The organism is Streptomyces sp. NBC_01298 (assembly GCF_035978755.1).
GTDB lineage: Bacteria > Actinomycetota > Actinomycetes > Streptomycetales > Streptomycetaceae > Streptomyces.
Window position 1 is genome coordinate 3,142,820 of record NZ_CP108414.1, and the last position, 57,465, is coordinate 3,200,284.

Sequence of the window (57,465 nt, forward strand, 5' to 3'; positions counted from 1 at the left end):
GAGCAGGGCGGCGGCGTCGGAGGGTTCGGTGCCGTACGGGACACCCCAGGCGTGGAGCTGATGGACGGCGAGGTACCGGGCCAGGCGGGCACCGCGCGGGGTGGAGCTGAACCGCTGGGTGAACACACGTACGGTGACCGGCGCTTGCGGGGCGGGTGATGGCGTCATGACGCCAATGTGGCGGCGGGGAGGGGACGTTCACCAGGGTGGCGCCACGTACGCCGGGTCAGCGTACGCGCACGGAGGGTGGACAGTACGCGTCACCGACCGTGACCATGGGGAGGCCGGGTGGTTTACGGGGCATGTGCGCGGGAGGTGGCCGGGATGGCCTACGAGAACACGGACGACGGCGGTACGGATGCGGAGGCGGGCGGCGGCCCGGCCGGCGCCGAACCGGAGGCGTCCGACAGTCTGCGCACCTTCGGCGCGGTCGTCCAGGCCCTGCGGGAGCATGCCGGGCTCAGCCGCGAGGAGTTCGCGGAGCGGGTGCGCTTCTCGAAGCACACGGTGGCCTCGATCGAGCAGGGCCGACGCATGCCCGACGAGGACTTCGTGGAGCCGGCGGAGGAGGCCCTGGGAAACACGGGCGCCCTTCGGAAGGCCGCGCCGCACTTGTCGCGGCAGCCGGGTCTGGCGAGCTGGTTCCGGCGGTGGGCCCGCCTGGAGCTGGAGGCGGTGACCCTCTACACCTACGAGTGCCGCATGGTCCCGGGCCTCTTGCAGCCGGAGTCGTACGCGCGCACGCTGTTCACGGACCAGTTGCCACCGCTCAGCGACGCGCAGGTCGAGGCGCAGTGGGCTGCGCGGGCGAAACGGCAGCGGCTGCTGTGGGATCGGCCGAACACGACGTTCGGGTTCCTCCTGGAGGAGCAGCTGTTCCGGCGGGGGACGGGTGGGGCGGAGGTGACGCGGGTGCTCATCGACCGGGTGCTGGGCGTCGCGGAGCTGCGGAACGTGGAGGTGCAGGTGATGCCGATGGTGCGGGCTTCGCATGCGGGGCTTGCGGGGCCGATGCGGCTGCTGGAGACGCCAGAGCCGCGCTGGTACGCGTACTGCGAGGGGCAGGAGCACGGGCAGTTCATTGCCGACCCCAAAGTGGTCAGCATCCTCCAGCGCCGGTATGCCAGGATGCGGGCACAGGCCCTCTCCTTGGAGGACTCCAAGGGCCTGCTGCGGCAGATGCGAGGAGCACTATGAGCACGGAAGCACTGGCTTGGTTCAAGAGCAGCTACAGCAGCGGTTCCGGTGACGACTGCGTCGAGGTCGCCGTAGGCACTTCGGCGGTCCACGTCCGCGACTCCAAGCACCAGGACGGCCCCCGCCTCGCCCTCTCCCCCGCGGTGTGGGCCGACTTCGTCAGGTACGCGCCCGAAGCCTGACTTCAGAGCCTGAAGAGGGTGCTCCGCCGACGGCAGAGCACCCTCGCTTCAGCTGGCGGGCGGGACCCACTTCCCCGCGTCGATCGCCTCTTGAAGCCGCTTCGAGAAGTAGGCATGCGCGGCCCGCATCTCCGCCTCCCGCTCAGCCTTGTAGAGGGGCGCGGTGTAGCCCTCGGGCGGTTCGGAGCGCTCCTTCTTATCGAAGGCGAGGAACTGCTCGTAGTGCTGCTTGGTCTGGCCGTGACCGTGCGCGTACGGGTCCTGCGCGAGTTGGCGCCCGTTGACGTCGAACCACATCTGCGACTCTCGGTCCGCCAGAATCGCGTAGCGGGCCTTGTGGATCGCCATCAACTCATCGGCGCTCATGCCGAGCCACACGGCAACCAGCGCGTCGATCTCAACCAGCGCGGCACGGCGCTCGTACTCGGAGCGGAGTGGAGTGCGGTACTCCCAGAACGTATTGAGACCCGCTGCAATCGGCTCCAGCTCGGGCCACTTCACGGCCCAGTCTTCGTAGCCCGGCCAGGTCATGTCGTACAGCTCTGCCCACAACGGGGCGTACGCCTCCGTGAGGCAGTTGAGACGGAGGGTGCGGAGGAGAAGGGCACCAGCCAGCGGGTGGGCCTGGTCGGCATAGGGCATCTTTTGGGCTTCGGCCACCTGAAGGTGTGAACGGCCAGTGATGCGCAGAAGGTAATCGAACGGGATCGAAGCCCAGAAACCCGCATTCAGGGCAGTGCCCCTGTTGTTCCCCAAAGACATCGACTGCACCGTGTGCACATGAGCCGGACCTGGGGGCATCAATGCCGCAAAAAGACTCCGCTCAGTGTTGAAAGGAATCATGACGCGCCACGCCAACCGGTAGAACCGCGTGTACGGCTGGAACCACCACAGCCGCTGACGCAGCAGCTCCCGCTGCTCCTCCTCGCCCAATGCCAGTTCTTCCTCGGAGAGCACGTCGCTGCGGCTCGCCCACTCGTCGGCGCTCGGCTGCCAGTCACTCGTCAGCCGAGAGCGGTCCAGCCAGCGATCCTGCTCCCGCTCGTATTCCTTGAGAGAGCACGTCTTGGGACGGACGTAGTTCGTGCGGGGCACGGCATCCGCTGCCAGCTGCGTGAGGTCGAAGCTGGTCCAGTCGTGGTTGCCCCGGCAAGGAATCTTAGGCTGCTTGCTGATCGGGGTAGCGATGCCGAAGTGCGGCCCTTGGAGAACCAACTCTGACAAGTCGTCCGGCTGAGATGTGCGCCAGGCGATGAAGCCGTCCTTCTTGCCGTTCGTCTCGTTGTAGCCCTGGCTGATTGGCGGCTCGTACGATCCGAGACGATCGCTGACGGCTGAGAGGGCTGCGATCGCACCCTGTTCCGCAGTGGTCGTCGGCTGCAACAGTGCGGCCTGTGATGACGAGCCCACGTCTCCAGAGAGCCGCTGCCAATCTTTCAGGACGGCGTCGTTGACCTCGATCACCCGTGCGTGATGCGGCCGAAGATCCCAGGATCCTCCGTGCCGCATACCTGGCACATCACCTTCACCGTGGTGGTCCAAGGACGCAAGGAGCGGCTCTACCCCGTACAAACGGCTGAGGTTGTCGAAGCGGACTGCGCTTTGCCGCGCACCGTAGATGTGCACCCCGAACTCAGTGTTCCGGCTGGCCTCGAACGCCCAGTTTCCAACGTTGACGAATCCAGCATGCAGTCGGAGATGAAGGTATGCCGCCTTCCGCAGCTTCCCGTCTTTCACGCCCCCGAAATGTGTATCGGGGTGGATGAGCCCCGCCATGCCTCCCTCGCCCAGGTTGCCCCAAACCCGGTTCATGAAGGCCCGGTACAAGTCAGGGCGAGTTCCCGCCAGCACCGGGTAGAGGGCAGGTGAGCCGAGCATTGCCGATACACCGCTGACCGCGGCAAGCTCGTGCAGGTAGTAGGTGAGTGAGCGGGTATCCGCTAGCAGCGTTTCCTTCTTCTCGCGCAACTTCGTTGCCGACGGCTGCTCAGTCAGTGCGAACCAGGGGTTTCGCTCCGCAAGCACCCTGGTCTCCACCCACTCCGGACGGACCCACGGCGGGTTGCCCACCTGGAGGTCGAAGCCGCCGCTCTCGCCCCGGAAGATGTGCGCAAAGTGCAGCTCCCAGTGGAAGAAGCCGTGGCCGTCGTCCGCCTTTATGTCGCGCTCGTTCGTGCCCGCGATGGTCTCGACCGTGTCCAGCCAAGGGAAGCGGAACGGCAGGCGACCCGGGGTGTCCATGCCGAGGGTGCCGTCCAGACGATCCTCGACGTCGGTGAGGAAGTCGAGGGCCTCGTCCACGGACATGTTCTCGATGCCTGCGAGGAGCGAGCCCTCCGGGACGTCCTCCGTGCCGAGGACCGCCTCCAGGAAGTCCAGCCAGTCCGCCATGTTCTGGAGCGGGATGCACGGCCGCCGCTGGTCGGTGATCTGAGTCTTGCGGCCCGTCGTACCGCGCTTCGGGCCGGTCTCCAGGCCCGCGCCGTCCTCCGCCGCGCCCAGCTCGCCCTGCTCACCGTTCGGGTCGTCGAAGAGGCCGGCCGCCTGCCAGAGCTGGTCCCCGGGCGCCGGGCCCGTAGGAGTCACCGGCTCGGCCGGGGTGGCCGGACTGCCCGTGATGAGGGTCGGCAGGGCCGACTCCTCGACCAGGGCGCCACCGGTCGCGTACACCCGGTCCGTGCCGTCGAGCTCGCCGACTCGGTCCAGCGGCCAGAACCACAGCGCGCACCAGGCGTCCATGACGGTCTTCAGCCGCCAGTACGGGGTGCCGTGCCGGGTCAGGTCGTCCAGGACCTTCTGCTTGTCCGTGGCCTCCGAAGGCTGGTCGATCCAGTCCGCGCCCCAGACGTCGATCCGGCGAGAGATCTTCCGCTCGGAGAGTTCCAGGCGCGTCGCCACGAGCGACCACAGGAACTCGGCGCGGCGGGCGACGCCCTGGATCCGTACGAGCTCCGTCTTGGCCGCGGCCTTCTCCCAGCGGGCGTACCGCTTCGCCCGTGCCTCCGGGGCCTCGTCGCTCTTCTCCACGAACGACTTCGGGCCCTTCGGCGCGTGCTGGATCCCCTTGCGCCACTTGCCCAGCGCCTTGGCCTCGGTCTCCGCGAGCTTCTTCGCCTCCGGCTCGCCCGCCACCGCGCCCCACCCGATCGCCGGGAGGAGGAAGTGGTGGACGGCGCCCTGCGGGAGGACACCCTCGCGGAACGGCAGGTCGACCGGTGCCAGGGTGTCCTTCTTCGCCAGCCACTGGCCGCCGGTCAGGACGTGGGAGCGGTAGATCTTGCGGCCGGCTCCGATGAGGGAGTTGCCGCGGCGCAGGTGGAGGCCGAACCAGGGGGCGCGCATGCCCGGGTGCATGGAGTTCAGCCAGAGGGAGACCTCGGCCAGCTCGACCGCCGTGGCGTTGAGGTCGACCCCGTAGGCGTTGTGCAGGGCGATGTACGCCTTGATCCGCTGGAGTTCGATCTGTCGCTGGTCGGCGTCGACCCGGCGGCCGAGCTCGTGCTCGCGGCGGCGCAGGTACTCGGCCGCCACCTGGTCGATTGCCTCGTTGAGGAAGGCGCCCGAGCCGAGGGCCGGCTCGCAGATCTTCCACTCCAGGAGTTCGCGGGCCTGGGTGGTCGCGCCCTCCTGGTCGAGGCGGTGGCGCAGGGCCAGTTCGACTGTGACCTCGGTCAGGGACTTCGGCGTGTAGTAGGAGGCGGAGGTCTGGCGGTCGCGGCCGGCCAGCCGGTAGACGAACTTGCCCCGGGAGTGGACCACGCGTTCCGCGGCGCCGGTCTCTTCGTTCACACGCTGGACGAAGACGTCGTCGGAGTAGTCCTTGACCTGGGAAGCCTTGATCATCCAGCTGCCGCCGGAGGGATCACCGCCCTTGGCGACCTCCCACAGGTCCTCGTCGGCGATGAAGCCGGTGTACGACATCAGGCCCTCGTACACCGCGCCGAGCTGGTTGATGCCGAGCTGGGCGTACGAGATGAAGCCGCCGCGCTCCTTCCCCTTGCCCTTGGTCAGCATCAGGCGGCGCAGCACCTTGTGCAGCGTCTCGTTGCGCAGCCGGGTGTCGAGGTAGGGGCGGCGGCCGGCTTCGGCGCCGTCCCGCTCGTGGGCGGGGTTCTCGATCTGGTCCTCGCCGATGAGGCGGACGGCGTCCTTCTTGAACAGGTCCGAGCGCAGGGGCTCGAAGCGCAGGCCGACGTCGGCGCTGCGGGCGGCGGCCCGGCGGCTGCGGTCGGCCTCGCGGACGCGTTCGGTGTACTCGGCCTGGGTGAGGGTGCCTGCGGCCAGCAGCTCGGCGGCCTCCCGCTCCACCCGGGTGGCCTCGCGGTCGGCGGCCTGGGCTACGAGGTCCTCAGGTTCGGAGCCGAACTCGCGGTGGCCCCGCTCGACCTTCTCGAAGAGCAGCTCCAGGGACTCGTACAGGTGGAAGCCGCGGCGGGAGCGTTCGCCGACCAGGTCGCGCAGGACGAGGTCGCCGAGGCGCTGGAGCCCGTAGCCCCGCTCGTACTCGGGGTAGTCGGAGGGGAGGATGCCCAGGGCCGGGCTGGCCTCGGCGTAGAGCAGGAAGAGGATGCGGTAGAGGTAGCGCAGTGCCTCGCGGCTGAGCTCCTTGGCGAGGCGGGCCGGGTCGTCCAGGTCGGCGGGAGTGACGCCGTTCCCCGGTTCGCGCAGGCGCGCCAGGACCTCGTCGGCGATCCACTCGACGCTCAGGCGCAGGCCCTCGCGGAGTTCGGTGGACACCCCGATGGCGTGCTTGCCGGACTTGTCGAGGAAGCCGGCCAGGGGGGCGGCGCCGCCCTCGGCAGGAATGCGGAGCGAGTCGGCGCCGAACAGAGCGGCGAGGGTGTCCAGTTCGCCGCCGCCCCGGTCATCACGCCGGTTGAGGGCCGCGTCGAGGTCGGCGGCGAGGTAGCGGCCTTCGTTCCAGGCGAGCCGGTCGGCGAGGACGATCACTCCGCCGACGAGGAGCAGGACGTACCGCGGCGGCTCGTCGCACGTGAAGAGGAAGTCGGTCAGGGCCTTGGCGTCGACCAGGCTCCCGGCACCTTCGAGGGCGACGGGGTGCAGCAGACGGCCGGCGCCCTCCGGGTCGAGGGCGGCGTCGGCCTGGGTCGTCCAGCCGCAGGAGACGGCGTACAGACCGGGCTCGGCGTGGACCACCTGCACGGTGTAAGCGTGGTCGGACCGGTGGACGGTGACGGACTGCTCGTGGGCGTCGGCGTATCCGAGGGCGCGCAGGGTGTCCAGGTGCAGTTCGGTGACGCGCTTGGCCCAGCCCGCGGGGACGACGGCGTCCGGCTGGGCGAGGGCTTCGGCGTCCTCGGCGAGGGCGGCGCGGCCGGCGAAGTAGGGGCCGTGCAGGGCACGCAGGCCCTCGCGGGGGGTACGGGCCCTGGCGGGCACAGAGGCCGGGTCGGCGCCCTGCTTCTTCGCCTCGGCGACGGCGGTGGCGTGGCGGTGGCGTTCCTCGTCCTCGACGGCGGCCCAGCGGGCCAGCAGGCCGTCCTTGGCCTTGAGGTCCTTGGGGAGGACCTCGGCGAGGTAGTGGGCCGAGAGGTAGTCGCCGTGGTTGACCAGCGAGTCGTACGTCACGTCAGTTGTTCTCCGCCTGGTCGTCGGACGGGGTGGATTCGGGGGTGGGCGGGCCGCCGGTTCCGGCGGCGGCCGATGCCGGGTCGCCCGGGCGGTCCAGGACGGCGAGGACGCGCAGCAGCGGGCGGCCGGTGGTCTCCAGCTGGTCCAGCAGCCGGGCCAGCTCGTCGGCGGTCTCCTCCACCTGGCGTTCGCGGCGGCCGGTGGCGCCGCCTTCCAAGGTGTCCTGCTTCCAGCCGGAGACGTGTTCGCGGTAGGCGGCAAGGGGCTCGCTGAGCTGCGCGGCCCACTCTTCCTTGCCGGCTTCGAGGTGGTCACGGGCCACGGACACGGCGGCGGGGACGAGGGACTGGAGGCGGTCGAGGTCGCGGGGGCCGCCGGTACGGGCGAGCCGCGGGTCGACCTTGGCGTCGCGCAGGGCGTCCGCCATGGGGACGACGCCCGGGCTGCCCGCGGAGCCGTCGAGGCCGGTCACGGCCATCCAGCGCACCACGGTCGGGCGGCCCAGGGCGTTGGAGTAGATGCCCTGGACGAGGAAGACGGGTCCGTCGACGTGCGGTGAGGTGATCACCGGAGCCTCCTGGTGGCCGAATTCGACGAGGACCTTGTCGGTCAGCCACTCCACCACGGGGTGAAGGTCGGTGAGGAAGGAGACCTCCGGCCAGAGCGAGGTACTGCTCTTGCGGGCCTCGTCCAGTTTCCGCTGGGCCAGCGCCCGGTCGAAGGTGACCAGCATGCGCTTGGCCACTCCCTGTTCCTTGAGGTAGGACGGCGGCAGGGCCTTGAGGCGGTGGAGCAGGTCGGGTGCCATGGCCGGCGAAAGGGAGAGGTAGGAGCCGCTGCCTTCGTTCTTCCTGGAGAGGTCGATCAGGCTGGCCGCCTGGTCCCCGAACACCTCGTCGAGGGCGGTGTCCACGAACTCGGCGGTGTTCCCGTCGAAGAGGGAGACCAGTTCGGCGCGGGCGGGCAGCTCGTGTTCGGTGACGGTGTCCACCTGCCCGAACAGGTCGAAGAGCTCGGAGTCGCCGCTCTCGGCGGCGTCGTCGAGGAAGTCCTCCACGGTCCCGCCCTTCACCAGTTCCCTGATGAGCCGCCGCTCCTCCTCCTCGGCCCGGTAGCAGCCGGTTTCGGCCTCGGCGGTCCCGTTGAGCTTGTGCGCCTCCTCCTCGCGCAGGATCAGCTTCTCGGCGACCGTGCGGTCGTCCTTGGCGCCGGGGTGGGAGGAGGTGAGGACCAGGGCGCGGAACTCGGGCTGGTGCTCCTGCCCGTAGCGGTCGATACGGCCGTTGCGCTGTTCGATCCGGATCAGGGACCACGGGATGTCGTAGTGGATCAGCTGGTGGCACTGCCGGTGCAGGTTGACGCCCTCGGAGGCGACGTCGCCGGTGAACAGGAGGCGTACCTGGTTGTCGGCCAGCCCGAAGGCCTCCAGGATCTTCAGCTGTTCCTGGTCGCCGAGACCGCCGTGGAGGAGCCGGACGGCCTTGAAGGAACCGTCCTCGTCCGCCTTGAAGCCGAGACGGGCGGGCACGGTCCGGGACAGCCACTTGAGGGTGCGGATGCGCTCGGAGAAGATCACGGCCCGGGTGGTGGACCGGGGTCCGACGCCGATCTCCTTGAGCTGCTCGACCAGGGTGTCGAGCTTCGCGGAGTCGCCGGGGGCGGTGCCGTCACCCATGCCGTCGACGAGTACGCGCAGGCGGCGCAGGGCTTCCTGCTCGGGCGCGATGGCCGGGTCCGGGGTGCGGCCCTCCTTCGCCGCCGTTTCCAGCTTGCCCTGGAGGGTGGTGAGGCGGGTGGCGACGGTGTCGCCGAGGGCCTTGTGGGAGGAGAGGAAGGTCTTCAGCAGGCCGAAGGCGAACAGCGGGTCGGCGGTGACGGAGACGCGGTCCTGGTCGGCGGTGCCGAATTCGCTGCTGGCCGGGGGCGCGGGCAGCCAGTGGTCAGTGAGCTCCGCGAAGATCTTCTCCTCGGCCTCGGTGGCCGGGCAGTGCAGGGAGAGCGTGGGGCCGCGGTCGGGCCACTCGTCGCCCATCTGGTCCCGCACCTCGGGGCTGATCTTGGTCCGGCGGATGTAGAGGTGCCCGAGGTCCTCGGCCGGGTCGTAGTGGTCGCGGTCGGCGATGGCGGCGGGGTCGAGGAGCGAGATCAGGTCGGCGAAGGAGCGCTTGTCGCCGTTGTGCGGGGTCGCGCTCGCGAGGAGCAGGGCATCCGTGCGGGGGCGAGGATCTCGGCGAGGGCACGGCGCTGGCTGCCTGCGTTGATCAGGTTGTGGGACTCGTCGATGACGACGGCGTCCCAGCGGATGCGCTCCAGGTGGTGCCGGTACTGGCCGATGTTCTTGAGGGTGTCCACCGAGATGATCACCCGCTTGTAGTGGGTGAACGGGTTCCGGCCGGCCGGGATCTCCCGCTGGATGCGCTGAAGGCCCAGCGAGTCCAGCCGGACGAGCGGGATGGCGAAGCGGGTCCACAGCTCGTGCTGGAACTGTTCGAGCACGCTCTGCGGTGTGACGACCAGGATGCGCTCGCCCCGGCCGCGCCGGATCAGCTCGGCGAGGGTGAGCCCGATCTCCAGTGTCTTGCCGAGACCCACCACGTCCGCGATGAGCAGGCGGGGACGGAGGTTGCGCATGGACAGGGCCAGCTCGGCCGGGCGCTGCTGGTAGGCCAGCGGGTCGAGCAGGAAGCGGTCGGCGAGGGCGAGGCCGCGCTCCGACTGCGGGAGGGGCGTCTTGCGGATGACGGCTTCGAGGAAGAGACGGGCCCGGCGGAAATAGGAGGAGGTGTCCGACACCAGGCGGGTCTTCTCGGGGTCGAGGAGCTCCACGGCGTCGATCCCGCTGAAGAAGACCGCTTCCTCGTCACGGACGAACTCGGACACCCCGAGCGCTTCGATCTTCTCGCCGTCGTGATCGGTCGGCATGGAGTTGCGGACCAGCCACTGCTCGTCGCGTACGAGGATCTGGGCACCCGGCGGATACCGGTTCTCCCCCTGCTCTGCCACTCCTGATCCCTCCGTGATGCGTCGTACGGCCGTCCGGCCGCAAGTCTGTCACGGAGGAATGGGAGGGGTGAGCCCTCCGGAGGAATCCCGTGATCTTGACTCAGAACCGGGCGTCACGGGCGTACGCGGCCCGGATCTGTTCCGCGATACGGAGGGGGGCGGAGAGCCGGGCACCGGCCCCGGTCCCGCGGCGCGAGACGGTGCCGCGCGAAGCCGCTTCTCCGGCAGACGCCGGGAGGACCTCTTCGGGTGTCACGGCGGATTCGGCGGATTCCTCCTCCGGCGAAGACTCCGCCCCCTGCCCTGCCGAGTACTCCTCGTCCTCAGTGGCCGCCACGTCGACCAAGGTCGGGGTGTACGCGGGGGCGGTGGTCGGAAGCTGTGGGACGACCACGGCGGGGATGCGGTCTGTGAGCCGACGCTTGGCCTGGCGGGCGGTGAGGCCGAGGCCGTTCATGACCCCCACCAGTGCGGCGGTCACCTGCGCCAGCGTCGGCCGGGCTGCCGGGTCCATCCCGAGCATGTCCGCGATCAGTGGGCTGAGCTCGGGAGGCAGGCCCGTGAGGTCGGGGGCGGTGGCCGGGTCCTCGATCTTGAGCGCGATGGCCTGCCAGGTGGGACCGGTGTAGGGATAGTGCCCGGTGGCGGCGTAGAGCAGGACGGCACCGAGCGCGTAGACGTCGGCGGCCCGGTCGAGTTGGTGTTCGCCACGAGCCTGCTCCGGTGGCATGCACAGGATGGAACCCACGACGTAGCCGGTCGCGGTCAGGAAGGAGCGCCGCTCGGCGAGTACGGCGAGGCCGAAGTCGATGACCTTGGGGCCGTAGGAAGCGAGCAGGATGTTCTGCGGCTTGAGGTCGCGGTGCAGCAGGCCCGCCTCGTGCACGGTCGCCAGCCCCTCGGCGAGCAGCGCCCCGAGGCTGGCGGTCTCGGCCGCGGGGAGCGGGCCGTGCTCGGTGACGAAGGACCGCAGATCGGGCCCGGGCACGTACTCGACGGCGAGCCAGGGCGCGTCGGCGTGTGCGTCCGCTGTCACGAAGGCGGCTACGAACGGCCCGTACACCGTCTTCAGGCTGTCGACTTCGAGGAGGAACCGGGTACGGGTGTCCTCGTCGAGGACCGAAGGCTTGATCACTTTCACCGCGACCTGCTGCCCGGCCGCCGACTCGCCGAGGAACACCTGGCCCATGCCGCCCGAACCGATCCTGCATACCAGGGTGTAGCCGCCGATGGTCTGCGGATCGTCGTCCCTCAGTGGCTCCACGGGTACGTGCCCCTCCCCCTCGTGGCCTTGCGCCTCGTCCGCCGCCCGCCCTCACGGGTGCGGGATCGACGCAAGTGTAGGCGTCGGGTTCCCTGGCTGCCGGGCCGTACGGTGGGGAGGCGGCGCTCGGCCGGCCGGGCGCCTCAGGCCGTCCAGCGCGCACGGGGCAGGAGTACGCCGATGGCGCCGCCGAGTCCGAAGATGATCGGGGAGACGAACTCGCCGGGGGCACCGGTCCAGGTGAACAGTGCCGCGAGCGCGATCAGGATCGTGACGGCTGCCACGGTCTGCCAGACGGTCTGCCACCTCATCCCACGGCGCGGCGCCGTTCTCCGGTCCTCGGGAAGTTCTTCCCAGTCCAGCGCCGGAACGATCAGCCGGTCGCGGCAGACGTCCGCCAGCACACCGGACACGAGGGACAGCAACCGGCTGAGGGTGTCACGCACCCCATCACTTCCGTCGACGCTGCGGACCGGTGCGCCGACGGCGGCATCGGCCGCAGCCGCATGCGCCACGGCCGCCAGACGGTACTGCTCAAGAGACTCCTGCACGTGGGCCGCGTACACATGGACCTCGGCCTCCCTCCGTGCCCTGCCCACCCTGTCGCCGCTGAGCACCGCACACTGCGCCAGCCGTTCCATTGCGATACAGAATTCCTCAACGGTGCGGTACGACCAGTCCACCGGAAAGTAGGCCGTCGGACGCCGGTCTCTGGCGCGGAGGGACCCCAGCAGAGTCCTGACCCGACTCTCCGCGCCGTCCGGCATCACCAGGGCCTCCAGGGCCACCACGCCTCGGAAGGCTGCTTCTCCGTAGGGATCCGCCCGGCGCCGCGAGATCTTCTCCGCAGCTGTCGCCGCTACCGCCAGGGCCAAAAACCCGGCGCCGACGACAGCGGCTGTCGGGAGCAGGGGCCCACCCCAACCTCCGAACGCGCCGTAGAGCATCAGGAGTGCCGCCAGGTTGGCCGGTCCGTACAGCCACGACCGTGCCGTTGCCCAGCGCCTGTGGGCACACACCCGGACAGCGAGCGCCGCGGCGTCCGGCAGGGCAGCCCGCGCTCCGTCTGCGGCCGAGAGCGCCGCCAGCAATCCGTCGATTCGTTTCCGGCTCGACCGGCTCCCGGCCAGCGGGCCAGAAGTCAGCCACCCGCCGGGGCGTCTGCGCGAACAGAGGGCGAGCAACACCGTGATGATCACGAGGAAGGACATCCAGACGGTGCTGAAGTTCAGGAGAAACATGAGCAGCCAGGCCGCACTGTCGGGTGTCCCCTGCGCGAGTTCCTCGTGTCCCGCGAGAACCAGGGACGCGGTATGCATCATGCTCCGCACACTCACACATCCCACTGACAGTGCTGCTGAGCAACGACACTCGCCCAGTGGGCCCTAACCGGCCTCGGTGATCGCAGAAGCCAGGGTTCGGGCACTGCAGGGAACACCCCGGACGTGTTCGCCGTAGGGTCGGTGGGCCTCGTCCAGGGACGGAAGGAGGCTCGGGGCGCGGCCGGTCGGGGCGCGGTCGAGGAGCGTGGTGCCCGTTTCGGCTTCCTGGGTGGGGGCGTAGCCGGCTGTGCGGAGGGCTGACAGCGTCTCCTCCGGCGGGGCCGTGGAGATCAGGACCGTGGGGGCGATCCGGCGCAGGCGGAGTTTGGTCAGGCCTCGGGACTGGGCCACCTCGGCGATCAGGGCGGTGTCGTCCGAGCGGATGCAGCAGGCCGAGCGGACGACCTTGAGTTGTCCGTGGGTGCGGGCGGTGTCCTTGATCGTGTAGGCCAGTGGTTGGGGCAGGGGGGTGCCGCGCTCGCTCGCGGTGGTAAGGCGGTCGAGGAGTTCGTCCGCGCTCCAGCCGGCGTCCAGGGCCCGGCGGATGGAGGTTGCCGTGATGCGCCAGACCACCGCGTGGCCCTCGGACTCGATGTCCCCGACCGCGGAGAGCAGGTCGGCGAGGGCGGGCGCGGGTGCGCCGGTGACCGTGGCGGTCAGGTCGCTCTGGAACCGGGCCGTGTCGCTGGGCTCGGGCAGTGCTGCGTACAGGTTCTCGCGGAGGGTGGTCACCGCCTTCGCCAAGGTAGGGCGGAGGGAGAGGTCCTCGCCCAGGTGCTCCGGGCCGCGGGCGGCCGGGTCCGCGCCCGCGCCGGGGACTGCCGGGTAGTGGTGGGCGGCTCCCGCCTCCAGCAGTCGGCACAGGGCCCGCCCAACGGGGGTGAGCGCGCCGTGGGCCACCACGCCGAGCAGGGCCGCCTCTGTCAGGGTGACCGCCATGCGGTCGAGGACTCCGTCCAGGCCGGTCAGCTCCCCCGTGGCGTCTGCGGCCAGGTGGGTGCGCAGGGCGGGCTGGAACCATGCGGCCAGGGACAGCAGTTCGGTGTATCCGCGCGCGTTCGCGGCCAGCCCGTGGCCGTCGGGGAGGGTGGCGAGCGCCCGCAGGACCCCGGTGCGGAGGGTCACGGCGTCCTCGTCCTGGGGACTGATGAGCGCGACCGGGGTCTCGTCGGGGTCCGGCCAGTGGCTGAGAACTGCGGGGACCACGGCCCAGGCGGCCAGGAGCGACAGCAGTTTGCCCGCGGGCGGAGCGGCGGCCCAGGCGTCGTAGCGGTCGCTCGGCAACAGCCGGGCGGTGGGCTTGGGTGCCTTGGAGTTGCGGCGGCCGCGGGAAGCGGGGGCCGGTTCGTCGTCCCGGGGCGCGGCCAGGCCGGCGTTCACCGCGAGGTCCAGCCACAGCCGGGTGTCTGCCTCATCGGCCCCGGCCGCCTTGGCCAGCCGCCGGGTGTCCCGTACGGCGATCCCGCCCGCCTTGCGGATCGCGACCGGCTGAGCGGCCAGGGCCCGCAGTACCAGTTCTGCCCGCCAGGCGGCCGCCGCGGCGGCCGTGCCACCCTCGCCCTCCCAGCCGGACGGCAGCGGCGCGGTGGCGGTGAACGGCTCCGGTTCCAGCCGGGGGCTGGGCGCCGCGCCCTCATCGCGGAGCGCACGGGCGACCTCGTAGGGAAGCTCCACCAGGTCGAGACCGACGGGGACCAGCAGTCCGCGCACGGCCAGCCAGTCGGTGCCCTCGTCACCGCTGCCGCCCTCCCGGAAGACGTACTTGGCGTCCGGGCCCGCGTACTGCGACCCGTACCGGCCGACGAAGCAGTGGGTCCGCAGCAGCGGCGGGCCGGGTACCAGGTGATCCAGCAGCTCCAGCGCCCGGACCGGGGCGTCCGCCACCAGTGCCCGCACCCGGGCGGGATCGGCGAGCAGAGCGGTGATCAGCTCCTGGGCCTGGTCGCGGGTACGGGCCGCCCCCTCGAAGAGGTTTGCGGCGATCCGCTTGACCTCGGGGGCGTTGTAGGCGGTGGTCAGCAGCCGGTCGGCCGTACGCCCGTAACCGTCGAACCCGGCGGCGCGGACGTGCAGCAGTGGTGGGAGCGCCAGTCGGCCCTTGGGCGCGGGGAGCAACAGCGCGCGCTCCCGCAGTCGGGTGAGTGTGTGTTCCGCCCGGTGTCGCTTCTCCCCCGGCTCGAACCAGGACAGTACGTCCCGCTCAAGCACCAATCGGTCCGCGGGTTCCACCGGGGGAACGGGCTTCCGCTGTTGCCAGGGATATCGGGGCCCATCCTCGGCCTCGCCACCGGCTGCGGGGCCGTGCCGCTCCAGGGCGAGGGCGGCGATGGAAGCGAGCAATTCCAGTTCTCCGGCGGTGCCCGCCATCAGGCCCTGGCCCACCGACTCGTCGGTGAGCAAGTGTTCGGCGAGCTCGCGGAGGGTGGTGATCCGTCGGTACCCGGCGGCGAGCGGCAGATCCCGCTCCTCCAGCAACGCGGTCAGCCGCTGAGGATCCAGGGTTCCCAGCCATTTCACAAGGGCGGTACGCGCATTCACCCGGCCAGGCTAGCGCCGTCCGGTCACCCCGCGAGGGTGAACCGGCCGCGTCACCACCCTCGCGGTTTCCCTGACTACTGCCAGGCGCGAACAAGGTCCTCCGGACCCCAATGCGCCGCAAGAGGCAGATCGTCCTCAACACCACAGCGGGACACCGCCACCAGCGCCGTGTCCGGCTCGGCTCCGGGCACAGCGAGCATGTCCCGCACCAGCACTTCGTACTCACGTCGGCCGAACGGCTGCGACTCCAGCCACTTCACCGAGCCGATGAAGTGAATCCGCCCTGCCACGGATTCGCGGTCAGCTCCGATCAGGTCGACCTCCGGGTTGTTCTGCCGGTTCCACCAGCCCCCGACCGCCTCCGTCTGCGGCCACCGTTCATCGGGCAACAGGCGCAGCAGCGACTCGCGGACGACCGGCTCGACGGCCCGGCCCCGCCATGTCGTCCACGACCGCTCGATGCGCTCCAGCGCCAGATCACCGCGACCGCGCTCGATGAGCGGGATGCCGCGCTGCAGGAAAGCCAGCCAGAACCGCAGGTACGGATCAGCGATGCGATAACGCTTGTTCTTGCTGTCCGCCTTGACCGAGAGCGGCAGATCAGCGGCCAAGACTCGCTTGGCCAGCAGCGTGTTCAGCAGCGGAGACAGTGTGCCCGAGGGCAGCGCGCCGGCACCACCGGCTTGCGCGGCGATGGTGGAGAAGGTCCGCTCGCCACTGCCGACCGCTTCCAGGATCGCGCGCGAGTGGGACGCCTCGGGAAACTCCCCCAGCAGCGACAGTTCGCCCGCCACCAACAGCGGGGCAAGCGGGTTGGACACAGCCTCGCGCAGAAAGTCCTGGCGGCCCATCCCCGGCCGCCAGGACTGAACGATTTCCGGGAACCCTCCGGTGATCAGCAGCGCGTCCACCGCTTCCGCCGCGTCCAGACCGGTCATCGCCTGCACATCGGCCAGATGCAGCGGCTGTACGGTCATCTTGGCCGCCCGGCCGAAAAAGGGGCGGCCATAGGACTGCAGCGCCTCCATCACCGACATGTCACTGCCGACCAGGATCAGCAGGACGGGCTTGGCGGACAGGTGCCGGTCCCAGACCGTCTGCAGCGCCCCCTCGAACTCCCCGTCCTGTTCGACCAGCCACGGCACCTCGTCGAGCACCGCAATGCTCGGGGCATCGTCCGGAATCGCGACCGCCAGGGAACGCAGTGCCTGGTTCCAGTCGGAGGCCTGCAGCCCGGCCACCAGCTCGGCCCCGGGCAGAGCGGAATGCGCCAGCGTCGCGGCGAAATCCGCCCGCTCGGTCACGGCGTTGCGTCCCCGGGTCGCCTGGAAGACCACGTACGGAAGCCCGGAACGGTCGCAGAACTCCTGGACCAGACGAGACTTGCCCACCCGGCGCCGACCCGTCACGATCACAGCCTGACCACGCGTGGCGCCCGTACCGCCCACCACCAGGCCCAGCTGCCGAGCCAACTGATCCAGATCAGCAGACCTGCCCTTGAACTCCATCAGCGCCCCATCCCCGGCCTTCCTGAAACATAGATTCGATGTTACGTAGATTGAATCTTACTTAGATTCTAGCTCGCTTCTGACGGTCTCGTCAGCAGCCCCACTGAAACGGCGGGAAAGGGATCCGCGCACCGGTGCCTCGGTCACCGAGGTCCGCACTCTTCACATTCTGCGACATTCGACACATTTCCGAGTCGTGGGACATGCATGAGACGACAAGTCTGACAACTCATCAGCTAGGTGTCTGACCTGGGCAAACGCCCAGGTGCGGTCCGGCCTCCGGAGCCGTGTGCGCAGGTTCGAATCCTGCCGGGGGCACTCCGGCCGGAACAACGCGATCAACGCGCTGACCAGCTGAAGTGCCAAGCATGAAGGCCCGAACTCAGTCCAACTGAGTCCGGGCCTTTGTCGTTGTCACGCACGAGTCCCGTGTGAGGGGCGTGTGGGCCGCGCGTCAGGTGCGGAGACATCGCTGATCACCCGTCGCGCCCGTTGGTAGTACTGCTCGCGAGTCCCGTCGAGCCCACTGGCATCCGGGCGCCTCGTGAGATTCGACAACGCTTCCGCAGTGCCTTCCGCCCACTGCCCGTAGGCCTCGAAGACGGCGTTGGCTCTCTGCCGGAGCTCCAGGTCCGGCATGACCTCGATAACAGGCAGGGCATCGTCATGGTGCCGGCGGACTATGGCGAAGCACTCGTCGTACAGGAGCGTGGCGGCCAACGTGTCCGCCGCCTCCGTGGCTTCACCGATCTTCGCCCGGAAGTCCTGGAGCATCTTCGAGATGGTCGTAGAGGTAGCGATCACCTGCTCGCGAATGCGCTGCTCGTGGGCCAACTTGGCCTCGTGATTGCGCTTCGCCGCCTCCAGGGCGTCGGCGTGCTGCTGCCTCCTCCTCTCGGTCCGTCCAGTGAAGTAGTGAGTGATCCAGGCCGCTGCGGCCGAGCTGATGAGGACAGCGCCGGCCGAGATCGCGGTAGTGACCCATTGGCTGTCCTGCACGACCGTCGTGGTGACGTCACCGGTCGTGGTGGTCGTCTGCTTGCCACCGCACCCAGTCATGACGACCAGGAACGCGAACAGACCTAAGGATCTTGCCACTTGTCGCATGAGCGCAGACTAGGACTCGTACCGCAAATGATCTACGGTAAGGATCGCTCGCTGCCGGCTCGCCATCCCGATCGATCGGCCCCCACCGCGGGGCAACCTGCTCAACCCGGAGAAGCAGGGCCTGCGCCAGGCGAGGTCGATGCACGGCTGCGCTGATGATCTCCCCCGCAGACCAGTGCCTCAGTAGTAACCTGCGAGCAGGTTCAGGCTCGGACGCTGGGGGACAGCACGTGATCGTTCGGACCATTGCGCCCGAGGGAATGCCACGGCCCACTGGGCAGGATGGCCATGCCCTTCTCGACGTGGTCTGGCAGCATTTCTCCACCTCACTTCGCTGGCCGACCTTCGATTACGTCGATCGGAAGCTGTACGCGTCGGGCCTGCAATTCGAAGAGGCCATTCAACAACTGTGCCCTGCACTGCTGAGGGGCGTAGACGCCGACCTACGGCGGCTGCCACAAGGCATGGCAGAGCTGTCCCTGACGATCGCCGGCGCTGCGAACTGTGCCAATAGCGAGACTCGTGTCAACTCCTTCCTCGTCTTGCTGAGGACAGCGGCCGACATCGAGCCCCACTTTCAGCCCACGGATCCCGGTGCCCTGCCGGAACTGCGGCCCGTCGACCTAGCGCCCCCAGTGGATGACCCCGAGCTGGCGCTGAAGACCAGGAGGAGCTGGTTCGCTGGCTTCGCGCTCGCGCTTCAGGAGCCCTGCTTCCGCGGTGGCGGCCACAGTCTAGACAACCTCGACTGGACACTGCGCTACGCCCGAGACATTCGACCGTTCGCTAACGTGCACCGCGTGGATGAGTACTGGCGCATCCGTGAGCAGGTGCTGGGGCGTCGGCGGGTTGAGGCCGACAACACGCCCTTCCAGAAAGGCCCGAACCGCCATTTCGCTCCAGCACCAAAGGCCAAACCTGTCCCCCGAGCAGCAGAGTCGGTGGAGGTCACCTGCATGCTGCATCCGCTGATCGCGGAGGTCGCCGCCGAGCGCTACAGCAGCGGCTTCTACTACGACGCGGTCAGGAGTGCATTCCAGGCTGTAGAGCACCGCGTGGCGGTCCTGGTCGGGACTACCGAGGTCGGCGAGCGACTGATGGGTATCGCCTTCGGCGCCAAACCACACCCTCCGAAGATCATGGTGACTCGGTCCATGGGGGGCTCGCTGGAGAGCGAGCAGAATGGCATGCAGTTCCTGTTCAAGGGCGCGATGGGCGCGCTGCGCAACCCCCGCATGCACGGCCCGGACGAGAAGGACGCCCGAGACGAGGCCGACGAAATGCTGATCTTCGCCAGCTTCCTGATGCGGCGTCTCGACATCGAGGACGAGCAGCGCAAGTCCGCCTCACTGGGGCCGTGACGGCCCGCCACCTCTGACTGGTCCCTTCAGAATCAATCTGGCCGAGCACTCTTGGTGCTGGTGGTTCCTCACGCTCATTGGGGTTCCCCCCACCCCATCGCCTTCGCGATCTTCGCGTTGTTCAGCTCCTCATGGCCGTCGATGCATCCCTCGTCCGCCGGTGAATGACCTCCGGGGAGTTTCCGGCGCGGCGGGCCACCTCGGCACCGGCACGCCCGCGTTCAGCCAGTTGGTGATGCAGGTGTGCCGGAGGTCGTACGCGAGCAGATCGCTCGGCTCCAGGGTGAGGTCACCGAGCTGCGGGAGCGGGTTGTGGAGCTGGAGGGGAAGTAGCCCCCGGCCCACGCCGTCCCGGCCGTCACCGCCGCGACGCGTGATGAGTGCAAGAGCGCCTGCTGTTGTCACAATCCTGCCCCCTTCGTTCGGATCGAATGGAGGGCTCCGACCTGCGTCGCTAGGCTGTCGCCCCGCCCTCTGCATCCTTTGTAGACCGGGCAGTTGACTGACCGACAGATACGCCATGTGGCCGCCAGAGAGCGGCCACATAGGCCGCATGAGGGGGGATGAGTGGGGCAGCGACCGAACGACCTGACACCGCATGCAAGCCCTCAGCACTACCTCGGCGCCGAGATGCGCGCCTGGCGCACACAGCGGGGCTTATCGCTGGGCAAGCTCAGCCGATCGATCCTGTTCAACACCAGCTACATGGCCCGCGTTGAGCGCGGCGGCCAGGCCGCATCAGCCGATCTGGTCCGCGCATACGACGATGCCCTCGGCGCGAGCGGCTCGCTCGTCCGGCTCCACGCATCGATCCTCGAAGGGGTCAGCCTTGACGCCCTCCCCCAGGGGGATGTGGCTAATCGAGGGCCCCATGTGGCCAACGACCTTGTGGCCCTGGCTGAGGAACCAGAGATTCAGGCACCGTCTGAGGAGGGGATGTCCGTCCCCGTACGTTCCGATGACGGAAGGATCATCTTCGTGTCCCTGTCCCGAAGGGCTCTGATCGGTGCACTTGGCGCTGGTGCCGCCATCGCTGCAACCTCCGACCTCTCATCGGCAGCGATTCCTGCCCCACGATCCGATCTCATCGCCTCCGGGGCCGACCCGATCGAGCTTCTCCAAGCAACCCGACGCGTGCTGATCGACAACGACAACCTGTTCGGTCCCCATCGGGTGATACCGACGGTCCAGCAGCAGATCGCCGCCATCAAGGAACTGCGCGCGGATCGCCGCGGAACCGATCGCCGACAGCTGCTCCAGCTGCAGACCCAGTACTCCGAGCTGTGCGGCTGGCTCTATCAGGACCTCGGGGACTTCCGTGCCGCCCAACACTGGATGCGTGAGGCTCTGGAGGCCTCCCACATGGCCGGTGACGACGAACTGACCACGTACATCCTGGCGCGGCGCAGCCAGCTCGCCGGCGACATGAACGACCCGATCGAGGCGGTGGACGTCGCCGAAGCCGCGGAGGACCGAGCCGCGCCGAGGAGTCGCCTGGCCGCAGTGGCGGCTACGTACGGGGCCCACGGCCACGCGCTGCGGAACGACCAGCTCATGGCCCAGCGGGCGTACGAGCACGCACGGGAACTGCACGCCAGCATGGACCCGGATCCCAGCTCCCCCTGGGGGGTCTGGCTCGATGGCGCGTACATCGACGTTCAGCGAGCACACAGTCTCGCGGCTCTCGGGGACCACCGCGGAGCGGCTGCAGGCTTCCGGAATGCCATCAGCAGACTGCCCGCCGGCTACCACCGCGACCGCGGGGTCTACCTGGGGCGGGAGGCTGTTTCCCTGGCGCGCGCGGGCGAGGCCGAGCAGGCAGCCTCCATCGGACTTCAGGCACTGGCCGTTGCGAAGGACACCGGTTCCGACCGCATCACGCGCGAGCTGGCCCAGCTCGATGGAGAACTTGATCAGTGGCGTACGGTCCCTGGCGTGAGCGACTTCAAGGATGCTCTGACCGAGGCAGTACTGCGCCAGGCCTGAACAGGCTCCCTCCACCCGTGACCAGCAACAGAAGGAGACCCCTAATGCCCCGCCCCTACGTTCTGCTGAGCGTGGCCACATCCGTGGATGGCTACATCGATGACACCAGCACCTCGCGTCTTCTGCTGAGCAACAGCGAGGACTTCGACCGGGTAGACCAGGTGCGTGCCGAATCCGACGCCATCCTGATCGGCGCCGGCACGATGCGGTCGGACAACCCCCGGCTGCTGGTGAACAGCGACGAGCGGCGCGCGGCCCGGGTGGCCGCAGGAAAGCCTGCCTACCCGCTCAAGGTCACCATCTCCGCGAGCGGAGACCTGGAGGCCGACCTGAAGTTCTGGCACCACGGCGGAGAGAAGCTCGCCTACACCACGGACGCGGGCGAGGAGAAGCTCCGCGAGCGGCTGGCCGGCCTGGCGGACGTGGTCTCCACGGGCCCGGCCATCGACTTCGGCGTCCTGCTGGACGACCTCGGAGCCCGCGGCATAGAGCGGCTGATGGTGGAAGGCGGCGGACAGATCCACACGGCTTTCCTCTCCCAGGGCCTGGCGGACGAGATCCACCTCGCCATCGCCCCTCTGGTCGTCGGCGACCCGGGCGCCCCCCGCTTCCTGAACCCCGCCAGCTACCCCGGCGGCTCCACTCGCCGCATGCACCTCGCCGAGGCAAGCACCATCGGCGACGTGGTCCTTCTCCGCTACCTGCCCAAGCAGGAGGGTTCCGCATGACGCACGCCGACGATGTGACGTGGATGGAGCGGGCCATCGAACTCTCCCGCAAGTGCCCGCCGGCAGACGGGGCCTTCTCCGTCGGCGCCATCATCGTGCGCGCCGACGGCGAGGAACTCGCCCACGGCTACTCCCGCGAGACGGACGCCCACGTCCACGCCGAAGAATCCGCCCTGGCCAAGCTCCCAGCGGACGACCCCCGCCTGGCTGGCGCCACGCTCTACAGCACGCTGGAACCCTGCTCTGAGCGCAGGTCCCGCCCCCTCACCTGCACCCAGCTCATCCTCCGCTCCCCCATCCGCCGCGTGGTCATCGCCTGGCGAGAGCCGAGCCTCCTGGTGGCTGACTGCGTGGGAGTGGAGACCCTCCGAGCAGAGGCCACCGAGGTAGTTGAAGTCACCGAGCTGGCCTATCAGGCACGCGCGGTGAATGCCCACCTGCTGGCATGACCCGCAACCCGCGGGAATCAGGACACAACATGGCCGATTATCACCTCAGGCATCATTCTCATACGTCGTTCCGCATCGACTAATCACCCACCACCCTCGTACGATCATCGCCTTGAAGTGCTGCGACGGGGGGCTGATGGTGGCGTACGTGAACGACGGTCTACACGGAAAGCCAAAGAAGTCGGTGCCCGACCTTGTCTTAAGGTTCGGGCAAGACATCTCGGCCAAGCTCCAGGGTGCGGGGGGCAAAGACAGCGGCAGGGAAGACGCACTGACAGCCCCGACCGAGCAACTACTTAGGGGAATGGCCAGCCGCCAGAACGTCGGCCTTATCGCTCACGGTCAACACAAAATCAAGAAGCTAAACGCCCGTCCCGACTTCGCTATCAGCGTGGGCGGAAAGGTCATCGGGCACGTCGAGCTGAAAGCGCCGGGCAAAGGCGTCGACCCGACGAAATGGGCGACTAGTAGCCACGACCACGAACAGTGGACCAAGATCAAGGTGTTACCTAACCTTCTCTACACCGATGGCTACGACTGGGCGCTGTACCGAGGGGGCGTCCAGATCGGCGCCGCAGCTCGACTCGTTGGTGACTTCGATCGCGGCTCAGGCAGTTTCACACCGGCAGACGACCGATTCGAGCAGCTGATAGCCCTCTTCCTCGGATGGGTTCCGGCCAAGCCGAGCAGTCTCAGCGACTTGGTGAAGCGGGTCGCCGGGTTGTGTGCACTGTTGCGAGATGAGGTTCGCGAGCGCCTCGCTCGCGAAGCTCGGGGAGAGACGACCCAAGCCTTCACAGTGCTGGCGGAGAACTGGCGAGACTTACTATTCCCTGACGCGACTCCGGAGTCATTTGCCGACCAGTACGCGCAGACGCTCACCTTCGCCTTACTCCTGGCCAGGATTGAGGGCATTGACCTGGAAGACTTGCCGCTAGCAGAAGCAGCAAGGAAACTCGGCAAGAGCCATTCACTGATGGGCAAGGCTCTGGCCGTCCTTACGGACGACGCTTTGGACGATCTGCGCGGCGTAGTCGGAATCATGGTCCAGGTCATATCCAAGGTCGACTCGGACCTATTCAAGGACGATAGCGGCGACGCATATCTGCATTTCTACGAGGGTTTCCTGAGCGCTTACGACCCACAGCTGCGCCAGAAAACCGGCACATACTACACGCCGAATGAAATCGTAAGCTTTATGGTCGATTTCACCGACAAGATATTGCGAGAGCGGCTCGGACAGAGCAAGGGATTCGGCAGCGAAGATGTAACCGTAGTCGACCCTGCCACTGGAACCGGAACCTTCCTCATCAATGTGATCAACCGCGTTGCCAAGGACATCGAGCGCGAGTATGACAGCGGACTCAAGCCAGGCCTCCTTCGTAAGCTCGCCGGCCGCCTTATAGGATTTGAGAAGCAAACCGGCCCTTACGCAGTCGCCGAGCTGCGCCTCAGCCACGCCTTCAAGGCACATCAAACCGAGGTCGCCGATAATGCAATTAGGCTGCACGTAGCGGACACTCTCGACGATCCAGCCGTCGAGCAGCACCTCGGCTTCATCTATGACGCTATCGCCCAGCACCGAAGGGCAGCCAATAAGATCAAGGCCGAGGAAAAGGTCATGGTTGTGATCGGCAACCCTCCGTACCTCAAGGGCGCTAAGGCCGCAGGCCAAGGCAAGTGGATATCGGAGGGAGGTGGAAATAATCTCCCACCCATCCTGAACCGCTTTCGCGCACCCGACATCGGTAGAACCGGGTACGCCTTGGACAACCTCTATGTCTACTTCTGGGCCTGGGCCACCTGGAAGGTATTTGATCAGGTGATGGCCACTACGGGCGAGCCCAATGCCCCCTCGGGCGTCATTGCTTTCATTACGAATGCAGGATTCCTCGACAGCAAGGGCGCTGCGGGGATGCGTCGCTACCTCAGAAAGTCGGCGGACGAGGGCTGGATCATCGGTCTAACACCGGAGGGTCCGTATTCGAAGGCCCGGACCCGAGTCTTCCCACTCGTTAAACGAGAGGTGTGCATTGCGATCTTTGTCCGCCGAGGAGATCCGGACCCCGACACCCCTGCAGTAGTGCGCAGGCTCGATGCCCCTCAAGGTCACCGCGACGAAAAATTCGCTTGGCTCGGCGACCTCGGACTGGATGGCCACGAGGATGGTTCGCCCTGGCAGACGTGTTCGGATGCCCTTACGGATCCATTCCAGCCTGCAGCCAGCGAGGACTGGTCGAACATGCCCTCTCTGGATGAATTGCTTCCGTGGGCATCGTCCGGGAACAAGAACAACCGGAGTTGGCCGGTCTCTCCGAGCGAGGAAATACTGAACAAGCGCTGGAAGATGCTCATCAAGGCACCCAAGAACCGTAAGGCTGCCTTGATGAAGAGCACCGGGGATCGCCATCCGGACAAGCTAGAGCAGCCCTTGCCGGGAGGTGAATGGCAGGGAATTCTAGCCGAAGAGAAAAACGAAATCCCGCAGGTGGAACGCTACGGGCGGATGACCTTCGACCGGCAGTACCTAGTCGCCGACCGCCGGGTTATCGACCGCCCCCGCCCCTCACTCTTCTTCGTCCAGAGCAATCGACAGGTATTCCTTTCCGAGCTCCATACAGAATCGGGGCGCCCTGGGCCGGCGGTTAGCTTCACGAACCTCATTCCGGACATGCATCATTTCAAGGGCACCGAGGGTGGGCGCGTGATGCCACTGTATCGCGACCCGCTAAGTCAGCAGCCGAACGTCACGCCTAGCCTGGTGGCTACGCTCTCCAGCGTTCTGGGGGTTTCGGTCACCCCTGAGGATCTTCTGGCATACATCGCCGGGAGCGCAAGTCACTCTGGCTACACCGAGCGGTACCAGCAGCAGCTGAGCGCCCGCGGAGTTCATATACCTCTCACCAGAAACCCAGCGCTGTGGCAGGAAGTCGTCGAGATCGGCAAGAGGGTTATATGGCTGCACACTTATGGTGAGCGATATGTGGACGCTAAAGCAGGGCGACCGCGTGCAGAGCCACGCCTCCCAGAAGGACAAAGGCCTAAGAATCCCGAGGCAATTGGTGAGAGCCCTCACGGATTCCCCGAGTCTTTGACCTACGACGCCAATAACCAGGCACTCGTGCTTGGCGGAGGCACAATCACGCCCGTCGCACCTGAGGTCTGGGAGTACAGAATTGGGGGCGTCCAAGTCGTTCGAAAATGGTTTGGCTTTCGCAAGCTTAATCCCGATGTCGAGCGCCAGACGCCATTGAATGACGTGGTGCCGCAAGAATGGCCTGCAGACTACACGATTGAACTCTTGAACCTTTTGAATGTTCTCGGCCTCCTAGCCGCTTTGGAACCTGAGCAAGCGCGCCTGCTAAGGGCCATCGCGGAGGGGCCGTTGATCGGAGTGGATGAGTTGACACAGCGCTCGGTCCTCCCTATTCCTGAATCGGCGAAGAAGGAGCCAAAGGTGCCGAGAGTGCCGCACCCCAAGCCCGGCGACGGCCACCAGGAAACGATCGACTTCTTGTAACGGCAAGATGTGGCGAACGAAATCGACTAGGAGCTCATCGCAGTCTGGTGACGGTCAGACCGGGCGGGCTGCGGTAGCGCCCGGCACTCAGTCATCCGTCGAGCTGTCTGCCCCGCACGCACATCGCGCATCCCCTCGCTCAGTCAACTAGCCCACAGGATCCTGTGCATGGCGTGTGAAGCCACGACCAACCAGTAACACTCGCCATGTCGGTGCAGGTCAGAGCAATTTCACGCAACACATGTGTATGCCCTCCGGAGCCGTGTGCGCAGGTTCGAATCCTGCCGGGGGCACTTCGCAGGAAGTGCCACAGAGACCCTCCAAACAGTGCCAGTACTGTTCGGAGGGTCTTTTTGTGTTACGCACCATGGGTACCCGCAGACCAGCAGCCTTCGGGGGACATATGCGTGGACGACAGGCTCCGTGATTTCGCGAAGGGGTCACCCAACTTCGGTGTCCTCTAGCAGCACCAGCCCCTCCTTTCTCTCTTCATGGCGCCTCGGCCGAGGCCACGGTGTTCAAGAACCCCAACTTGTCCCTGGTTCAGGCCGGCCAGTACGGCGAGGTCCTCGCTGAGGAGCTGATCAGCCGGATCGGCATGCGGATCGAGGGCGACCGACAGGTCGACCGCCTGACCGCGCTGGTCCGTGCCGGAGTCCTCGTCCCCGAAATCCGTGACGACTTCGACCGCTTGCGGCGCGACCGGAACAAGGCCGCGCACAGCCACCTGTTCGATACGGCGCGGGCCCTGGCCGCCGTACGTGTCTGCTACGAACCCGGCCTCTGGTTCCACGACGCCATCGAGGGCCGGCGGACAGTCGAGGAGCGCCTCGAGCAGGCCCGGATCGATCCCGGTGACCTCACTGCCGTGCTGATGATCGGAGGCAGCAGCCAGATCCCCGCCGTGGGCCCCGCGACGCCGTTTCAGCGCCCTGATCGATCGCAACTCGACGGCGAGGTCGAGGTGTTCGGGGACGGGGCCGTTCCCCCGGAAATCCACAAGGAACTCGACCGCCTGCTCGCTCTGCGCCCCACGGGCCGAACCGCACCCGAACCGACGCACCCGCAGCAGGCCCCCGTCACGAAGGCACAGCCCGACCGCAATCCCTTCGCCGTGCAGTCACCCACTCCCGGGCCCGCGCCAAGGGCCAGGACAGGGCTGGGGGGCGCGCCATCGGCCGCACCCCTGGTCGTGGACGGCTCGAACCTGGCGTGGAACGGACGCCCTCCGCGTGGAGCGGGAGGAAAGCCGAGCTTCGCCGCGCTGCGGGCGGCCATCAAGTCCCTGAGGTTCAACCACCGCGATCGGGACATGCATGTCGTCGTCGATGCCACCCTCCGCCACGACGTGTCCGAGGCCGCGCGGCCCCAGGTCGAGGCGGCCATCGCCGCCGGCACCGTCGTCCAGCCCCCGGCCGGGACCGAGGGCGTAGGCGACGCCCTGGTGATCAGCATCGCCGAGGAGGTGGCCGGTGTGATCGTGTCGAACGACAACTTCGGCCCCTTCCAGAAGGCGAACCCTTGGCGACGGGCACCCGGCCGCGTGCTGGGCGCCACCCAGTCACAGGGCATCTGGGTCTTCACCTCGCGACGGCCCAACCTCGCGTCCCCCGGCGCGCATCGCCGGTGGCGTCCAAACCGCGGCCCGCACCCGCCCTGTATCGCACTGGGCGGATCGGGCCGAGTCGCTGTCCGGCGAACCGGAGATCGCTACGGTGGTGACCGTTCGCATGAGGGAGGGGACCCATGAAGGCTGACACGGTCGATCTTCGACGGATTTTCGGCAGGGACGTCCGGTATACGGTGCCGCTGTTCCAGCGTCCGTATGTCTGGGACAGGGACGACAACTGGGCCGCCCTGTGGGAGGACATCCGCCGCACGGTCGAGAGGTCCGAGCAGGCGGCGCAGGCCGGGGAGGCCGTCGCGCCGCACTTTCTCGGCGCCGTCGTCTTCGACGAGGCACCCCATATGTCATCGGACCTCGAGACCCGGCAGGTCATCGACGGGCAGCAGCGCCTGACGACGCTCCAGCTCTTCCTTTTCGCGGCGAGGCTGTCGGCGACTTCCCGGGACCACGAGAAGTCCGTACGGCTGCTCAGCAAGTTCCTGGAGAACGACGAGGACCTGTTCGACCGTGCCCGGCATCCCGACCACCTCTACAAGGTCTGGCCCACGAACGCCGACCGCGCGGAGTTCCGTTCCGTCATGCTCGGCAAGGGCGGGACCGGCCGGCTGATTTCGGCAGTCGGCTACTTCCAGCAGGAGATCGACAAGTGGCTGGCGGAGGCACCCGAACCGCAGGAGCGGCTCGGGGCGCTGGTCCAGACGATGCGGGAGCATCTGCGACTGGTCGTCATCGACCTGGAGGAGCACGACGACGCGCAGGTCGTCTTCGAGACCCTCAACAGCCGTGGCACGCCGCTGGAACACGCGGACCTGGTCAAGAACCTGCTCTTCCGGGACGCCGAACACGCCGGTGCGGACATCGACCGCCTCTACAAGACCTACTGGGCTCCCTTCGACCAGGCTGAGTGGCGGACCGAGCAGACAACCGGCCGCATCACGCGAAGCCGCCTCGACGTGTTCCTGACCTATTGGCTCACGATGCGCACCCAGCGCGAATTCACCTCTTCGGCGCTGTTCAAGGAGTTCGAGCGCTGGCTGCGCTCCGCCTCCGTTCCCACCGAGGAGGTATTCGCGGAACTGACGCGGTACGCCGAGATCTACGAACGCCTCGACCAGTATCCGTCGCACGGCGTCGAGGGCCGGTTCCTGTACCGGATGAAGGTCATGCAGATGTCTACGCCGATGCCGCTGCTGCTCTTCCTCTACGGCCTGAGCGACGACGTGCTGTCGCCCGAGCGCCGTCGCAACGCCGTCCGCGCCATCGACAGCTATCTGGTGAGACGGGCGATCCTCAACCTCAGCAACCGCGACTACAACCACGTCTTCCGCGAGCTCGTGGCCGCGGCGGCGCAGGAGCCCGAGCACGCGGACGAAGTCATCGGCAAGACCCTTTCGGCGATGCGTGGCCAGCACCGGCACTGGCCGTCCGACGCCGAGTTCCGCACGGCGCTGGAGCAGGACCCCCTGTACGCCCGTCTCTACCGCCATCGCGTCCGCATCCTCCTGGAGGCGCTGGAGGACGAGCTGCGTACCGACCACACGGAGCAGCTCACCGCCCCTGTCGGCGATCAGCTCGGTGCGAAGCTGACGATCGAGCACGTCATGCCGCAGAGCTGGCGCGAGAATTGGCCTCCGCTTGAGGGTGATCCAAACGAAGGGGCAGACCGTGACGAGCTGGTTCACACCCTCGGCAATCTGACCCTGGTCACGGCCCGCCTCAATCCCACCCTCGGCAACATGGCGTGGGACAGCAAGCGCCAGTGGCTCGGTGAGCACAGCCTCCTGCGACTCACCCACGGCACGCTGCTCAATCCCCCACCCACCTCCGACATCAGCGAATGGGCTTCGTCATGGGACGAGCACCGTATCCGTGACCGGGGTGCCCATCTCGCCTCGCTTGCCTTGCGCATCTGGCCTTCGGCGGCCGAGCTGTTCGCCGCATCCGTCGCCACGGGAAGCGCCGACCAATGACCGACCACCCCACCGGTCGTGTAGGTGTGGACGATCGCTCCTGAGATGACCGCCTCGCGGTGATCGCGCCGGCTCAGCTACTTGGAGCCGTGTTCGTTCGGGTCCTTGCCGAGGGTGCTCTCCACCGTGTGGCCGAAGGCGCCAACGTTCGGCGTCTTGTTCAGGGATTCGGGCCAAGCGCCCTGCGCCTGGCCGGCGTTCGTCGCGCACGTGCGCCGACCCGTCAGCGGCGCTTGCGCTTCCCTCCGACGCGCTTCGCGGGCTTCTTCGTGCCCCGGGAGCGGGTCGTTGCGCTGGTGTGGAAGGCTCGGCGGGCCTGGTTGGCGGTGGTGCGGTCAGGGTGGTGTGCGAGCTGCTGCGCCAGGAAGGCGGCCGTGTACGGGTCCGCCCCGATGAGGGCGGTGAGGAGGGCCGGGGGGCCGCCGGGCCAGGTTGACGCGGCCTTGTCGAAGGCGGCGTGGAGCGCGGCGAACAGTTCGGGCTCCTCCTGATCCGGGTCCGCCGTCAAGCGGTGGTCGAGGGATGCGCCGCGCCGTACGGATTCGAGCTCGTCGATTAGGTACACCGCGCGGGCCGACAGCGGGACCGTGGAGGTCTCGAGCGCCTGGCCGCGTGCGTGCAGGGTGTGTTCGGCCCAGCCGCCCAGGACGGGGTCCGCCAGCAGTCCGTACAGGGCATCGTCGGGCACGGCCGTCGCGTCCAGGGCGGCGAGCAGCGCTCGCCGCCTGGCGGGCTCCTCCTCGGGGCGGTCGGCGGAGAGCGCGTCGAAGAAGGGGGGCCATCCATCGGAGCCCCGCGCGGCCAGCCAGTGGGCGACGGCCTGCCGGGCGGCCCTCTTCGGCCACCACTGGGCGCCCGCGACGAGCCGTTCCGCATCCCAGGCGAGCACCTGGTCATGAGTGGGGAAGACATCGGCGGCTTCGCCTCCGATGCCCAGGAGGAGGGCGTCGCGCAGCAAGGAGGTGCCGAGTGGGGTGAGGGTGAGGGCATCGCCGGAGGTGCTGGGTGACACCCAGCACCTCCAGGCGGTCCATCAGGCGCGCGAGCCGGGCCGCGCCCGGGATCAGGTCCGTGCGGTCGGACTCGGTGAGTGACGGAAGCCCGAGTACGGCGGACAGGGCCTGGGGGGCGGGCAGTTCGTAGGCTCCGGTGGCCGGGACGGACGGGGCGGGGTCGCTCTCGTGACCCGGCGGGATGAACCACATGTCGTTCAGGGCGGCCAGTCGGGCCACGGACTGCGCCGCCCCCGCCCGCTCGGACAGGCCGTAGAGGGTCAGCAGGTGCTCGCCGTCGAACTGTTCGGCCGTCTCGTCCTCCTCGGCCAGCTGCGCCAGCAGGGCGCCGAAGAGGTTCAGGCCAAGTCCGGTCAGCTCGGCGGGACCGCCGTCGCGCCATGCTTCGGCCGATGGTCCCGCGCTCGGGGTGCCGCCCGGTTCCCGACGCACCAGGAACCCGCTCGCCAGGGCCAGTTCGCGCGTTCGGTCGTCCGCACCCTGCGGGTCGGCGGCGGCTCGCGCCAGGAGCTGGGGCAGGGGGGCGGCACGCAGCAGCGTGGCCTGCTCCTGGGGGGAGGCCGGCAGTGGGGCCGGGGGCATGGGTGCGAGTTCCTCGCCGTACATCTCCACGTGCTGGAAGGCCATCGCCTCGACGAGGGCGAGGAGGGCGCGGCCGGGAGCATCGCCGCCCCCCGGCGCCAGGTGCGCGAAGGGGCCGCGCAGCAGGGCGTCGAGCCCGGCTGCCGTCCAGCGGTCCGCGAGCAGGCCCGCCTGTTCGTCGTACCAGTCCTCCTGCGCGCCGGCTGGGGCCCCGGTGGTCGTCACCGCCTCCAGTCGGGCGGTGAGCAGCAGACGGGCCTGGTTTGAGCGTTCCGCGCAGAGGGCCTGCGCGTAAGCCGCCGCGGAGAGCGGTTCATTCGCGGACGAGGAGGCTACGAAGCCCAGCGCGGCGTTCCGCTCGGCGTAGGGGAGCGCGGCGAACGTCTCCAGCCAGTCGCGCACCGCCTGGGGGTCGTTGTCGTCAACTCCCGCCGCACGCACCAGGTTCCCGTAGAGCCGCGGCCAGGTGAGGCGGTCGGGGCTCGTCATCGCCTGCCCGAAGCCCTCTGCCAGCTCGTGCACCCGGGCCACGAGCTTCGCGTGCCGCTTGGCATTGAGACGGCCGGCCTCGTGCGTGTGGTCGGCCAGCGAGGCCAGCGCGGTGACGAAGCCCGGCAGCTCCTCCGCGGCGGCGCTGACGTAGAGCGGGAGCAGTAGATGCAGCAGTTCCTCGGCGAGCTCCTCGGTGGGCTCGGGCAGGCCCGTCCGGCAGCGGGCCCCGCCCAGGACCAGCAGGCCGAGGACGGCCTCCGCCGCCCGCGCGTCCAGCGGGGCGCCCCGCTCTTCGGCTCGGGCAAGGAAGGAGTCCACGTCGAGGGGAAAGGGCGTGATGGCGGTGGTCATCCCGGCAGCCTAGGGGCGCGGCGCGGCCGCCACTCGTGGTCCGCCTTCTTTTACGTCTACCGGGTAGAGCTGCCGTCCGGGGCCGGGGTGGGCCCGCGCATTCCGGTGGTCCGTACGAAGGATGTGGGGGTGGGTCTGTGGGTTTTGGGGGGTGGGGGGCGGGGGTGGGCGTGCGTAGGTTGGTGGGGAGGCCACTTGGGGTTGCTGATCTGGTGCTTTGTGGCGTGCTCTGACTGTGAGGCGGCGCGGAATGCGTGACTTGGTGGAGACGGCGCGGCGGTGGGTGGCCGAGGGGCGGGTCGGGTTTCTGGCGCGGCCCGTGACCGAGCAGGGCTTCGGGCCCCGGGATCCCGCCGGAGCGGTGCTCGTGGATGTGGGTGGTGAGTGTGTCGGGGCCCTGTACCGGGGGGTGTTCGATGCCGAGCTCGTGGCGGAGGCCGCCTCCATGGGGGGCGGGGAGACCGCTCGGGTGTGTGAGGTTTCCGTGGGGGCCGGGGAAGCCGTTGAGGCCAAGCTGACGTGTGGCGGGCAGGCCGAGGTGCTGTTGCAGCCGCTGGCGGCGATTCCCGGTGAGTGGTGGGAGCTGCTCGGGCAGGGGGTCGGGGTCGCGCTCGTGACCCAGTTGAACGAGCGGGCGGATCAGGCTGTGAGTGGTGTCGTGCGGGGGGCCGATCAGCCTTCCGGTGACGCCGAGCGGCGGGCCGGGGAGCTGCTGCGGACGCGGCGGCCCGGGCGGGACGCGTTGTACGCGGGCTCCGGGCTGGTGCTCGTGGAGGCGTACCCGTCGGCTCCGTACGTGGTGATCGGCGGAGGCGGGGAGCTGGCCGAGGTCATCGAGGCCCAGGCCCGGCTGCTCGGGTGGGAGGTCAGTGTCGTCACCGATGTGGGTGGGGCCGAGAAGCTCCTCGGGGCGCGGCGGGACGCCGCCTGTCTGGCGATGCTGAGCCATGACCCGGAGTTCGACGTGCCGACGCTGCGGACCGCGCTCGCGCTGGGCGTCCCTTACGTCGGTGCGCTCGGCTCCCGCAAGACCACCGCGCGGCGCCGCGAGGGACTGCTCGCGGCGGGGGTGGGCGAGGACCTGCTGCGGACGGTGCACGGGCCGATCGGGCTGGATCTGGGCGGACAGACGCCGGCGGAGACGGCGCTGGCCATCTGTGCGGAGATCCTGGCGGTGCTCGGTGGTCGCGAGGTGCGCGGGGTGCGGGACGCGGACGGCCCCCTCAAGGGGTGAGGGCCCGGCTCGCGGGCGTGATCGGGTGAAATGGGCGCTGATGCGGGAAAATGGGTTGTATGGACACGACTCTGATCTTCCTCGCGGTGGACAGAACACTGACCAACATCGCGTGGTTCCTGGTCGTCGGGCTCATCGTGGTCGGCTTCCTGCTCGGCGGCTTCTTGCTGGGCAAGCGGGTCCGGGCACAGGAACCCGCACCCCCCTCTCCCGAGAGCCAGCCGCACCTGCCCGAGGGCGGTGCGGTGTACGAGGTCTCCGAGGAGCGGGAGTACGTGGATTTCCCCGAGAACGGGCTGCGCCCGCACGAGATGCAGGGGTACGGGAACTTCGGCTCCACCACCTCGCTCCATCCGGAGGAGGTCCGGGCCCGGCGTGAGGCGGAGCACCGGCACGTCGAGGGGCCGGGACCGCACGCCCAGCCCGGTTCCCCGCCGAACTCGGGCCGCGGTGCGCACGACTGAACACGGACGAGGACGGACCACTGAGCCGGCAGTCCGACCTGTGACCCGCGGCCCCGCCGCGGGTCACAGGTCTGTGCGCAGGCGCAGGACCTCCGGTGGCGGGTGCCGGGTCGAGGTGTGGCGGACCTCGGCCGTCAGCGGCGGGTCCAGGGGGTGGAAGGGGACTTCGCCGAGGCCGATCGCCGTGATGGTGCCGGTGACCGTGCCGGCCCCGGCCGCCCCCAGGGCCCGGGTGGCTACCGCCGCCGCCACCTCGGTGCGGAGCGGCGCCGTCAGGGGGCTCGACACCAGCGGGGTCTCGTCCCCGACCGGCAGGACCAGGACGAGGGCGAGGGGGCGGCGGGCGGTGCCCGTGTAGCCGACCACCGCCGCGTCCCGGACGTTGGTGTGGCGGAGCTTGCGCCAGGACCGGCGGCCGGCCGGGTAGGCCTCGTCCATCCGTTTCACGACCAGGCCCTCGATGCCGCTGGCGGGCAGGGTCTCGTACCAGGTCTCCGCCAGCTCGGGGTCCGTGGTCATGGGGACCGGCTGGAGCGGCGGGCCCAGGGGCAGGAGGAGGTCCACGAGGAGGGCGCGCCGGCGTTCGTACGGACGGGCGCGCAGGTCCAGGCCGGCGAGTTCCAGGACGTCGAACGCCGCGTAGGAGGCCGGCAGCGTCCGGGCCAGTACGGCGGCCCGCGCGGCCGAGGCGACGGCGGCCCGGCGCTGTACGAGCGCGAAGTCGGTGCGGCCCGCGTGCCAGACGACCACCTCCCCGTCGAGGACGGTTCCGGCGGGCAGCTGGTGGGCGGCCGCCGCGAGGTCGGGGAAGGCCGCGGTGACGACGCGGCCGGAGCGGGCCTGGAGGACGACCCCGTCAACGGCCCGGTCGGTGCGGACGATGACGAGGCGGTGGCCGTCGAACTTGGGCTCGTACGCGAGACCGGGCCCGCGCGGCAGGGTCCGTACGGCGGCGGCGAGGGCGACGGTGATCACGGGAGCCGTCCGGCCCGGGAGGCGTCGAGGAGGGGCGCGAAGAGGTCTCCGTCGCGGGCGAGGCGGGGGGCGATGTCGTCGGCCAGGAAGACCAGGTCGGAGGGGGTGCGGCAGGCCTCGACCTCGGGCCAGGAGAGGGGGGCGGAGACCGTGGGCAGGGTGCGGGCGCGCAGGGTGTACGGGGCGGCCGTGGTCTTGGCGGCGGCGTTCTGGCTGTGGTCGACGAAGACCTTCCCGGGGCGCAGCGCCTTGGCCATCCGGTGCACGACGAGCTCGGGGAGCTCGCGCTCGGCTTCCTGGGCGAGGGCCTTCGCGTACGCCGACACGTGCTCGGAGGGGGTCGGTTCGAGGGGTACCGCCAGATGGAGGCCCTTGGAGCCGGAGGTCTTGGCGTAGGCGTGGAGGCCGTCGGCCGTGAGGCGGTCCCGGAGCCAGAGGGCGGCGGCGGAGCATTCGACGACGGTGGCGGGGGGACCCGGGTCGAGGTCCAGGATCAGCCGGTCGGCGAGGGCGGGGGCCCCGGCCGGCCACTGGGGGGTGTGGAACTCGACGACGAGGTTGGCGGCCCACATCAGGGTGGGCAGGTCGGCGACGACCACCTGCTCGGCCCGGAGGTCCTCCGAGCGGGGCACCGGCGTGGTGTTCACCCAGGCGGGGGTACCGGGCGGCGGGTTCTTGGTGAAGAAGAGCTGTCCGTCCGGGCCGTCGGGATAGCGCAGGAAGGACACCGGGCGGTCGTGGATGTGGGCGAGCAGGGGGCCCGCGACCGTGGCGTAGTAGTGGAGGACCTCTCCCTTGGTGAAGCCGGTCTCCGGGTAGAGGACCTTGTCGAGGTTGCTGAGCGAAATGCGACGGCCCTCCACCAGGGTGATCGGCGTCATACGATGAGATTGCCACGAAACAGGAGGAACCGTGCGATCCATATGGAACGGGGCGATCTCCTTCGGCTTGGTCAGCATTCCGATCAAGCTCGTGAACGCCACCGAGAGCCACTCGATCTCCTTCCGCCAGATCCACATCGGCGATGGCGGGCGCGTCCGCTACCGCAAGGTCTGCGAGCTGGACGGGGAGGAGGTGCCGACCGCCGAGATCGGCAAGGGGTACGAGGAGGCGGACGGGTCGATCATTCCGATCACCGATGAGGATCTGGCGCAGTTGCCGATCGCCACCGCGAAGACGATCGAGATCGTTTCCTTTGTGCCGGCTGATCAGATCGATCCGTTGCAGATGGACGCGGCCTACTACCTGGCGGCGAGCGGGGCCACGGCGGCCAAGCCGTACACGCTGCTGCGGGAGGCGCTGAAGCGGAGCCGGAAGGTCGCGATCGCGAAGTACGCGCTGCGGGGGCGGGAGCGGCTGGGCATGCTGCGGGTCGTCGACGACGTGATCGCGATGCACGGGCTGCTGTGGCCGGACGAGATCCGGGTACCGGAGGGGGTCGCGCCCGAGGGTGAGGTGTCGGTGCGGGAGGCCGAGCTGGACCTGGCGGACGCGCTGATGGCGACGTTGGGGGAAGTGGACATGGACTCGCTGCGCGACGACTACCGCGAGGCGGTGGAGGCGATGGTCGCGGCGAAGGCGGACGGCCTCGGCGAGACGGTCGTGGCCCCGGGGCCGCCCGCGGAGGGTGCGGGTGGGCAGGTCATCGACCTGATGGCGGCGTTGGAGAGCAGTGTGCGGGCGGCCAAGGCTTCGCGGGCGGGGGCGGGGGCGGGGGCGGCTGCGCCGCCGGAGGCGGAGGGGGAGGGAGCTGGGGCGGAGGTTACGCCGATTCGGCGGAAGAAGGCTGCGGCGGCGGGGGCGGCTGCGCCGAAGGCTGTGGGTGGGAAGAAGTCGACCGCGTCGGCGGCGGGGGCCGGCGCCGAGGGTGGCCGCGGTGCCGCGAGGAAGTCGACGGCTGCCGCCGCGGCGAAGAAGAAGGCCGGTGCGGCGGCTGCGAAGAAGACCGCTTCGGCCAAGGCCGCGGAGGTGAAGCCCGCGCGGGCTGCGGCGAAGAAGGCGGTGACGCCGCGCAAGCGGAGTTCCGCTTGAGGGGAGCGCCGCCGGGTGGTCCGCGTGAGGGCCCTGCGGGGCTTTCCCCTACCCGCCCTTCCACCGTTCCCCGGGCTGCGCCCGGACCCCTGTCTGGGCGTTCCCCGGGCTCCGCCCGGAACCCCGGCCCTCGAACGCCCGACCGGCTGGGGGAAGGGGGACCGGGCTGCGCCCGGACCCCCTGGGGCTCCGCCCCAGACCCCGGTCCTCAAACGCCGGACGGCTGGGATGCTCCCGGTGGCCCGGGTCAGTGCCAGGTTCGGCGGTCTCTGGCTTTGGTGTGGAGGGCTTCCGCGTCCGGAGGTTTGAGGGTGGTGGGGGTGCTCGTCAGGAAGGTTGCCGTGGTGGGTGGGGTGAGGATGCGGACGTCTCTGAGGGTGGGGGCGATCTCCAGGCGGGTCGCGTCCACCACGGCCAGGACCGGGGTCACGGGAGTCGCGAGGGCTCGGGTCGCGTACGCCGCCGCGCGGCGGGCCTCGCGGGGGTCCGGGGTGGGTTCGGAGCGGCCCACCGTGAGGAGGAGGTCGCCGATCACCGCGCGCTGGCGGCGGCCCTGGACCGTGCGGATGCAGAAGACGCCGGGCGGGCCGATGAGGAGGTGGTCCGCGATGGTGTGGATCGAGTGCAGGACCTTCCAGTCCTCCGTCTCCGCCAGGGCGTCGAGGACATCGCCCATCCGCTGCCTCACCGTGAGCTCCTGCCGGAGCCGGTGCCGGGCGCGGGTGCCCGCGGTGCCGTAGGTGAGGGCGCCGAGCAGGGCCTCCCCCGGACGGTTCGGGGCCAGGTCCTCGTCGGGCGGGAGGGACAGGCGGAGCAGGTCCTCGGCCGTGGGGACGGGTGGCGGGCCGATGGCCACGGTTCCGGTGAGGTAGGGGCGTAACGCCGTCAGGATCTCCTCCCGGCGCTCGTCCGCCAGCACGCTGATCCGGTTGGCCCGCCGGTCGTACCAGGCCACCGCCCGGCCGTCGGGCAGGTTCACGTACAGCCGGCCGCGGCCCGGCCGCCCGCTCGGCAGGACCTTCAGTGCCCTCGAAGCCATCGCCCTCACCCCCGCCGTCCATGGGAGCAGCCCGGGCGCCCCGCGGCAATCCCCCGGTGGGGTCCACGTGGCACGCACGGCGTGTAACGACTCCGCCGGGTCGCCGAGGCACGGCTGTTACAGAAGCAACGGGTTACCGCAACGGCCGGTGCATACGTTGATCCCACCTGGACGGCCCAGGGCCTGACCAGCATCGAAGGACCTCCCGTGAACACCATCAGCCGCAGCCGACGCCCGCTCGTACGCGCCGCCGCCGTGGCCGTGGGTGCCGGCACCCTGCTGGCGTTCCCCGCGGCGGCCGCGTTCGCCGACGGGGTGCCGTCGGCTTCCTCCGCGCAGGGCGTGACCGCCCCGCGGACCCTGGTCAAGACCCTGTCCCTGGCCGACGGCGTCTCCACCGCGCACGTGTACCGCGTGGCCAAGGGCGCCTACCAGGCCGACGTCCTGAACCCCGACGGCTCCACGGCCGCCACCCTGACCAGCCGTGACGGCAGCACCGGCTTCGGCGACGCCGGGGAGATGCACCTCGCGCTGCGGTCCGACGGCCGGCTCAGTTCCTGGGCCGGGAGTGGCGGGGAGGCCGGGAGCGGGGACGCCATCACCGGCTCCGGGTACAAGACCGCGAGCCGCGACGGGCGGGTCGTCCCCGCCTCCGCCCCGGGCCCGCGCTCGGGTGCGGGGACCGTCGAGGCGCTGGGTCTGAACACGCTGGCCGACGGCCCGGGTGACGGCATGCTGCTGCTCGCCGCGGGCGGCGGCATCGCGGCGGTCGGCGCCGCCGGGCTGGGTTTCGCGATGCTGCGCCGCGGGCGTACGGACGCGTAGGACCCCGTCCCATCGGACCCCGCCCCATCGGGCGCCGTCCCACCGGACCTCGTCCCATCGGCCCCCGGCCCATCGGACCTGCCGCGTGCCCCCCGCGCGAGCTCACGGGCAGAAACGATGCGGCTCTGCCTACTGTGGACGGGCACATGCTCATGGGAGAGGAGGGCGGACGGGTGATCGGATCCGTTCCCTCCGGCGGCCCCCGGCGCCGGCGTCTGCGGGCCGCGCTGCTCGCCGTCCTGCTGCTGCCGCTGGCCGGCGCCTGCGGTGACACCGGCGAGCTGGCCGGTGCCGGGGCGACCCCGACCGCGAGCGGGCCCGTACATCTGTGGCCGGGGCGCGCGGGGGCCGTCGTACCGCCCGCCGATCCCGGGGGCGCGCCGCCCGAGTACGTCCCCGGGATCGCGCCCGTCCGGGACCAGAACGTGCACGGGATCGACCCGGCGACCCTGGTGCAAGCCGAGCTGCGGGCCCATCCGAACGTACAGACCGGTCCCGACGGGATGCCGCCCGAGACCATCGCCGCGATCGAGGCGTGCGGGGCGGACGGGTCCGATCCGAAGAAGTGTCCGGTGCTGACGCCGTACTACCGGGACCTCACCGGCAACGGCAAGGACGAGCTGATCGTCGGCATCGAGTACCCGGAGCAGCAGATGTCCGTGCGCGTGTACACGGCGGACACCGAGGGCCGGCTCAACCGGATCATGGCGACGACCGACACCGTCATCAGCGTCGAGCTCGCCGGGCGGGACGTGATCCTGCGCGTCCCGAGCGGCAACGCCGGCTACGAGGTGAACACCACCTGGTCCTGGGACGAGACGCAGCGCTCGATGCTGCCGACGTGGGAGCAGATCGTACGGGTGCCCGGCAGCCCCGGGCCGGCCAAGGCCCCGGCGCCGTCCCCGAGCCCCGAGGCGTCGGGAGCGGCGCGGTGAGGCTCCGGCTGCCCTCGTGGACGGCGACGCTGACCTGGAAGTCGGCGTGCTTCATCGTGCTGATGTGCTGCTCGCTCGCGGCGGTGCTGGGCGTGCTCGTGCACGTGGAGGTGACCCGGCAGACCGTCGCGACGGCCCGCGAGAAGGCGCTGGGCAAGCTGACCGACGCCTCGCGCGCCTACGAGGCCGGCGAGGTGCTGCCGCCGGAGTCCGGACTGGATCCGGCCGGGCTGCCGGACCGGCTGCGCGCGCTGGCCCTGTCCGGGCAGCGCGGGACGCTCGTGGCGAAGGACCCGAGGGACGGGGACCGGCAGCTGATGTGGGCGGCGGCCCCGGCGGACGGCAAGGCGCTGGCCGTGGCCGTCGACTACGGGCAGAGCGCGCGGACGATCACCGGGCTGGACAACGCGATCATCGGCTCGTCGGTGCTGGCCATCGGCGGGACGCTGCTGGTGGGCGCCTTCGCGGTGACGCGGGTGACGCGGCGGCTGCACCAGACGGCGACGGTGGCCCGCCGGATCACCCAGGGCGACCTGGACGCACGGGTCGGGGATCCGCGGACGAAGGACTCCTCGCGGCACCAGGACGAGGTGGCGACGGTGGCGGCGGCCCTGGACACGATGGCGGGCAGCCTGCAGACGAAGCTCCAGCGCGAGCAGCGGTTCACGGCGGACGTGGCGCACGAGCTGCGCACCCCGCTGACCGGTCTGCAGGCGGCCTCCGAGCTGCTGCCGGAGGGGCGGGCGACGGAGCTGGTGCAGGAGCGGGTGCGCACGATGCGGCAGCTGACGGAGGACCTGCTGGAGATCTCCCGGCTCGACTCGGGCAGCGAGGTGGTGGAGACGGACCTGCACCAGCTCGGACGCCTCGCGCGGCGGGTGGTGCGGGCGTCGGGGACCGACACCGAGGTGGTCGTGGTGCGGGACGCGCACGTGGAGACGGACCGGCGGCGCCTGGAGCGGGTGCTGGGGAACCTGGTCGCCAATGCCCACAAGCACGGGCGGGCTCCGGTGGTGGTGACGGTGGACGGGCCGGTGGTGACGGTACGGGACCACGGCGACGGCTATCCCGAGTACCTCGTGGCCCACGGGCCCCAGCGGTTCCGCACCGGGGGCGGGAGCAAGGGGCACGGGCTGGGGCTGACCATCGCGGTGGGGCAGGCGGAGGTCATCGGGGCCCGGCTGGTGTTCCGGCAGGCGGCGGACGCGGGAGGCGGGGCGGGCGGGGCGGAGGCCGTACTGACCCTGGTCGAGGCCCGGCTGCCGTGAGGTGACGCCCGCCGCCGTGACGTGACGCCCGCCCTCCGTGAGGTGACGCCCGGCCGCCGTGAGGTGACGCCCGGCCGCCGTCACTCCCCCGGCGCCGCCGGCGGGGTCGGCTTCGTCCAGGGCCAGCGGAGCTTCGGCTTCTGGCCGTCCGGGGCGTAGACGTACTTCCAGCCCCGCTGGAGGCCCAGGCGCTTGGAGTAGCCCGCCGGGACCCGCTCGTAGAGCAGCACCGTGGGGGCGCCGCCGTCCGGGGCCGGGACCGGGATCTCGTACCACTTGGACGGGTGGCCGGTCGGGCCGAGGAGGATCGGCAGGCTCCGGCCGTCCATCGGACCGCCCTCGAAGGGGGTGGGTTGGCTTCTCACCCCTCCAGTCTCACAGCTTCTCGGGCGTCACGGTCACAGCAGGTGGGCCGCCTCGGAGACCACGGGGATCACCCGCCGGGCCAGGACTCCGACCGGACCGTCCGCCGATTCGAGCGCGAGGGCGGCGCGGGCCGCCGCCGCCGTCTCCGGGTCGGTGGCGGCCGTGGCCGTGAGGAGGGCGATGAACTGGTCCACCAGCCAGTCCCGGAGCGAGTCGGTCCCCGGCTGCTTGCCCTCGTCGATCCAGATCAGCGAGGCGGCCTCCACCGCCGTGATCCAGGTGCGCACCATCATGCGCAGGCGCGGGCCGGGGGCCGGCACGCCGAGGTGGAAGAGGATCGCCTCGGCGGCGGCCCGGCGGATGCCGTCGACGGTGGCGGTGGTGCGGGAGGTTTCGACCACGCTGCCGCCCTGGAGGAGGGCGGAGAAGCCGGCGTCGTGTTCGTCGACGAAGGCGAGGTACCGGTCCAGGGCCCGGGAGAGCCGCTGGGTCAGGGGACCGGCCTGGGGTTCGGCGAAGCAGAGCCGCAGGACGTCGGCGGCCGAGCCGAGGGCGGCCTCGTAGAGCTGTTGCTTGCCGCCGGGGAAGTAGCGGTAGACCAGGGGGCGCGAGACGCCCGCGGCCTCGGCCACGTCGTCGAGGGAGACCTCCTCCGGCGCCCGGTGTGCGAACAACGTCAGGGCCGCGTCGAGGAGCTGGGCCCGGCGCTCCTCGACGCTCATCCTGCGGTACGCCCGTACGGCTGTCATGTCCGCAGGGTAGCCCCACCCCGCGGCCCTGGGGTGAGGGGTGCTCAGGCGGGTTCAGGCCAGGAGGCCCGAGCTCTTCCAGAGCCTGCGGCCTGCTCCGCGCATCACGCCTATGTCGTCCAGGAAGTCGGTGAGCCGCTTGGCTCCGGTCTGCATGACCTCCCGGCGGTGGCCGCTCGCCTTGACCTGGGCGAGCGCCTCGCGCCGGTCGAGGCCGATGTTGTCGTAGACCTGGGGGTTCACGAAGGCCTGGGAGAAGACCCGGGCGGCCTGGCCGCAGCTGACGCGGGTCAGTTCCTGCTCCCAGCGCGGGGCGGTGAGCATCTGGCGGCGCAACTCCTCGCGGGCGTAGCGGACGTGGCGCGCCTCCTCGATGACGTGGATGCGGGTGACTCCGCGCACGAGGGGCTGGACGCGCTCGTCCGGGAAGGTCAGGCGCTGCATCCAGTCGAGGACCTCCTCGCCGAGGAGGGTGCAGGCGAAGGAGCCGGGGGTGGTGGAGACGGTCTTCAGGACGCGGGCGAGGTTGTGGTTGGTCCGGGAGACCTGGTACTCGGGGGCGCCGCCCGTCTTGATCATGCGGGCGAACATCATCGAGTGGCGGCACTCGTCGGCGATCTCGGTGAGCGCGTACCGGACGTGATTGCTGGTCAGGGACTTGTCGTAGATGTGCCGGGTGAGCAGCTGCATCAGGATGATCTCGAACCAGATGCCGAGCGAGCCGAGGGCGGCCGCTTCGTGGCGGGAGAGTTCGATGCGCTGCTCCTCGCCCATCTTCTTCCAGAGCGGGGTGTCGAAGAGGGAGAGCAGCTCGGGCGGCCAGTAGTACTTGCCGTCGATGGGCGGGGCGTCCCAGTCGAGTTCCTTGTCGGGGTCGAAGGAGTGCTTCTCCGAGGATTCGAGCAGCCGCTCGGCGATCTGCTCGCGGTCCTTGAGCAGGCCGAGGGCGTCGCGGAGCTCGGCTCGTTCGGTCACGGTGGTCATGGCTTCGGACACCTCGTCGTCGAGTTACCGGCGGTCACCTCTTATGAGACTGCTTGTCAGCAAGACCGTCAATCCCCCGCACACGACTTGTTGACCGCGCGTCTACCAACGTGTGACGCTGCCAACTGTCCGGTCCCGTAAGGAAGTACGCGGCTACGCCATGCGCGGTTACGTGAGACGAGGGGGCGTCAGTGTCGACGCACGAGCTCTACACCAACGATCCGGGCGAGACCGTCTGGCCGGTCCCCGCATCCGGCAACGCCCGTTTCAGCTGGGAGTACGACGGCGGCCGCGAGCGGCTGCTGGCCCTGTACCAGAAGGGCAAGGACAAGCAGTGGGACGGCGCCAAGCGCATCGACTGGGACATCGAGGTGGACCCGTACGATCCCCTGGGCACCCCCGACGAGGCGCTTCCGCTGCACGGCACCCGGCACTGGGCCAAGCTCACCGAGCGGGACCGGGGCGAGCTGCGCCGGCACTACAGCGCATGGAACTTCAGCCAGTTCCTGCACGGCGAGCAGGGCGCGATGGTGTGCGCGGCGCGCATCGTCGAGTCGGTGCCGGACCTGGACGCGAAGTTCTACTCCGCCACGCAGACCATGGACGAGGCCCGGCACGCGGAGATCTTCGGGCGCTTCCTGCACGAGAAGATCGGGATGCTCTACCCGATCAACGACAGCCTGCAGGGACTGCTCGGCGACACCCTGCGCGACTCCCGCTGGGACATGCCGTACCTGGGCATGCAGGTGCTCATCGAGGGGCTGGCGCTGGCCGCCTTCGGGATGATCCGCGACACCACGAACAAGCCGCTTCCCAAGCAGATCCTGGCCTACGTGATGCAGGACGAGGCACGGCACGTGGCGTTCGGGCGGATGGCCCTGCGCGACTACTACAAGCAGTTGTCGGACGCCGAGCTGCGCGAGCGCGAGGAGTTCGTGATCGAGGGCTGCTACCTGATGCGGGACCGGCTGCGCGGGGTGGAGGTGCTGGAGAACTTCGGCATCTCGCGCGCGGAGGCGGAGGAGTTCAGCGAGCGCTCCGAGTTCCTGGAGCTCTTCCGCAAGCTGCTGTTCAGCCGGATCGTGCCGTGCGTGAAGGACATCGGGCTGTGGGGCGAGCGGCTGCAGAAGGCGTACCTGGACATGGGGGTCTTCGAGATGGGGAACTCCAACCTGGACCTGCTGATGAGCCAGGACGAGGAGATCGCCGAGGCCCTGGACCGGGAGCGGTTCGCGGCCGAGGAGGAGCAGCGGGTGGCGGAGGTCGCGGAGACCATCACGGAGGGCGCGGGCGGGTAGGGCCGGGGGGAAGCCCGGGGGGGGAGGCCCGGGGGGTAGGCCCGGGGACGGCGAACGCGTACGGGGTCACCGGGCGGACAGCGCCGCCTCCATCACCGCCCGGGCGATCGGCGCCGCGGCGCCGTTGCCGCTGATGTCCCCGCGGACGGCCGACGCGTCCTCGACGACCACCGCGACCGCGACGGCGGGCGGCCGGCCGCCCTCGGGCGCGGCCCAGGAGATGAACCAGGCGTACGGGGTCCCCGCGTTGCCGACCCCGTGCTGGGCGGTGCCGGTCTTGCCGCCGACCACGGCTCCGGGGATCGCCGCGTTGCGGCCCGTGCCGTTCTCCACCACCTTCACCATCAGCTGCTGCATCCGCGTCGCGGTCAGCGGGGTCATGGCCCGGCCGAGACTGTGCTGGTCGGCCCGGCGGACCGGGTCGCCGTCGTCCTGGGTCGTACGGTCCACCAGGTAGGGGGCCTTGAGCTCCCCGCCGTTGGCGACGGCCGCCGCCACCATCGCCATCTGGAGCGGGGTGGCCTTGGTGTTGAACTGCCCGATCGAGGACAGGGCCAGCTGGTCGGGGCTCATGTCGGTGTCGAAGTTCGACCGGGACACCCAGGCGGGCACCCGCAGCCCGGCGTCGTTGAACCCGAACCGCCGGGCCGCCTCGGTCATCCCGCGCAGCCCGACCTGTACGCCGATCTTCGCCATGACCGTGTTGCACGACCACTGGATCGCGTCCGCCATCGAGGCGTCGGCGCAGCCCGTGCCCGCGTTCGGCAGCAGGGTGCTGGTGCCGGGCAGCGGGTACGGGTCCGGGGTCTCGGTCGGCGCGTCCACGTCCGTGACCACGCCGGCGTCGAGGGCGGCGGCGGCCGTCACGATCTTGAAGGTGGAGCCGGGCGGGTACGTCTCGCGCAGCGCGCGGTTCAGCATCGGTTTGGCGGGGTCCGCGTTGAGCTTCTCCCAGGCCGCCTTGACCCCCGGCCCGGTGCCGGAGAGCACCGCCGGGTCATAGGAGGGGCTGCTGACCAGCGCGAGGATCCTGCCCGTGGACGGCTCCACGGCGGCGACCGCGCCCCGCTTGCCGGCGAGCCCGGTGTACGCGGCCAGCTGTATCTTCGCCCGGATGGTGGTGGCGGCGTTGCCGCCGCCGGGGCGGCCGCGCGAGAGCTCGTACCAGAGCGGGAAGGCCGACAGTCCGGGGTCGGTGCCGGAGAGGACGGGGTCCTCGGCGCGTTCCAGGAAGCTGGTCCCGTAGGTCTGGGAGGCGAAGCCGGTCACGGGTGCGTAGAGCGGGCCGTTCTTGTACGTGCGCTCGTAGCGCAGGGTCTGGCGGCTGTCCCGGGAGCCGGTGACGGGACGGCCGTCGACGGTGATGTCCCCGCGCGGTTCGGCGTACCGCGCGATGGCGGGGCGCTTGTTAGCCGGGTTGGCGCCGTAGCCGGCGGCCTCCCAGACCTGCACGCGGCCGACGTTGACCAGCAGGGCGACGAGCAGCAGGGCGCAGAAGTACGCGCACCAGCGGATGTAGCGGATCACGCGGCGGCCTCCTCGGCCGGTCCGGGCCTGCGGGCGCTGTCGCTGAGCCGGACGAGGAGGGCGACGATGATCCAGTTGGTGACCACGGAGGAGCCGCCCTGGGCGAGGAAGGGCATCGCCATGCCGGTCAGCGGGATCAGACCGGTGACTCCGCCGGCGATGACGAACACCTGGAGCGCGACGATCGAGGCGAGTCCGGTGGCGAGGAGTCGCCCGAAGGGGTCGCGCAGCGCCAGCCCGGTCCGGAAACCGCGGGCGACGAGGAGCCCGTAGAGGAGCAGGATCGCGGTGAGGCCGACGAGGCCGAGCTCCTCCCCGGCGGTGGCGAGGATGAAGTCCGATTTGGCGGCGAATCCGATGAGGAAGGACTGGCCGTGCCCGAGCCCGGCGCCGAGCAGCCCACCGGCCCCGAAGGCGAAGAGGGACTGGGCGAGCTGGCCGGGGCCGTCGCCGCGCTCGATGGAGGCGAAAGGATTCAGCCAGTCGTCCACGCGGCTGTGCACGTGCGGCTCGAACGTCCCGACCGCGTACGCGCCCACGGCCGCGAGTAGCAGCCCGATGGCGATCCAGCCGATCCGGCCGGTAGCCGTGAACAGCATGATCACGAAGAGGCCGAAGAAGAGCAGCGAGGTCCCGAGGTCGCGCTCCAGGACGAGCACGCCGACCGAGAGCAGCCAGATGGCCAGGATCGGGCCGAGCACCCGGCCGGGCAGCAGCCTCAGCTTCCAGAAGAGGGTGCGCCCGGTGAGGGCCAGGGCGGTGCGGTTCGCCGCGAGATAGGAGGCGAAGAAGACGGCGAGCAGGATCTTGGCGAACTCCCCCGGCTGGAAGGAGAGCCCGGCGAACCGGATCCAGATGTGCGCGCCGTTCACGGCCGGGAAGAAGACGGGCACCAGCATCAGCACCAGCGCGAGGGCGACGGACAGGTACGCGTACTTCTGCAGCACCCGGTGATCGCGCAGCAGCGCGACGGCGACCACGAAGAGCACCACCCCGAGGGCGGACCAGCGCAGTTGCTCACCGGCGGTGGCGTTGCCGGGTGTGGTGACGTCGAGGCGCTGGATGAGGACGAGCCCGAGGCCGTTGAGCAGGACGGCGATCGGCAGCAGCAGCGGATCGGCGTACGGGGCGTACAGCCGGACGGCGAGGTGGGCGACGAGCGCGGCCACGGCGAGGCCGGCGGCGTAGTGGGCGGCGGGCGCGGGGATCCGGCCGGTGGTGGCGAGCCCCACGTAGAGGTGGCCGAGGACGGCGATCAGGACGGCGCCGAAGAGCAGCGACAGCTCGACTCCACGACGCTTGGGTGCGCGGGCATCGGGTGGCGGTGGCGGGGCGGGTTCCGCCACCTTCGCCGTCAGAGCGGTCATACGGGGAAACGTAGCAAGGAGGCGGGCCGTATGTCCGCTTATGTCATAGTGTGCCGAAGAGTCGTCAGAACCGGTCGGAAATGAAGTAGCGGATCAGGAGTCTCCCCACATGGGACCTGCGGAGTTCATCGTCCTGGCCTTTCCGGAAGAACAGCTGCGGGTCGCGGGGGTCGAGGCGGTGATGGGACTGCGCAAGGCCGGGGTCGTGCGGCTGATCGACGGACTGGTGGCCACCAAGACCGCGGGCGGCGAGGTGCTGTCGGCGGAGTTCGACGAGTTCGTCGAACTCCGGGGCCTGCTCGCCCACCGGGAGGCGGCCCCGCTGATCGGCCCCGAGGACGTCAGGGAATCGGCCGAACTGATGGACCGCGGCAGCTGCGCCCTCCTCCTGGTCGTCGAGCACGTCTGGGCCGAGGACGCCGCCATCGCCGTCCGCGCGGCGGGCGGCCGGATCGCCGGAGCGGTCCGCCTCCCGGCCGACCGGCTGGGGGTGGCCTGATGTTCATCCGCCCCATCGGTTCCGTGGTGAACCCCTCCCGGCGCCCCACGGGCCACCCCCTGCTGCGCGGAATCCTGGCGCGCGGAGCCTACGTGTGGGACGCGGCCCAGCACCCGGCGGCGTCGGCCCCGCAGCCCGGGGACGGCAGGGCCCCGGGCACGGCTCCGGCTCCGGCTCCGGGCGCAGGCACGGGCGCGCATCCCGGTCCGGCTCCCTCGCCCCCGACGGCCCCCTCCGACCGCCGGGAGCCCGCTGCCGCCAGCCCGGCTCCCCACACCGGCCAGGGGGTTCCCGTACCGGCCCCTCCCGGGGCCGATCTGACGGACCGCCTGACCCAGCTGGCCGCGCTGGCCCGCGAAGGCCTGCTCACCCCGCAGGAGTTCTCGGCGGCCAAGGCCCGCCTCCTGGCCGGCTGACCTGGCCGGCTGACCTGGCCCGGTCGCCTACTCCTGGGGAAGGCCCTTCAGACCTTCCGGTTTCCGCAGCGCGATCAGACCCCCGGCCGCCCTCACCGCCTTCAGCATCCCCGCCGCGCCGGCCGCCCCCGCCACACCCATCACCCGCGCCGCCGTCCCGACGGCCATCGGTATTCGCGGTCGCCGGGCGGGCCGGCCGGCGACGAGCTCCAGCCCGCCCCCGGACGCCGCCCGGTCGGCGGCTATCGCCACGAGCTCCGTCTTCAGACGCGCCTCGAACGCGGTGGGCCTGCTGCTCATCGTGCTACCTCCAAGTGCTGCGCCGCGGCGGAGGCGGCGGGATCGGCCGGAGTCCGCAGCGCGCGCCGGGCGCGGTGCAGGCGGACCCTGATGGTGGCCTGGGTGACACCGAGGGCCTGGGCGGCCTCGGCCGGGGTGAGGCCGTCGATCACGACCAGGTCGAGCGCGGCCCGCAGTGGCTCCGACAGGGCGGCATGCCGCTCGGCCAGGTCACGGAAGGCCCGCTGTGCGTCTATCCGTTCCTCCAGGGCCGCCACGTCCTGGTCGTCGAGCAGCCTCCGGCCGCTGAGCCGTTGCATCGCACCGCGCTCGCGGGCACCCTCACGGGCGTGGTTCGCCAGGACGTTGCGCGCGATGCCGTAGAGCCACGCGATCGGCACTCCCCTGTCGGGCCGGTAGCCCGCCACGTCCTTCAAGGCGGCGAGGAAGATGTCGGCCGTGAGGTCCGCCGCCAGGTGCGGGTCGGCGACCCGCCGGGTGACGAACCCGAGCACGGCGTCGATGTGTTCCTCGTAGAACGCGCCGAACCCCTCCGGCGTGCGGAGATCCGGCGGCCCGGGATCCGGTGGCCTGCGATCCGGTGGCCTGCGATCCGGTGGCCCGGCCCCCGCCCACCCGGCGCCCTTCCCCCCGCTCGCCGCCCGCGCGCCGCCCGCCCGCGCGGCGCCCGCCTTCGGTCCGCCCGCCTGCGTGCCGCCCGCCCCCGCGCCGTTCTCGTGTGCGCTGTTCACCCGGTCCTCCCCTGGTTCGCGAGGCCCCGTCGGCCCCTCACCCCGTACTTGGCGAAAGCCGCGTCAAGCGTTTCATCGGGTGCGGCCGGCGGACGTACGCCGACCGGGTGAGCGGCGCGGCACGGCCGCCCCGGGTGGGCGATTTGTCATACCGCGCATGGCAGCATCGGCCGCCAGGAGGTGACCCCATGTCACGACGACGCAGACGTCGGCTGCTTCGCGCCGCGTGCCTCGCCGCAGCCCTCGTCACGGCCGGCCCGCTCCCCGTCACCCACGCCGAGCCCACCGCCCCCGTGGCACCGGAAACGCCCTCGGCGCCGGAGACCCCCGCGGCACCGGACACCCCGGACACCCCCACCACTCCGGGCGCCCCCGACCAACCCGCGGAGCCCGTCGGGGTCCTCCTCACCCGCCTCCAAGGCCTCTACCAGAGCGCCGAGCAGGCCACCGAGGCCTACAACGCCGCCGAGACCGCCCTCACCTCCCGGCAGCGCGAGGAGAGCCGGCTCAGCACCGAGCTCGGCAAGGCCCGTACCGCCGTCACCGAGGCCCACGCCATCACGGGCCGGCTGGCGCGCGAGCAGTACAAGGGGGCCCGCGGGTTCTCCCCGTACGCCCGGATGCTGTTCGCCGGGACCCCCCAAGGGGCCCTGGAACAGCGCCGGGTCGCGGAGCGCGAGGGGGCCCGGCGGGCCGCCGCGCTGGAGCGGCTCACCCGGGGCGAGAAGAAGGCCGACCTCCTCGCCACCGCGGCCCGCAAGGCCCTGGACTCCGAGCAGAAGCTGGCCGCGGAGACCAAGAAGCGCAAGGAGGAGGCCGCCGCGCAGCTCAAGGAGGTCGAGCGGATGCTGGCCTCGCTCAGCCCCGCCCAGCTCACCGAGCTGGGCACCCGCGAAGCCGAGGAGACCGCCACCGCCCAGCGGGAGCTGATCGGTTCGGGGAAGCTGGGCAGTGCAGGCCCGCAGCTCCGCACCCCCACCGCGGCCGGCGGCACGGCCCTCACCTACGCGGCCGCCCAGATCGGGAAGCCGTACGTCTGGGGCGCCGAGGGTCCGGCCTCCTTCGACTGTTCGGGGCTGACCTCACAGGCCTGGGCGCACGCGGGCCGCGAGATCCCCCGGACCAGTCAGGAGCAGTGGGCCCGGCTGCCCAGGGTGCCGCTCGACGAACTGCGCCCCGGCGACCTGGTGGTGTACTTCCCGACCGCGACCCACGTGGCCCTGTACGTCGGCGACGGCAAGGTCATCCAGGCACCCCGGCCGGGCGCGAAGGTGAAGGTCTCGCCGATCGCGGCGAACCCGCTGCTCGGCGCGGTACGGCCGGACCCCGACGGGGCGCCGCTGCGCGCCTTCACCCCGCCGCCGCTGCCCGAGGGCGCGACGGCGGGCGACGACACGGGTTACTCGGAGGCCGGGGCGCCGCAGACGTCCAAGGAATCCGAGGTATCCGAGGAATCCGAGCGATCCGAGGAATCCGGGAAGTCCTAAGCGCCCGAGGCGCCCGAGGCTCCCGAGACCTCCGCGAGGTAGTCCGCCGCGTCCTCGGGGTCGTAGAAGTACGCGTCGAAGTCGGCCGGGTTGTCGAAGCCGTTGGCGAATCGGTCCGCCACCGGCTGGAGCTGCCCGGCCGCGCCGATCAGGTTCAGCACGTGCTCCGGCGGGACGCCGAGCATGGCGTTCGTCCACTGGGTGGCGGGCTTGCCGCTGGTGAACCAGTACTTGTCGAAGGTCGCCTTCATCCACGCCTCGTCGAACGGGTTGTCCCCGTGCATGAGGATCGACGAGAGGTACGAGGCCGCGCACTTGGCGGCGGAGTTCGAACCCTGCCCGGTGATCGGGTCGTTGGCGACGACCACGTCCGCGACGCCCAGGACCAGCCCGCCGCCCGGCAGCCGGCCGATGGGGTTGCGGACGACGGGGGCGTAGCGCCCGGCGAGGGTGGCGCCCGCGTCCGTCAGCTCCACCTTCGTCGCCCTCGCGTACTCCCAGGGCGTGAACTTCTCCATCAGTTCCAGCGTCAGCGCGAGGTGGTCCGCCGGGTCCTTCACTCCGCCGAAGACGTCCAGCGGCCCGCCCGGGATCCCTTCCCAGAACAGGATGTCGGCCCGCCCGGAGGTGGTCAGCGTCGGCATCACGAACAGCTCGCCGGCGCCCGGGACCAGGTTGCAGCGCACGGCCTCCGTCTCCGGGTGCTCGGGGCGCGGCGCCAGCCCGTGCACGTACGACACGGCGAGCGCGCGCTGCGGGGCGTCGTACGGGGAGCGGGCCGCGTCGCGGGCGAACAGCGAGACCAGCTCGCCCTTGCCGGCCGCGACGAGCACCAGGTCGTACGTGCGGGAGAAGAAGTCCAGGTCGGAGACGGACGCGCCGTGGATGACGAGCTGGCCGCCCCGCTGCGCGAAGGTGTCGAGCCAGCCGGCCATCTTCACGCGCTGGTCCACGGACTGGGCGAAGCCCTTCAGCTTGCCGAGCCAGTCGATGGGGCGGCCGGCGTCGGGGGCGGAGACCGAGACGCCCAGGCCCTCGATCTTCGGCGCCTGCTGCTCCCAGAAGTTCAGCTGGAGGTCCCGCTCGTGCTGGAGCGCCGTGTCGAACATGCACTGGGTGGACATGACCCGCCCGGTGCGGATCTCGTCCGCCGTCCGGTTGGACATGAGGGTGACCTCGTACCCCTTCGCCTGGAGTCCGAGGGCGAGCTGGAGACCGGACTGGCCGGCTCCGACGACGAGTATCTTGCGCATGTGCACGTTCTCTATTCGGGGGTCGAGTCGAGGGCGTGGCCCACGAGCGTCATCAGGGATTCCAGGACCGTCACCCGGCGCCGCGCGTCCATGATCACGACGGGTACGTGCGCCGGTATGGTCAGCGCCTCCCGCACGTCCTCCGGTTCGTACGAACGCGTGCCCTCGAAGTGGTTGACCGCCACGGCGTACGGCAGCCCGCAGCTCTCGAAGTAGTCGAGCGCCGGGAAGCAGTCGCGCAGCCGCCGCGTGTCGGCGAGGACGATCCCGCCGACGGCGCCGCGCACCAGGTCGTCCCACATGAACCAGAAGCGTTCCTGGCCGGGGGTCCCGTACACGTACAGGACGAGGTCGTCGTCGAGCGTGACGCGCCCGAAGTCCATGGCGACGGTGGTGGTGTGCTTGTCCGGAGTGGCGGACAGGTCGTCGGTCGGTGCGGCGGCCTCGGTCATCACCGCTTCGGTGCGCAGCGGCCGGATCTCGGAGACGGAACCGACGAACGTGGTCTTGCCCACCCCGAAACCACCCGCCACCAGCACCTTCACGGCGACGGGCGCGCGCGAGCGGTCGTACTGCCAGGGCTGTGCGGGCTCGTCCGGATCGGTGTCCCGATCCGCGGCCGGGTGGGTGGAGAAGAGACCGGTTTCAGAGACGGCGGAGCCCACTGAGCACCCTTTCGAGCAGAGCGCGGTCGGGACGGCCATTGCCGTGCCCGGTCCCGTAGACACGGATCCTGCCCTGGTCGGCGAGGTCGCTGACCAGGACGCGGACCACGCCGAGCGGCAGCTTCAGCAGGGCGGCGATCTCGGCGATCGTCCGCATGCGGCGGCAGACCTCGACGATCGCCGGCATCTCCGGCATCCGGTCGGGCTTGCGCGGCTCGGACACCTTGGTGTCCAGGGCCGCGACGAAGGTCTCGACGTGCAGGACCTGCGTGAAGCGGGTGCGGCCGCCCGTCAGGGAGTAGGGGCGTACACGGGCGGGGCGGCGGTCGGCGCCGCGTATCGGCAGCCGGTCGGAGGCCGGACTCCTCACGGGGTGTTCTCCATCGACTGGCGCAGCTCACTGCGGACTTCGGGGGTCAGGACGTGGCCGGCGCGGCCCACGAACAAGGCCATGTGGTACGCGACGACGCTCATGTCGCAGTCCGGCGTGGCGTGCACGCCGAGGAGCGAGCCGTCGCTGATGGCCATGACGAACACGGAACCGTGCTCCATGGCCACCATCGTCTGCTTGACCGAGCCGCCGTCCATCAGGGCGGCGGCGCCCGTGGTGAGCGAGCCGAGGCCGGAGACGATGGTCGCGAGATCGGCGGACGCGCCGCGGGGGCCCGCTGGGCGGGCGGGTGCGGCGGGGGACGGATTCGGCGTGTCGGGCGCCACCGGATCGGAGGACAGCAGGAGGAGCCCGTCCGAGGACACGACGGCCACCGAGTTGACCCCGGGCACCTCCTCGACGAGGTCGGTCAGCAGCCACTGAAGGTTGCGGGCCTGGGAGCTCAGTCCGTACGTACTGGACGCGTTCATGTGCGTGCCTCCTGTGCGGTGTCCCCCCGGTCGGTCTGCCCCTGGTCGTGCGGCGGGTCCTGTGGCGGGTCCTGGCGGGAGTCCTGCGCGAGCTCGGCCTCCACGACGCGGCGCCCGTCCTGGGCTCCCCGGTAGAACCCGCCGAGACGGCGGCGCAGCTCGTCGGCGTCCACCCGGCCCGGCGCCGGACGCACCTCGTCCCCGCGCCCGGTGGCCACCGTGCGGGGGCTCCGCTTGGGCAGCCCCTTGTCGGTGAGGACCTCCGGCGGCTCGGTCCCCTGCGGGGCGGCCGTCCCGGCGGCGGCCTGGTCCCGGAGCGGTTGCCCGGTGGGCGCCTCGGCCTGCGGCGGTACGCGGAACACCTGCTCGGCGGGTACGTCCCCGGGCGCCTCGGCACCAGCCTGGGCCTGCGGCCGTACGCGGAACACCTGCTCGTCCGGCACCTCGACCGGCGCCGGAACCCGGAACACCCGCTCCGTGGGCGGCAACTGCCCGGCCGGGGGCGCGAACGCCGCCGGAGCGGGCTCCGGCGCCACCCGGGCGGGCGGCTCCGCGAGGGTGTCGTCCGCGTCCGCGGTGTCGTTCGCGGCGCCGTGCGCGGGCTCCGGCTCGGGGAAGGCGGCGGGGGCCGGGGCCTCCGGCTCCGCATCGAACTCCGGCTCCGCCTGGAACTCAGGCTCCGCATCGAACTCAGGCTCCGCGAACGCTCCCGCTTCCGGGGCCGCTTCCGCCTCAGCCTCGGGGGCCGCTTCCTCGAACGCCTCCTGGGCCGGCTCCGCCTCGAAGACGGGCTCCGGCCGGGCCGGGGCCTCCGGCTCCGCCGGGCTTTCGGGGGCGGGCGCGGCAGGGCCCCGTAGGCGTGAGGGGAGGGTGTTCTCGTTGGCCTCCGCGATCACCCCGGGCAGCCGCAGCGCGGGTGCGCCCGGTGCGCCCATGGCGTGGACCGGGGACGCCGGCGGGGTGGCGGGCAGCAGCGCCGCCGGTACGACGACCAGGGCCTCCGTGCCGCCGTGCCGCTGGACGCGCAGCTCCGCGCTCACCCCGTGCCGGGCCGCGAGCCGGCCCGCCACGTAGAGGCCGAGGCCCAGGCCGTGTTCGGACTCGGGCTCCTCGTCGTACGCCTCGGGCGTGGCCAGCCGCTCGTTCAGGGTGGCCAGCCGGTCACCGGTGATCCCGATGCCCTCGTCGACGACGGAGAGCACCACGTCACCGGAGTCCAGCAGCCAGCCGGACACCTTCACCTTGGCGTCCGGCGGCGAGAAGGTCGTCGCGTTCTCCAGCAGCTCCGCCAGTACGTGCGAGATGTCGTCGGCGGCGTGCCCGGCGACCTGCGTGTACGAGGGCAGCGCGCCGAGGTCGACGCGCTCGTAGCGCTCGATCTCGCTGACCGCCGCCCGCATGACGTCGACCAGCGGCACCGCCGCACCCTGGCCGTGGCCGTGCTCCTGGCCGGCGAGGACGAGCAGGTTCTCGTTGTGGCGGCGCATCACGGTCGCCAGGTGGTCGAGCTTGAAGAGGGTGGAGAGGCGGTCCGGATCCGGCTCCTCGGACTCCAGCTCCTCGATGACGGCGAGTTGGCGCTCGACGAGCCCCAGGGTCCGCAGGGAGAGCGACACGGACGTCGTCGACATGATGCGGCGGTGCTCTTCCAGCCCCGCCCGCAGCTGCGCGAGCTCTCCCTCCAGTGCTTCCCGGCCGGTCGAGAGCGCCTCGTTGCGGCCGATGAGGCGGCGACGGTCGGCGTCGAGGCCGGCGATCCGGGTGTGCAGGGAGACCGTCTGGTCGCGCACCCCGTTGAGGTGGCGCACCACTTCGGCGAACTCGTCGTTGCGGCCCGTGAACCGGACCGGTTCCACCGAGCCCTCCGGGGTGGCCAGCCGGGCCGCGCCGCGCCGCAGGACCGACAGCGGGCGGGTGAGGGAGCGCGCGATCGCGGTGGAGATGCCGAGGGTGACGAGGAACAGCACGCCGAGGAAGGCGACCATGACCTCCAGCGCGGTCACGTCGTCGTCGCGCAGCGCGGCGAGCGCGGTGGCGCGCTGGCCGGCGAGGGTGGCCTCGACCGAGCGCATCCGGTCGACGCGGGCGGTGAGGGCCGATCCGACGGCGCCGGGGTCGAGCTTGCGGTCGGCGGGGGAAAGGGTCGGCCGGTCGGTGAGCCGCTTGAGGTAGTCGTCGGCCGTCTTGACCTCGGGTCCGGTGACGGTGGCGGTGAGGCTCTGGCGCACGTCGGGACGCGCGGCCCGCGCGAAGTCGTCGAGCGCGCCCTGCTCCCGTACCCGCGCCCGCTGGGCGGCGGCGGCGAGTTCGTCCACGAAGGCGGCGCCCGGCTGCCGGTCGCCACCGGGCACGGACAGTGCGGCCAGCAGCAGTCCGCGGGTGGCGGAGGCCTGCTCCGCGGCCAGGCCGAGGGCGGCCAGCGGGCGGGTGGTGACGAGGGCGTCGGTGGCGCGCGGCGGGGTCAGCTCGGTGAGCCGCTCGCCCGGAGCGAGGAGCTCGGCGATGACCCCGGAGTAGGCCTGGTGGGCGGTGAGGGCGCTGTCCCTGCCCTCGATGGCCTCGGTGCGGACGGCCGCGATCCGGCCGAGGGCCTCGGCGAGTTCCTCGTCGGCGTCGGCCTGTACCTCGGCGAGCTGGCGGTCGGTGCCCGAGGCGCGGTCCTGGACCGCGGCGGCCTGCTTGCCCCGGGGGCCGCCGGGGCGGCCCTTGGCCACGTACGCGGTGACGGCGTCGCGCTCGTCCCCGAGCAGGTGGGCGAGGGTGAGGGTCTGCCGGCTCCGGTCGGCGAGGGTGACCAGCTGCTGGGAGTCCTTCAGGTCCGCGGAGGCGGACAGGACGGCGGGCGCTCCCGCCACGAGCACGGCGAGCCCGGCCACGGCGACCCCGATGACCAGCCTGCTGCGCACGCGGACGCGGCGCCCGGTGGGAGCGGCCGCGGCGACCGGGCCGCCGGGGGCTCGTCGGTCGGGTGCGGTGCCGTCGGGTGCGGTGCCGTTCGCGACGGTGCCGTTCTTCCGAGGCCGCTTCTTCTGCACCGGTGCTCGCAATCCTGTTTACGTGTGCTGCTCGTGCTCGTTGTCTGATGCCCGTACGTGTCACGCGGTACGCGCTGCTTGCGCGCGTCCACCGCCGTACCGCCTCAGACCCTCGCAGTGAGTTGGGAAGGGGGCCGCACATCGCCCGCCCGGCCACACGAAGGAGTGAACAGCACGGAGGAGTTGGCGACCAACTCGGCGATCGGCTGTCAGGGCCCGGCCGTGGACGGGTGGTTGAAAGATCGATGCGGCTTTTGGCAGGATGCCCGCCCACATCACCGAGGGGCGCCCCGCGGAACCCGGAAGTCCGCTCTCCCTCCACTCCCGCCGCTTTGGTCCGTACCTTCCCCGGCCCTTCCCGCCCCCACGGAGCTCCGCCCGGGCAGAATGTCCGCATGCGCATCGATCTCTCCTCCGCCCCCGGCAATCCGGAACGCCCCAACGAGGACTGGCTGTCGGCCGCGATCCCCGCCTCGGGCGGCGGAGTCCTGGTCGCCCTCGACGGGGTCACCCCGCCGCCGGGGGAGGTCGGATGCACGCACGGAGTGCCGTGGTTCGCGGCCCGGCTGGGCGGCCGATTGACCGAACTGTCCGGATCGCGCCGGGACATGCCCCTCGACCGCGTCCTGGCGGAGGCCATCCGCGTCACCGCGGACGCCCATCGCGACACCTGTGACCTTTCTCACGTCCGGACCCCGCAGGCCACGGTGGTCGTGGTCCGCTGGGACGCCTCCCGCGTCGAACACCTGGTGCTCTCGGACTCCGTGCTCCTCCTCGAGGCGCCCGGCGGCGAGGTGCGCGCGGTCCTCGACGACCGGCTGGACCGGATCCCGCGCGAGCTGCTGCGTACGGAGGCCTCCGCCGACACGCTGCGCAACGCGGAGGGCGGCTTCTTCACCGCCGCCGCGGACCCGGAGGTGGCCGCCCGGGCGGTGACCGGGCGGACGCCGCGCGCCCAGGTCCGGGCGGTGGCGGCGCTCACCGACGGCGCCAGCCGGTGGACGGACACCTTCGGGGAGGGCGACTGGGCCGCATGCCTGGCGGTGCTGCGCAAGGAAGGCGCGCAGTCCCTGATCGACCGGGTCCGCACGCTGGAATCGGACCCGGGCCGGGCGCACCGCCGCGAAAAGCGCCACGACGACGCGTCGGCGGCTTACGCGGAGCTGTAGGGGGTGTCCGGGCCGCTGGGGGGCTCGGGTGTCCCGGCCGCTGGGGGGCTCGGGTGTCCTGAGCGCTGGGGGGCTCGGGTGTCCTGAGCGCTGGGGGGCTCGGGTGTCCTGAGCGCTGGGGGGCTCGGGTGTCCTGAGCGCTGGGGGGCTCGGTTGTCCCGCCCCCCCGGGGGCTACTCCGCGCCCGCGTTCAAC

At 70.5% G+C, this 57,465-nt stretch carries 47 protein-coding genes and 1 tRNA gene (2 of these 48 only partly in view); 21 read left to right on the forward strand and 27 right to left on the reverse strand.

Annotated features, from left to right (window positions below; all coding sequences use genetic code 11):
• Window positions 1-168: the 5' end (the start) of an ATP-binding protein gene (locus OG730_RS13925; protein ID WP_327304533.1), read on the reverse strand. 279 nt of this gene lie to the left of the window's left edge; only the first 168 of its 447 coding nucleotides appear in the window; its start codon is at window positions 166-168; its stop codon lies off the left edge, out of view.
• Window positions 169-324: 156 nt separating this feature from the next.
• On the opposite strand from OG730_RS13925, the gene OG730_RS13930 reads away from it, so the two are divergent.
• Both OG730_RS13930 and OG730_RS13935 read left to right on the forward strand, forming a co-directional pair.
• Window positions 325-1,197, forward strand: a complete 873-nt coding sequence (locus OG730_RS13930) for a helix-turn-helix domain-containing protein (RefSeq protein WP_327304534.1) — start codon at window positions 325-327, stop codon at window positions 1,195-1,197.
• Window positions 1,194-1,379: a DUF397 domain-containing protein gene (locus OG730_RS13935; protein WP_327304535.1), complete on the forward strand. Its 186-nt coding sequence runs from the start codon at window positions 1,194-1,196 to the stop codon at window positions 1,377-1,379. The genes OG730_RS13930 and OG730_RS13935 overlap by 4 nt, the downstream gene beginning before the upstream one ends.
• A gap of 48 nt (window positions 1,380-1,427) precedes the next feature.
• Here the strand turns inward: OG730_RS13935 and OG730_RS13940 are convergent, their stop codons facing one another.
• The 7 genes from OG730_RS13940 to OG730_RS13970 form a co-directional block, all read right to left on the reverse strand.
• Window positions 1,428-6,968, reverse strand: coding sequence for a DNA methyltransferase (locus OG730_RS13940; RefSeq protein WP_327304536.1), 5,541 nt, complete (start codon window positions 6,966-6,968; stop codon window positions 1,428-1,430).
• 1 nt (window position 6,969) lies between these two features.
• Window positions 6,970-9,003, reverse strand: coding sequence for a helicase-related protein (locus OG730_RS13945; protein ID WP_327304537.1), 2,034 nt, complete (start codon window positions 9,001-9,003; stop codon window positions 6,970-6,972).
• A 113-nt stretch (window positions 9,004-9,116) separates the two neighbouring features.
• Window positions 9,117-9,974, reverse strand: a complete 858-nt coding sequence (locus OG730_RS13950) for an SNF2-related protein (RefSeq protein WP_327304538.1) — start codon at window positions 9,972-9,974, stop codon at window positions 9,117-9,119.
• Between the two features lie 100 nt (window positions 9,975-10,074).
• Complete coding sequence (locus OG730_RS13955; protein ID WP_327304539.1) at window positions 10,075-11,238, reverse strand: serine/threonine-protein kinase; 1,164 nt, start codon at window positions 11,236-11,238, stop codon at window positions 10,075-10,077.
• Between the two features lie 143 nt (window positions 11,239-11,381).
• Window positions 11,382-12,560 carry a hypothetical protein gene (locus OG730_RS13960; protein WP_327304540.1) on the reverse strand — a complete coding sequence of 393 codons (1,179 nt, stop codon included), beginning with the start codon at window positions 12,558-12,560 and terminating at the stop codon, window positions 11,382-11,384.
• A 63-nt stretch (window positions 12,561-12,623) separates the two neighbouring features.
• Complete coding sequence (locus OG730_RS13965; protein ID WP_327304541.1) at window positions 12,624-15,098, reverse strand: helicase-associated domain-containing protein; 2,475 nt, start codon at window positions 15,096-15,098, stop codon at window positions 12,624-12,626.
• 74 nt (window positions 15,099-15,172) lie between these two features.
• Entirely contained in the window at window positions 15,173-16,606 is a 1,434-nt protein-coding gene (locus tag OG730_RS13970) for an ATP-binding protein (protein ID WP_327304542.1), read from the reverse strand.
• Between the two features lie 259 nt (window positions 16,607-16,865).
• On the opposite strand from OG730_RS13970, the gene OG730_RS13975 reads away from it, so the two are divergent.
• A tRNA-Ser gene (locus tag OG730_RS13975) sits at window positions 16,866-16,924 on the forward strand.
• A gap of 96 nt (window positions 16,925-17,020) precedes the next feature.
• Here the strand turns inward: OG730_RS13975 and OG730_RS13980 are convergent.
• Window positions 17,021-17,713 (reverse strand): hypothetical protein, encoded by a 693-nt coding sequence (locus tag OG730_RS13980; RefSeq protein ID WP_327304543.1) that lies wholly within the window; start codon window positions 17,711-17,713, stop codon window positions 17,021-17,023.
• A 230-nt stretch (window positions 17,714-17,943) separates the two neighbouring features.
• Here OG730_RS13980 and OG730_RS13985 point away from each other — a divergent pair, with 230 nt between their 5' ends.
• From OG730_RS13985 to OG730_RS14015, 7 genes are all read left to right on the forward strand, one after another.
• Window positions 17,944-19,074 (forward strand): TIGR02391 family protein, encoded by a 1,131-nt coding sequence (locus OG730_RS13985; RefSeq protein ID WP_327304544.1) that lies wholly within the window; start codon window positions 17,944-17,946, stop codon window positions 19,072-19,074.
• Window positions 19,075-19,641: 567 nt separating this feature from the next.
• The gene (locus tag OG730_RS13990) at window positions 19,642-21,060 is read left to right on the forward strand and encodes a helix-turn-helix domain-containing protein (protein ID WP_327304545.1); all 1,419 of its coding nucleotides are present in this window, start codon (window positions 19,642-19,644) and stop codon (window positions 21,058-21,060) included.
• Between the two features lie 44 nt (window positions 21,061-21,104).
• Window positions 21,105-21,788 (forward strand): RibD family protein, encoded by a 684-nt coding sequence (locus tag OG730_RS13995; protein ID WP_327304546.1) that lies wholly within the window; start codon window positions 21,105-21,107, stop codon window positions 21,786-21,788.
• Window positions 21,785-22,237 (forward strand): cytidine/deoxycytidylate deaminase family protein, encoded by a 453-nt coding sequence (locus OG730_RS14000; protein ID WP_327304547.1) that lies wholly within the window; start codon window positions 21,785-21,787, stop codon window positions 22,235-22,237. The genes OG730_RS13995 and OG730_RS14000 overlap by 4 nt, the downstream gene beginning before the upstream one ends.
• Window positions 22,238-22,373: 136 nt before the next feature.
• Window positions 22,374-25,757, forward strand: coding sequence for a type ISP restriction/modification enzyme (locus tag OG730_RS14005; protein WP_327304548.1), 3,384 nt, complete (start codon window positions 22,374-22,376; stop codon window positions 25,755-25,757).
• 532 nt (window positions 25,758-26,289) lie between these two features.
• Entirely contained in the window at window positions 26,290-27,507 is a 1,218-nt protein-coding gene (locus tag OG730_RS14010; RefSeq protein ID WP_327304549.1) for an NYN domain-containing protein, read from the forward strand.
• Window positions 27,504-29,354 (forward strand): DUF262 domain-containing protein, encoded by a 1,851-nt coding sequence (locus OG730_RS14015; protein ID WP_327304550.1) that lies wholly within the window; start codon window positions 27,504-27,506, stop codon window positions 29,352-29,354. The genes OG730_RS14010 and OG730_RS14015 overlap by 4 nt, the downstream gene beginning before the upstream one ends.
• 223 nt (window positions 29,355-29,577) lie before the next feature.
• Here OG730_RS14015 and OG730_RS14020 read toward each other — a convergent pair whose 3' ends face one another.
• Window positions 29,578-30,366, reverse strand: coding sequence for a hypothetical protein (locus OG730_RS14020; protein WP_327304551.1), 789 nt, complete (start codon window positions 30,364-30,366; stop codon window positions 29,578-29,580).
• Window positions 30,248-31,792 carry a hypothetical protein gene (locus OG730_RS14025; protein ID WP_327304552.1) on the reverse strand — a complete coding sequence of 515 codons (1,545 nt, stop codon included), beginning with the start codon at window positions 31,790-31,792 and terminating at the stop codon, window positions 30,248-30,250. The genes OG730_RS14020 and OG730_RS14025 overlap by 119 nt, the downstream gene beginning before the upstream one ends.
• A 250-nt stretch (window positions 31,793-32,042) precedes the next feature.
• Here OG730_RS14025 and OG730_RS14030 point away from each other — a divergent pair, with 250 nt between their 5' ends.
• Together OG730_RS14030 and OG730_RS14035 are read left to right on the forward strand one after the other, a co-directional pair.
• Complete coding sequence (locus tag OG730_RS14030) at window positions 32,043-33,026, forward strand: XdhC family protein (RefSeq protein WP_327304553.1); 984 nt, start codon at window positions 32,043-32,045, stop codon at window positions 33,024-33,026.
• Window positions 33,027-33,085: 59 nt separating this feature from the next.
• Window positions 33,086-33,490, forward strand: a complete 405-nt coding sequence (locus tag OG730_RS14035; protein ID WP_327304554.1) for a DUF6479 family protein — start codon at window positions 33,086-33,088, stop codon at window positions 33,488-33,490.
• Between the two features lie 63 nt (window positions 33,491-33,553).
• On the opposite strand, the gene OG730_RS14040 is transcribed toward OG730_RS14035, so the two are convergent.
• Both OG730_RS14040 and ligD read right to left on the reverse strand, forming a co-directional pair.
• The gene (locus tag OG730_RS14040; RefSeq protein WP_327309260.1) at window positions 33,554-34,462 is read right to left on the reverse strand and encodes an ATP-dependent DNA ligase; all 909 of its coding nucleotides are present in this window, start codon (window positions 34,460-34,462) and stop codon (window positions 33,554-33,556) included.
• Complete coding sequence (ligD, locus tag OG730_RS14045) at window positions 34,462-35,346, reverse strand: non-homologous end-joining DNA ligase (protein WP_327304555.1); 885 nt, start codon at window positions 35,344-35,346, stop codon at window positions 34,462-34,464. Before ligD ends, OG730_RS14040 begins: the two co-directional genes overlap by 1 nt.
• Window positions 35,347-35,377: 31 nt before the next feature.
• Here ligD and ku point away from each other — a divergent pair, with 31 nt between their 5' ends.
• Window positions 35,378-36,496, forward strand: a complete 1,119-nt coding sequence (ku, locus tag OG730_RS14050; RefSeq protein ID WP_327304556.1) for a non-homologous end joining protein Ku — start codon at window positions 35,378-35,380, stop codon at window positions 36,494-36,496.
• A 247-nt stretch (window positions 36,497-36,743) separates the two neighbouring features.
• Here the strand turns inward: ku and OG730_RS14055 are convergent, their stop codons facing one another.
• Complete coding sequence (locus OG730_RS14055) at window positions 36,744-37,535, reverse strand: nuclease-related domain-containing protein (protein WP_327304557.1); 792 nt, start codon at window positions 37,533-37,535, stop codon at window positions 36,744-36,746.
• Between the two features lie 207 nt (window positions 37,536-37,742).
• Between OG730_RS14055 and OG730_RS14060 the strand changes: the two genes are divergently transcribed.
• From OG730_RS14060 to OG730_RS14070, 3 genes are all read left to right on the forward strand, one after another.
• The gene (locus OG730_RS14060) at window positions 37,743-38,360 is read left to right on the forward strand and encodes a hypothetical protein (protein WP_327304558.1); all 618 of its coding nucleotides are present in this window, start codon (window positions 37,743-37,745) and stop codon (window positions 38,358-38,360) included.
• Between the two features lie 146 nt (window positions 38,361-38,506).
• On the forward strand, window positions 38,507-39,295 hold the full coding sequence (locus tag OG730_RS14065; RefSeq protein WP_327304559.1) for a hypothetical protein: 789 nt from the start codon (window positions 38,507-38,509) through the stop codon (window positions 39,293-39,295).
• Window positions 39,292-40,563, forward strand: coding sequence for a histidine kinase dimerization/phospho-acceptor domain-containing protein (locus tag OG730_RS14070; RefSeq protein WP_327304560.1), 1,272 nt, complete (start codon window positions 39,292-39,294; stop codon window positions 40,561-40,563). The genes OG730_RS14065 and OG730_RS14070 overlap by 4 nt, the downstream gene beginning before the upstream one ends.
• An 80-nt stretch (window positions 40,564-40,643) precedes the next feature.
• Here the strand turns inward: OG730_RS14070 and OG730_RS14075 are convergent, their stop codons facing one another.
• Genes OG730_RS14075 through OG730_RS14085 form a run of 3 tightly spaced genes read right to left on the reverse strand, consistent with a single transcriptional unit; the run spans window position 40,644 to window position 42,662 of the window.
• Window positions 40,644-40,928 (reverse strand): DUF8847 domain-containing protein, encoded by a 285-nt coding sequence (locus OG730_RS14075; protein WP_327304561.1) that lies wholly within the window; start codon window positions 40,926-40,928, stop codon window positions 40,644-40,646.
• Between the two features lie 33 nt (window positions 40,929-40,961).
• Window positions 40,962-41,678 (reverse strand): TetR/AcrR family transcriptional regulator, encoded by a 717-nt coding sequence (locus OG730_RS14080; RefSeq protein WP_327304562.1) that lies wholly within the window; start codon window positions 41,676-41,678, stop codon window positions 40,962-40,964.
• Between the two features lie 54 nt (window positions 41,679-41,732).
• Window positions 41,733-42,662 carry an AurF N-oxygenase family protein gene (locus OG730_RS14085; RefSeq protein ID WP_327304563.1) on the reverse strand — a complete coding sequence of 310 codons (930 nt, stop codon included), beginning with the start codon at window positions 42,660-42,662 and terminating at the stop codon, window positions 41,733-41,735.
• 191 nt (window positions 42,663-42,853) lie between these two features.
• Here OG730_RS14085 and OG730_RS14090 point away from each other — a divergent pair, with 191 nt between their 5' ends.
• A complete protein-coding gene (locus OG730_RS14090) occupies window positions 42,854-43,960 on the forward strand; it encodes a ferritin-like domain-containing protein (RefSeq protein WP_327304564.1) in 1,107 nt (368 codons plus the stop codon).
• A gap of 66 nt (window positions 43,961-44,026) precedes the next feature.
• Here OG730_RS14090 and OG730_RS14095 read toward each other — a convergent pair whose 3' ends face one another.
• Together OG730_RS14095 and OG730_RS14100 are read right to left on the reverse strand one after the other, a co-directional pair.
• Entirely contained in the window at window positions 44,027-45,487 is a 1,461-nt protein-coding gene (locus OG730_RS14095) for a penicillin-binding transpeptidase domain-containing protein (protein WP_327304565.1), read from the reverse strand.
• Window positions 45,484-46,854, reverse strand: a complete 1,371-nt coding sequence (locus tag OG730_RS14100; RefSeq protein ID WP_327304566.1) for an FtsW/RodA/SpoVE family cell cycle protein — start codon at window positions 46,852-46,854, stop codon at window positions 45,484-45,486. The genes OG730_RS14095 and OG730_RS14100 overlap by 4 nt, the downstream gene beginning before the upstream one ends.
• A 109-nt stretch (window positions 46,855-46,963) precedes the next feature.
• Between OG730_RS14100 and OG730_RS14105 the strand changes: the two genes are divergently transcribed.
• Entirely contained in the window at window positions 46,964-47,353 is a 390-nt protein-coding gene (locus tag OG730_RS14105) for a DUF6325 family protein (protein ID WP_327304567.1), read from the forward strand.
• Window positions 47,353-47,769 (forward strand): SHOCT domain-containing protein, encoded by a 417-nt coding sequence (locus OG730_RS14110; protein WP_327304568.1) that lies wholly within the window; start codon window positions 47,353-47,355, stop codon window positions 47,767-47,769. Before OG730_RS14105 ends, OG730_RS14110 begins: the two co-directional genes overlap by 1 nt.
• Before the next feature lie 27 nt (window positions 47,770-47,796).
• Here OG730_RS14110 and OG730_RS14115 read toward each other — a convergent pair whose 3' ends face one another.
• Together OG730_RS14115 and OG730_RS14120 are read right to left on the reverse strand one after the other, a co-directional pair.
• A complete protein-coding gene (locus OG730_RS14115) occupies window positions 47,797-48,069 on the reverse strand; it encodes a hypothetical protein (RefSeq protein WP_327304569.1) in 273 nt (90 codons plus the stop codon).
• Entirely contained in the window at window positions 48,066-48,800 is a 735-nt protein-coding gene (locus OG730_RS14120; protein WP_327304570.1) for an RNA polymerase sigma factor, read from the reverse strand. Before OG730_RS14120 ends, OG730_RS14115 begins: the two co-directional genes overlap by 4 nt.
• Before the next feature lie 188 nt (window positions 48,801-48,988).
• Between OG730_RS14120 and OG730_RS14125 the strand changes: the two genes are divergently transcribed.
• Window positions 48,989-50,287: a C40 family peptidase gene (locus tag OG730_RS14125; protein ID WP_327304571.1), complete on the forward strand. Its 1,299-nt coding sequence runs from the start codon at window positions 48,989-48,991 to the stop codon at window positions 50,285-50,287.
• Here OG730_RS14125 and OG730_RS14130 read toward each other — a convergent pair.
• The 5 genes from OG730_RS14130 to OG730_RS14150 are packed head-to-tail and all read right to left on the reverse strand — an operon-like array spanning window position 50,284 to window position 56,101.
• Entirely contained in the window at window positions 50,284-51,540 is a 1,257-nt protein-coding gene (locus OG730_RS14130; protein WP_327304572.1) for a styrene monooxygenase/indole monooxygenase family protein, read from the reverse strand. The genes OG730_RS14125 and OG730_RS14130 overlap by 4 nt on opposite strands.
• Window positions 51,541-51,551: 11 nt before the next feature.
• Window positions 51,552-52,205 carry a GTP-binding protein gene (locus OG730_RS14135; protein WP_327304573.1) on the reverse strand — a complete coding sequence of 218 codons (654 nt, stop codon included), beginning with the start codon at window positions 52,203-52,205 and terminating at the stop codon, window positions 51,552-51,554.
• Complete coding sequence (locus OG730_RS14140) at window positions 52,186-52,575, reverse strand: DUF742 domain-containing protein (RefSeq protein ID WP_327304574.1); 390 nt, start codon at window positions 52,573-52,575, stop codon at window positions 52,186-52,188. The genes OG730_RS14135 and OG730_RS14140 overlap by 20 nt, the downstream gene beginning before the upstream one ends.
• The gene (locus OG730_RS14145; protein WP_327304575.1) at window positions 52,572-53,066 is read right to left on the reverse strand and encodes a roadblock/LC7 domain-containing protein; all 495 of its coding nucleotides are present in this window, start codon (window positions 53,064-53,066) and stop codon (window positions 52,572-52,574) included. The genes OG730_RS14140 and OG730_RS14145 overlap by 4 nt, the downstream gene beginning before the upstream one ends.
• On the reverse strand, window positions 53,063-56,101 hold the full coding sequence (locus OG730_RS14150; RefSeq protein ID WP_327304576.1) for a sensor histidine kinase: 3,039 nt from the start codon (window positions 56,099-56,101) through the stop codon (window positions 53,063-53,065). The genes OG730_RS14145 and OG730_RS14150 overlap by 4 nt, the downstream gene beginning before the upstream one ends.
• 395 nt (window positions 56,102-56,496) lie before the next feature.
• Between OG730_RS14150 and OG730_RS14155 the strand changes: the two genes are divergently transcribed.
• A complete protein-coding gene (locus OG730_RS14155) occupies window positions 56,497-57,270 on the forward strand; it encodes a protein phosphatase 2C domain-containing protein (protein ID WP_327304577.1) in 774 nt (257 codons plus the stop codon).
• A 173-nt stretch (window positions 57,271-57,443) separates the two neighbouring features.
• Here OG730_RS14155 and OG730_RS14160 read toward each other — a convergent pair whose 3' ends face one another.
• Window positions 57,444-57,465, reverse strand: partial view of a MarR family winged helix-turn-helix transcriptional regulator gene (locus OG730_RS14160; protein ID WP_327304578.1) — the 3' end only. 419 nt of this gene lie beyond the right edge of the window; 22 of the gene's 441 nt are visible here — the last part of the coding sequence; the start codon falls outside the window, past its right edge; it ends in the stop codon at window positions 57,444-57,446.

Excerpts from the sequence above, each read along its gene's own strand:
- OG730_RS14080 (WP_327304562.1), bottom strand. The coding sequence starts at position 41,678 with ATGACAGCCGTACGGGCGTACCGCAGGATGAGCGTCGAGGAGCGCCGG.
- OG730_RS14055 (WP_327304557.1), bottom strand. The coding sequence starts at position 37,535 with ATGGCTTCGAGGGCACTGAAGGTCCTGCCGAGCGGGCGGCCGGGCCGC.
- OG730_RS14085 (WP_327304563.1), bottom strand. The coding sequence starts at position 42,662 with ATGACCACCGTGACCGAACGAGCCGAGCTCCGCGACGCCCTCGGCCTG.
- OG730_RS14025 (WP_327304552.1), bottom strand. The coding sequence starts at position 31,792 with ATGACCACCGCCATCACGCCCTTTCCCCTCGACGTGGACTCCTTCCTT.
- OG730_RS14155 (WP_327304577.1), top strand. The coding sequence starts at position 56,497 with ATGCGCATCGATCTCTCCTCCGCCCCCGGCAATCCGGAACGCCCCAAC.
- OG730_RS14030 (WP_327304553.1), top strand. The coding sequence starts at position 32,043 with ATGCGTGACTTGGTGGAGACGGCGCGGCGGTGGGTGGCCGAGGGGCGG.
- OG730_RS14005 (WP_327304548.1), top strand. The coding sequence starts at position 22,374 with ATGGTGGCGTACGTGAACGACGGTCTACACGGAAAGCCAAAGAAGTCG.
- OG730_RS13970 (WP_327304542.1), bottom strand. The coding sequence starts at position 16,606 with ATGGAGTTCAAGGGCAGGTCTGCTGATCTGGATCAGTTGGCTCGGCAG.
- OG730_RS14035 (WP_327304554.1), top strand. The coding sequence starts at position 33,086 with ATGGACACGACTCTGATCTTCCTCGCGGTGGACAGAACACTGACCAAC.
- OG730_RS14000 (WP_327304547.1), top strand. The coding sequence starts at position 21,785 with ATGACGCACGCCGACGATGTGACGTGGATGGAGCGGGCCATCGAACTC.
- OG730_RS13995 (WP_327304546.1), top strand. The coding sequence starts at position 21,105 with ATGCCCCGCCCCTACGTTCTGCTGAGCGTGGCCACATCCGTGGATGGC.
- OG730_RS14115 (WP_327304569.1), bottom strand. The coding sequence starts at position 48,069 with ATGAGCAGCAGGCCCACCGCGTTCGAGGCGCGTCTGAAGACGGAGCTC.
- OG730_RS13945 (WP_327304537.1), bottom strand. The coding sequence starts at position 9,003 with ATGGGCGACGAGTGGCCCGACCGCGGCCCCACGCTCTCCCTGCACTGC.
- OG730_RS14130 (WP_327304572.1), bottom strand. The coding sequence starts at position 51,540 with ATGCGCAAGATACTCGTCGTCGGAGCCGGCCAGTCCGGTCTCCAGCTC.
- OG730_RS13935 (WP_327304535.1), top strand. The coding sequence starts at position 1,194 with ATGAGCACGGAAGCACTGGCTTGGTTCAAGAGCAGCTACAGCAGCGGT.
- OG730_RS14145 (WP_327304575.1), bottom strand. The coding sequence starts at position 53,066 with ATGAACGCGTCCAGTACGTACGGACTGAGCTCCCAGGCCCGCAACCTT.
- OG730_RS14105 (WP_327304567.1), top strand. The coding sequence starts at position 46,964 with ATGGGACCTGCGGAGTTCATCGTCCTGGCCTTTCCGGAAGAACAGCTG.
- OG730_RS14125 (WP_327304571.1), top strand. The coding sequence starts at position 48,989 with ATGTCACGACGACGCAGACGTCGGCTGCTTCGCGCCGCGTGCCTCGCC.
- OG730_RS13930 (WP_327304534.1), top strand. The coding sequence starts at position 325 with ATGGCCTACGAGAACACGGACGACGGCGGTACGGATGCGGAGGCGGGC.
- OG730_RS13960 (WP_327304540.1), bottom strand. The coding sequence starts at position 12,560 with ATGATGCATACCGCGTCCCTGGTTCTCGCGGGACACGAGGAACTCGCG.
- OG730_RS14100 (WP_327304566.1), bottom strand. The coding sequence starts at position 46,854 with ATGACCGCTCTGACGGCGAAGGTGGCGGAACCCGCCCCGCCACCGCCA.
- OG730_RS14015 (WP_327304550.1), top strand. The coding sequence starts at position 27,504 with ATGAAGGCTGACACGGTCGATCTTCGACGGATTTTCGGCAGGGACGTC.
- ligD (WP_327304555.1), bottom strand. The coding sequence starts at position 35,346 with ATGACGCCGATCACCCTGGTGGAGGGCCGTCGCATTTCGCTCAGCAAC.
- OG730_RS14110 (WP_327304568.1), top strand. The coding sequence starts at position 47,353 with ATGTTCATCCGCCCCATCGGTTCCGTGGTGAACCCCTCCCGGCGCCCC.
- OG730_RS14065 (WP_327304559.1), top strand. The coding sequence starts at position 38,507 with ATGCTCATGGGAGAGGAGGGCGGACGGGTGATCGGATCCGTTCCCTCC.
- OG730_RS13980 (WP_327304543.1), bottom strand. The coding sequence starts at position 17,713 with ATGCGACAAGTGGCAAGATCCTTAGGTCTGTTCGCGTTCCTGGTCGTC.